Genomic DNA, 57671 nt, shown 5'->3' with positions numbered 1-57671 from the left:
TCCTTGTGCGGATGTGTTCCAAAACCATATCCAGCTTGGATGGTATCGTCATTTAGCACTCTCATGGGACCAAAGTTCATATTGTCTGGATCATAATATTCTGCAAAGGAAAAACTAAATTGTGTTTTCAACCAGCCATGATTCGCTTGGAAACGAGAATCTGATGGAAAAATTTTTATCATAGTAGCTCACCTCATAGCTTTAGTTTGTGGGTATTGTAACGATATATTCTTGTTTCCATCGTATCAAAGTAACTAACTTTTGTAAAGTAACTAATTATTTATTGAAAACAAAATGAATCGAGTCCTTTTTTGAAACTTATATCTTCTACCTCCGTATACAGAATAAATCGAAGTTTTATGTCGATTATTTTTTCATGCAAAAACACTACTTCCTATTCATATAGATCAAGGAAAATATCGAGAAAAGGAGGCATCCCATCCTTATGGCTTTATTACTAAAAATACTTTTACCTATTGGTTGCTTCTTTCTTTGTTGGTATTTTATGAGTCGTTTATTTCATCCCTTACGTGCATTTAGGCAAGCTAGACGAAAAGGTACGTTTCATTTATTAGATACGCCAAGTAATATCAGACAAAATCTGCTTTTAACGTATAAAAAGGCGGTATATGAAGGGGAAAAATACTCAGAACCAGGTAAACCCTCCCATGTAAACTGGATCGTGTTAACCTTAACCAAGCCTACTACGGAAGAACTATTGTCTTTAGACTATGAGCTAATGGAAAGCCGTTTACATGAGCATTATCCTCAAGCCCAAATACAATGGCCACCTTGTACGAAAAGGAACTCTCTTTAGGCCTTGATTGGGGCCTTTTTTTATTTTGAGCTGTTTGTAGAGCACAATTACCGCTCTCCTTCTTCATGTTTATTGATCTTTTACTACTTATGCCGGACTCTTTTTTTAACGTTACATTTATTGGAATTTCGGTACTTTTTCTTATTGATGAACAATTGATTTTCTGCTACGCTTGTGAGCAGTTTCCACTACAAAACAAAGTAAGACCTTACTTTTAATGGTTATACTATCAATAACGACGTATTTCCTTAAAAGGTAATGTCAGGCAAAGGAAGAGGTTGCGATGTTAGTAAAATTAATTAAAAAATTCCATTTAAGCCCACCCAAGGTGCTCGTCTTAGGCTTTGCGCTTATCATTGCAATTGGTGCCATCTTATTAACTCTTCCTATTGCAACGAACGACGGCCAGGGGCTTTCTTTAATCAACGCCGTGTTTACCTCTACGTCTGCTACCTGCGTAACAGGACTAGTAGTAACAGATACTGGAACAACTTTTACACTGTTTGGGCAACTAGTGATTTTAGCACTCATTCAAGTAGGCGGTTTAGGATTCATGACTCTTGCTACTTTTTTTGCTCTTCTTATGGGGAAAAAAATATCCTTACAACAGCGTCTCTTGTTGCAGGAGTCTCTTAACCAGATTTCTATCGAGGGGGTAGTCAGGCTTGCCAAGATGCTTCTGATCTTTACAGGCTTGATCGAATTGACAGGGGGAATTTTGCTTACACTACGCTTTGCCTTTGATATGCCGTTTGCGAAAGCTTTGTATTACGGTATGTTTCATTCCATATCTAACTTTAACAATGCCGGATTCGATCTCATGGGCGAATTCAGTAGCTTAACCAAGTATGTGAGTGATCCCATCGTTAATATAACAGTTTGTTTGCTGATTATTTTAGGCGGGATTGGATTTATTGTGATGGCAGAAGTATATGGGTATCGAGATACGAAACGATTATCATTACATACAAAGGTTGTTCTAACTACCACAGCCATTTTGATTGTTCTAGGTACGCTAGCCATTTTTATCCTAGAGTTTACTAATTCCAAAACGCTACAGCCATTGTCTCCTGTTGGTAAGTTTTTTGGAGCGCTCTATCAATCTGTTACGGCTAGAACGGCTGGCTCTAATACGATAAGCATTGGCGATATGCATCAGTCGAGTTTGTTCTTTATGATTGTGTTAATGTTTATCGGGGCTTCACCTGGATCTACAGGTGGCGGTATTAAAACTACCACCTTTGCCACCCTATTAGGAGCAGTATGGGCGCAAATAAAAGGGAGAGAAGATGTTATTTTCTACCGTCAACGTATTCTGCCGCATATGATTTATAAATCCCTAACCGTAACGATGACGGCCTTATTTATCGTAATTATAGTAAGTATGATTTTGACGATTACTGAGCCAGGCAAGGATTTTTTAATGATTCTCTTTGAGAGTGTCTCTGCCTTTGCAACGGTTGGTTTATCAATGGGACTTACCCCTGATTTATCTGATATCGGAAAAATTGTCATCTCCTTGACCATGTTTGCTGGACGTGTAGGACCGTTAACTATCGCCTTTGCATTAGCTCAGCGAAATCGAAAGGAATACTTCCGCTATCCAAAAGGAAAAATTATGATCGGGTAATGCGAAAAACACAAAAAGACCACTCAGAAAAACTTGTTTTCTGTAGTGGTCTTTTTTCCATTTTATTTAGCAATGACTGCCTTCCTTAGTTCAGCAACAACCAACTGCCCCATTTCTATCGTACTAAGCGCTTCTGCTTTATTGGCTGCCAGATCACCTGTACGATGACCTGCTTCCAATACAGACCATACCGCTTGCTCGACTCGGTCTGCGGCTTCATCTAAATGCAATGAGTAACGCAGTAGCATCGCTACAGACAAGATCGTAGCTAGCGGATTAGCAATGCCCTTCCCGGCTATATCGGGTGCTGACCCATGTACTGGCTCATACAAGCCAAAGCTGCCTGAAGCAAGGCTCGCAGAAGCCAGCATGCCGATAGAGCCAGTCAGCATGGCAGCCTCATCACTTAAAATATCCCCAAACATATTCTCCGTTACAATCACATCAAATTGCTTTGGTGCACGCACTAGCTGCATGGCGCAAGAGTCAACCAGCATATGTGAAAGTTCTACATCAGGGTAATCGGTAGCAACCTGATCAGCCACCTTTCGCCATAGACGTGAGCTTTCCAATACATTTGCTTTATCCACGGAGACAAGCTTCTTTTGCCGTTTTCGAGCGATGTCAAAAGCGGTTCGTATGATGCGCTCCACTTCTTCCTCACGGTATAGTAACAAGTCCTCTGCTGTATCCTGTCCATCCTCTCCGATATAGCGCTTCTTGTCACCAAAGTAGATGCCACCTGTTAATTCACGTACAACGATTAAATCAACGCCTGCCACTACTTCTGGTTTTAAAGAGGATGCTTCTAGGAGACTTTCATGCATGGTTGCAGGCCGCAAATTAGCAAACAGACCTAATGCTTTGCGAATCCCCAGAAGACCTGTTTCCGGGCGTAAGTGGCCCGGATTCTGGTCCCATTTTGGGCCACCAACTGCACCAAGCAATACAGCATCCGCCTCTTTACATATGCGGATTGTCTCCTCAGGCAACGGTGTTCCTTCTTCATCAATCGCACAACCGCCGATTTTTCCATAAGTAAACTGAAAGCAGTGACCTGTTTGCTCAGCAACTACTTCTAATACTTTAACCGCTTCGGCAACAATTTCAGCCCCAATTCCATCCCCTGGAAGAACGGCCACATTAAAGGTTTTTGTCATATCTCGATCTCTCTCTTTCGCTTCTTAACTAACTGGTACTCCCGGTCATTCGCAATTCTCTCTCTATTTCCTCAATCCGAATCATTGGACTTTTGGCTGTAAACTGGTCATTAGACTGGTTGTGCGTCAAGGACCTCTCCGCGTGCCCGAATCAGCTTGTTAATTGCTCGCACATAGGCAATCGCACTCGCTTCCATAACATCGGTACTTAGCCCTCTTCCTTGAGAAATTTCATCTCCTTGCTGCAGACGAACATACACTTCTCCTAGAGCATCTTTCCCGTGTGTAACCGAGATAATCTTATAATCAATTAATGTGACATCTTCACCGATCGCTCTATCGATAGCTTTGTAAATGGAATCGACCGAACCATTGCCACAAGCAGCTTCTTCATAAGTCTCACCATCTGCGCGAATGATGCGTACGCTGGCTGTGGGGGTGCTTTGATTGCCATAGGAAAGCTGAATGGAATCAAGCTGATACATTTCTTCACTATCAGCCATTTTCGCATCAATTAATGCCAAAATATCGTCGTCACTAACTTCTTTCTTTTTATCACATAGCACTTTAAATGCCTGGAAAGCCGTATCAATCTGCTCCGTCTCCAAATGATAGCCAAGCTCTGCAAGCTTATCCTTAAAGGCATGTCGCCCTGAATGCTTGCCTAATACCAATAGATTAGACTTGTACCCTACTGTTTCTGGACGGATAATCTCGTAGGTTTCCGAATTTTTTAATACGCCATCTTGATGGATACCCGATTCGTGTGCGTACGCGTTTGCACCTACAATGGCCTTGTTACCAGGCACAATCATCCCCGTTAGACGGCTGACCAATTGGCTGGTACGGGCAATTTCTTTCAACTGCCATTTTGTTTCTACCTGATAGAAGCTCTTTCTTGTTTCCAGGGCCATCACAACTTCTTCTAGCGACGTATTACCTGCTCGCTCACCGATTCCATTGATTGTACCTTCCACTTGCGTTACTCCTGCTTCAATCGCGGCCAAGCTATTCGCAACAGCCATTCCTAAATCATCATGACAATGACAGCTTAGCTTAATACTCGCCGTTTCAGGGACACGAATAATCATTTCGCGAAAAATGTTTCCGTATTCCTGCGGTGTTAAATAGCCCACTGTGTCAGGCAGATTAATAACATTGGCTCCAGCCGCAATAGCAGCCCTCACTACCTCTGCCAAATAAGGAAGCTCCGTACGACCAGCATCTTCAGCGGAAAACTGTACGTTAGATACGTACTTTTTCGCATGCTTGATCGCTGCTACCGCTCGTTCAATCACTTGTTCCTTTGACATGTTTAATTTATGCTCACGATGAATTGGAGACGTAGCCAGAAAAACATGAATGCACGGATTTTGAGCATCACGTAGCGCCTCGTAGGCCTTATCAATATCACCTGATACAGATCTGGCTAGGCTGACAACTGTTGCATTTTTTACTCGTTTAGCGACTTCAGCAACCGACCGAAGATCACCGGGGGAGGCAGCGGCAAAGCCAGCCTCCATTCGAGAAACACCCAAACGTTCGAGTTGGAGAGCAATCTCCACCTTTTCATTCATGCTCAAATTCACTCCTGGAGATTGTTCTCCATCACGCAATGTGGTATCAAAAATCTCGATAGTACGCATTACACTTCCTCCTCCCAGCTCTCCATTTTGTTTATAACTCAATAAATATATTGAGTGCTTTTTGACGTAATCAGATATCTTAGGCTTTTACTGGAGCTTGCTCCTCTTTCTTTTCTTTTTGAATCCAAGCCATCATATTGCGTAATTTTTCACCCACTTGCTCAATGCCATGCTCACTTTCTAGGCGGCGACGAGCATTGAAGCCTGGGCGGTTCGCTTGATTTTCGAGAATCCAATTACGCGCGAATGTTCCATCTTGGATTTCTGCAAGAACTTTTTTCATCTCTTGACGTGTTTCATCTGTTACAATGCGACGCCCTGTGCTATAGTCACCATACTCTGCTGTATCACTGATGGAGTAGCGCATACGAGCTAAGCCACCTTCATACATCAAATCAACGATCAGCTTCAACTCATGCAAACACTCGAAGTAGGCGATTTCCGGCTGATAGCCTGCATCTACTAGCGTATCAAATCCTGCTTTTACTAGCTCAGATACGCCACCGCACAATACAGCCTGCTCACCAAACAGATCTGTTTCTGTCTCTTCACGGAACGTGGTTTCAATAACCCCTGCCTTGGTGCTGCCAATTCCGCTTGCATAAGCAAGAGCTGTTTCTAATGCTTTTCCGCTATGATCCTGATGAATAGCTACCAAGCTAGGTACACCAAAGCCTTCTACATATACACGGCGAACCAAGTGACCAGGACTCTTAGGTGCGACCATAATGACATCTACATTGTCAGGCGCTACAATTTGACCGAAATGAATATTGAATCCGTGTGAGAAAGAAAGGGTCGCTCCTGCTTTTAAATTCGGTTGAATCTCTTCTTTGTAGACACGGCCCTGATGCTCATCCGGAAGCAGAATTTGAATAACATCTGCCTGACTGGTAGCCTCTGCTACTGTGTACACTTCAAAACCATCGTTTTCAGCCTGTTTCCAGGATTTCCCCGGGCGTAGACCAATGATTACTCGATATCCGCTATCACGTAGGTTTTGGGCTTGTGCATGACCCTGACTACCGTACCCAACGATCGCGATAGTTTTTCCGTATAGAGCAGCTTGATTAGCATCTTGTTCATAATAGATTTTCATCATAAGTAAATTCCTCCTAGTTTTTGGGTTGTTTTTATTTGTAAATTTTAAAAATTCAATTTCTATTAAATTAACTGATTAAACTTGCATTAATTCCAGACTTAGACCGCGAGCCATTGCTACGCTTCCTGTGCGTGTTAATTCTTCGATTCCATAAGGAGATAGCAAAGCTAGCAGAGCATCGATTTTCTCACTATCACCAGTTGCCTGAATAATAATGGATGTAGGTCCGATATCGACAATGGAGGCTCGAAACGGTTCTACAATCCCAGTGAGCTCCGTCCGCTGACCAGCTTCGGCATGAACTCGAATTAACGCAATTTCTCTTGCTACCATCGGGTCCTTACTCAGATGGGTTACCGAGATAACATCAATAAGCTTACACAATTGTTTCATCAATTGATCAAGCTGGTGCTCATCTCCGTTTGTTGTAATAATCATTCGGGACAAACCTGCTTCTTCTGTTGAGCCTACAGTAATACTGTCGATATTAAAATTGCGTTGGCCAAACAGTATGGCTACTCGAGTCAGAACACCGGGATGGTCGTTTACCAAAAGAGCTAATGTATGTCGCTGCATGTTACTCATCCCCCAGCATCATTTGATCTAGCGTGCATCCCGCTGCCACCATTGGGTACACGTTTTCTCCAGCTGCTACTCTAAAATCAATTACCACAGGCCCATTGAATTCCAATGCTTCCTTCCAGACAGACCGAGCTTCTGCTGAGGTAGTAGCTCGCATTCCTCTGATACCATAGGCTTCTGCTAATTTCACAAAATCAGGGCTACATGTTAAATCAATCGAACTATAGCGCTGATCGTAGAATATCTCTTGCCATTGCCGAACCATGCCTAGACATTGATTATTTATGATAACCACTTTGACAGGAAGCTTGTGTTGGGCTAAAATCGCTAGCTCCTGATTGGTCATCTGGAATCCCCCATCTCCTACGATGCTGATTACAGTACGACCAGGATAAGCAATCTGCGCTCCAATCGCTGCTGGAAAACCAAAGCCCATCGTGCCAAGACCACCAGATGAAATAAATGAGCGCGGATTTTTGACCTTGTAATATTGGGCACTCCACATCTGATGCTGCCCAACATCCGTTGTCACAATAGCTTCACCGTTTGTTGTTTCATAAAGCATTTCGATTACTTCCTGCGGTTTAAGCTGACCATCTTTTTTATAGCTGTACGGGTGCGCCTTCTGCCATCCATGCAATTGTTTCAGCCATGCACTGGTTTGGAGCGGTTTAGCTAGTAATAATGCTTTTTCTAACGTACTTTTGATGTCTCCTGCTACACAGACTGCTGTTTTAACATTTTTGCCTAATTCTGCCGGATCGATATCCACATGGACAATTGTGGCGTTTGGTGCGAATTCCTTCGTGCGCCCCATCGTAATGCGATCATCAAAACGTGCTCCTAAACCAATCACACAGTCTGCATTAATTAAAGCTTGATTAGCCGTATAATTCCCGTGCATGCCCGGCATACCAAGTGATAATTCATGTGTTCCAGGAAAATTTCCTAGTCCCATAAATGTACTGATAACAGGGATGCGGGTCAGTTCTGCAAAAGCTAGTAATTCCTGATGAGCATTAGCAGCTAAAATACCCCCTCCAGCTAAAATGACTGGGCGTGTAGACTTATTGATCGCTGTATTAAATTGCTCCATTTCATCGTCTGAGGGTATCAAAGTAGGTGAATAGCCGCGAACGCTAACACTTTCAAGCGGGTGAAACGGTGCTACGCTATTGCAAACATCCTTGGGAATATCAATCAGCACCGGACCTGGACGACCTGTCGTTGCGATATAAAAAGCCTCTTTTATGATGCGTGGAATATCGCGGATATCACGAATAAAATAGTTATGCTTGGTAATCGGCATGGTAATCCCTGTAATGTTTGCTTCCTGAAAAGCGTCTGTTCCAATCATGTTTTGGGCAACGTTTCCGGTAATGCAGACGAGCGGTACGGAGTCCATTTGTGCTGTGGCAATGCCTGTGACTAAATTGGTAGCCCCTGGCCCTGATGTAGCCATTACTACCCCCGCTTTTCCACTTGCTCTTGCGTATCCATCGGCTGCGTGAATAGCCCCTTGCTCGTGCCTTGCCAAAATATGCTTTAAACGGCTGCCATAGAGTGAGTCGTAAATTGGCAGAACGGCTCCTCCAGGATAACCAAAAATATGCTCAACACCTTCTAGCAATAGGCAACGCAACAGGGTTTCTGCCCCTGTCAGTTCTTCTCCAAATCTCATTTCAGGTAACATCCGCGTCTGTTCTGCGGTCTCGATCATCTTCTCTCCTCCCTATCCCTTTTAGCAAGTAAAAGTCTTTTTTTGCATAAAAAAATCCCATCACCCCGACATACGAAAGATGTCTGATTGGGGCGAAGGGATTCGCGGTACCACCCAAATTTGCTGATTCCTCGCGGAAGATCAGCCTTGGACAGGTCAGTGATAACTCTGACTGTCAGCGCGATAACGGGCGCTAAGCGGTTACACCTACTAGACCTAAATCGTTCAGCTAACAGCTCAGAGGCGAGCAATTCATTACGTTCCTATCCGGTTCTCAGCATCCCGGACTCTCTGTGAAAGAATGAGTAACCAATCATGTCCTCATCAAAGCCATCGAAATATTCTCTCAAATCGAAATAATTCAGTTTAAAGTGTCATGTGAATTGTCTGAAAATAATTGTTATGACTGATTATAGCCAGCCCCAAAATATGTGTCAATGAAATCAAATTCTTTTTATTAAACTTTTTCCCGAACGATTGCTCACTAGAATTGGTCAGGCTCTTATGGATCATAACTGAAAGCGCATACAAGATTTTTTGTTTACATACCTGTTTTTTTTTAAAGAATTTTCTTTGGAGCATTTGTCCCACACGAATATTCCTTAAAAGCAGAACTAAACAAATCACTAACATTCAAAACGATACAAATACATAACGTTCGTTATTTTCTCAATACCTACTCATTCATAGTCGACCTAGTTATCTGCTGTTTTATTCCCCATACGCCCTATGTATCCAAATGCATAAAAAAAACGCAGAGAAGCTATCATTTCTCTGCGTATGTCTATTTTTCACTGTATTTATCCACTTTTCCCTCTCAATTCGTATTCCTCTACTTCTGTGTGTTCACAGTTTATCCTTGCATTTTTTCTCGTTTGCGAAGACCTTGTATTAACACCTGCGCTACTTCTGGACGTGAAAATTCTGGTGGAGGAGTAATGCCATTTCGGAGTAATTCCCGTACTTTAGTCCCTGATAATGCAACGTGATGGGCTTTGTCATGCGGGCATGTTTTCGTCGTAGCCATTCCTTGGCATGCTTGGCAGAAAAAGCTATGCTCAAAAAACAAGAGCGTTATTCCCAGCTCCTCTGGGGTAAATTCTGAAAAAATATGTTGTGCATCATATGTGCCATAATAGTCGCCAACACCTGCATGATCTCGTCCCACGATAAAATGCGTGCATCCATAATTCTTTCTAACTAGGGCATGAAAGACAGCTTCCCTTGGCCCGGCATAACGCATTGCCGCTGGAAAGGCTCCCAAAAAAACACGATTTTTCGGATAGTAGGTTTCGAGTAAAACAAAATAGCTCTTCATTCTTACAGAGGCAGGTATATCATCCGATTTTGTTTGACCTACCAGCGGATTTAAAAATAACCCATCCACAATTTCTAAAGCCGCCTTCTGAATATATTCATGTGCACGATGTACTGGATTTCTTGTTTGAAAGCCTACGATACTTTTCCAACCAAGCCTTCTAAAAAAATCTCTCGTTTCACTTGGGGTATAATAATAATTGGCAAACAGCTCTGGTTGTGGACGTTGAATTACCTGTATACTCCCACCTACGTAAAAAGCAGGGCGTTGATATAGCTTAGCTACTCCAGGGTGAGCTAGATCAGTCGTTTTATATACTTGAAGAGCTTCTCTCTTTTTGTCCGGCAGGTAGACATCCCGAACCGTCAGGACAGCATAATTCTTACCATCCTGTCCGCGTAACACCAGCTTCTCACCAACAGCTAAATCGCTAAACTCTTCAGGTACTGCCAATGTGATCGGTACCGACCAAACCGTTCCATCAGGTAAGCGCATGTGCTCTACCACTGAATCATACTCTTCTTCTGTTAGAAAACCCTTTAGCGGAGAAAAGGCCCCAATCCCTATACAATCAATATCAGACAAAGTCCATTCATCCACAGTAACGAAACGATAGGGAAGTAAGCGTTGGTTATTCTCTTCTACGAATATAGGAGATAACAAACGATTTACCAGAGTCCCACCATGAGCTAGATAGTGTTCTGCCACGATTATTCTCATTCCTTTCTAAACATTCCTCACTGTCGTCTTTATGCAGGGAATTTATTTGTGTAAACCACACTCTGTTTTTTCAAAACCTGACCAACGTCCGGCACGGGGATCTTCCCCGGGGAGCACCACGCGGGTACAGACTGAACAACCGATGCTCGGATAATTTTGATCGTGTAGCGGATTGTAAATAACATCATACTTGCGGATATACGTCCATACATCCTCACTCGTCCATGCTGCTAGCGGATTGCATTTTAGCAGACCAAATTTTTCGTCCCACTCTATCTTTTTGCTGTTGGCACGCGTTGGAGCCTGATCGCGGCGAATCCCTGTAATCCAAGCCTCATAGTTGCTCAAAATACGTGTTAGCGGCTCTACCTTGCGAATGTTACAACAGGCTGTAGGATTGCTTTTCCACAGCTCATCTCCATACTGGATACGCTGTTCTTCTAGGGTCAGTAACGGTGACACCCTAATAAAAGAGGTGGCATAATGCTTCTCAAGTCGATCACGCGTTTCATATGTCTCTCTAAAATGTTTATTTGTATCCAGATAAAACACAGGCGTTTTTGGCGCAATTTTTTGCAGCATATCAATTAGCACCACATCCTCGGCCCCGAAGCTAGATGCAAGTACAATGCCAGCACCATAGTTTTGCGTTGCCCAAGTCAATAATTCCTCTGCTTTTGCATCCTCGAACCGATTGGCCAACGATCCAATCTCGGGTAAGGTCAATTTGTTCATTGCTCTATCTCTCCTCCTCAGCTATCACCTACTCATCTTATGTAGCACGTTCCCCTGGGGATGCTTGCCTACTCAGATTGCTCAGACACTTACCAGAGAATCGATAAGCTCCTGAGTCTTAAAACCAAGTTGAAAAGTAGGATTTAGAAGCTTTTGCCCTACATGATAGTCATTTATTTTTGTTGTGTCAATTCAAACTATTTCGTTTTTTATCGTTGACCTCGTTGTTTCCAGCGGTTATACTCAGTTCAAAGTATTCCGACAAAATCAATATGAATTAAGGGAGGATCATTGAAAATGAGCAATCAACAATCTCGCCCTTGGGAAGCAGATAAGAGCAAATTAAATGCGTTTGAACTAACCAAATTAGAACGAGACGGCTTGGATATTATCGAGAAGATTCGACAACTAGGTTCAAAGGGCTACCATGCGTTCTCCGCTGACGATCTCGCCTTTTTTAAATGGGCAGGAATCTATGAGCAAAAACCTAAAGGCAATGGTTTTTTTATGATGAGAGTCCGAATTCCAGGAGGGATTTTACGAGCAGATCAAGCAAGAGCCCTCGCAGATATCAGTCGGGAATACGGGCGAAATCTAGTAGATATCACAACCCGACAGGCGGTGCAGTTTCATTGGCTGACAACACCTGATCTCCCTGATATATTTGATCGCCTAGAGCATGTAGGATTATTCTCTTATGAGGCTTGTGGAGATGTTCCGCGTACAATTGTCGGAAATCCACTCTCAGGTATTGACCCTCACGAACTCATGGATACCGAACCCCTAGTACAACAACTGGAAGAGCATTTTTTATTAAATCCTGAATTCTCAAACCTCCCACGCAAATATAAATTATCCATTTCAGCAAATATCTATAATACCGGCCATGCAGAGATAAATGATCTCGCCTTTACGCCAGCCTCTAAAATCATACAGGGTCAGGAACAGATTGGCTTTCATGTCTGGGTAGGCGGCGGTTTGTCAGCTAAGCCTTATCTAGCAAAGCAGCTCCCTATCTTTGTTTTGCCCACAGAGGTTGTAAAGGTGGCAGATGCTGTGACCCGTATTTTTCGAGATTATGGTTATCGCGAAAAGAGACATCAGGCTCGTCTTAAATTTTTAATGGCAGATTGGGGTCCTGAAAAATTTACTGAGAAATTACTCGAATTGACTGGGCCATTAGAAGAGCGTGGAGACGATCGGACAGTTGGCTGGAATGCAGGCTACTTTACTGGTGTCCATAAACAAAAACAGCCCGGTTTACATTATGTGGGACTATTATTGCCTGTAGGACGACTCACTGCTGAGGATTTAGCTGAGCTGGCCGATTTAGCCGATCGTTATGGAAACGGCTCGATACGGACTACCAATTCCCAAAATATCATCCTGTCAAACATTCCCGATGAACATCTGGATTCCTTGCTTGCAGAAGCCTTACTCACTCGTTATTCCCCGACGCCACGAACATTTATTGGGCACGCTGTTTCCTGTACGGGCAATGAATTTTGCAATCTGGCAATCGTTGAGACAAAAGCGCGAATGGCTTCTATCGCTCACTGGCTAGATGAACATGTGGAAATCGATACCCCCATAAGAATTCACATGATCGGATGCCCCAATTCGTGTGGTCAGCAACAGATAGCCGATATTGGACTACAGGGCTCTTTGGTTAAAACGGCAGAAGGCACAGTGGACGCCTATGATTTTTTCGTCGGAGGCAGTCTTGGTCCAGATGCCCAATTTAACAGCCGTTTAAAAGGACGCGTTGTCGCTGATCGAGTAGCTCCTGTTATCGCTCAGCTAGTGGAATTGTTTAAAACCAACCGTGAATCGGGAGAAAAGTTTCACCAGTTCGCTCGTAGGTTCGGAGTCGCTAACATTCAGGAGCATTTTACACAAATTATTGCTAGTGTGAATGTGTAGAGAATACTGGTTGATTAGCTAGAGTCATCTAATGCGGGTATTGTTAGAACCCTCATTTGAGCTCAGCAAGTATGAAAAGAGGGGAATATCATGTATCTATATCATGTCGAGATTGTAACAACTGAGGAAAAAAATCTAGTAGCTGCCGTTATTGCGGAAACGGAGGAAGCAGCCTTTCACACCGCTCATGCTCTTACCAAGCGCCAATTCCACCCAACTCCCACTATCAAAACTAGTACCTTACTTGAAAAAAAGTATATAGAAAAAGGGAAAGGATACGTGTTTGCTATTTCCTAACACAAAAAGAAATCCAGCTACATCTGATAGGAGGTCAGAGAGAGGCTGGATTTCTTTTTGCTTTCATTGCTTTTTTCATACATGATTTACCCTATTTTTAGTAAACAGAATGGTTATTTACTCCGATAAATCCGAACTTTTTACTACGTTTACTCATCCCTACACATTCACCTGCTCCTCTATGCTCTCCCCTGCCTTCAAGCCACGCTCTAGGTCTGCCAATACGTCCGTTACATCCTCTACACCAAGCGATAGCCTTACTAATCCATCTGTAATGCCACGCTTTTCTCGCTCCACTTTCGGCATCGCCGCATGTGACATCTGCGCTGGATAGGATAAAATACTCTCCACCCCGCCAAGGCTAACTCCTACGAGAGCATATTGTACATTTTCAAATAAAGCCTTCACCCGCGCTCGACTTCCCAGGTCAAACGAAAGCACAGCCCCATGTCCATTTGCTTGGTTCTCCTGAATTTTGTGGCCAGCATGAGTCGGCAAACCCGTATAATAGACATGCTTGACCAAAGGATGCTCTGCTAAATGGTCTGCTACAATGGCAGCATTTCGGGTTGAAATATCCAAACGTGCCTTTAAGGTTTTTAAGCCCCGCATCACTAGCCAGCTATCCTGCACGCCAAGAATGGCGCCAAATCCATTTTGAATCGCATATAATTTTTGTCCTAGCTCCTTTGTTTTTGTCACTGCCAGACCTGCAACCACATCACTGTGACCACCGATAAACTTGGTCGCACTATGCAACACAATATCAGCTCCTAACTCCAGCGGTCGCTGGTAGTAGGGAGTCAAGAAAGTATTGTCCACGATCGTCAAAAGCCCGTGTCGTTTAGCAATTGCAATCACCCCACGCAAATCAGTCACCTTTAATGTCGGATTGGAGGGTGTTTCTAAAAATATGGCCCTCGTATTTGGTTGAATCGCTGCCTTCACTAAAGACAGTTGAGTTGTATCCACGAAGGTCACTTCAATTTGCATCCGTTCAAGCACGGTTGTTAAAAAGCGAAACGTCCCGCCATAGACATCCTCGGCCACTACCAAGTGATCGCCACTTGAAAATAAAAGAAATACGCTGGAAATGGCAGCCATTCCAGATGAAAAAGCAAAACCCCGTTCTCCTCCCTCTAACGCGGCAATCGTCTCTTCTAACGCCTGCCGCGTAGGGTTCCCTGATCTTGCATAATCGTAGGTACCAGGCTTATCAATATCTTGTTGATGAAAAGTAGAGGCTTGGTAGATTGGGATGCTTGAAGCTCCCGTTATACGATCCATTCCACACGCACCATGAAGGATTTTGGTTGCAAAGTTCATCGGATACACTCCTCTATTTGTAAACATTTATCCAAGGCAAAGGTTAGGTCAGCGATCAAATCTTTTGGATGTTCAACTCCTACTGATAGACGCAACAATCGGTTGCAGACTCCTACATGCTCCCGTACTTCTACTGGTATATCGGCATGTGTCTGTGTTGCAGGATAGGTGCATAAGGATTCTACACCGCCTAGACTTTCTGCAAATGAAATCACTCGTAATTGCTCTAAAAAGATAGCGACCATCGATTGTTCCTTAATGCGAAAGGAAACCATTCCACTGTAGCCACTTGCTTGTTTCGTCTGACTATCATATCCCGGATGAGTAGGTAATCCGGGGTAAAAGACTTCTGCCACCGCTGGGTGAGTTTGCAAAAATGCAGCCACAGCAAAAGCATTTGATTGATGACGCTCCATGCGTAATGCCAATGTTTTTAATCCACGTATCACCAACCAGCAATCCTGCGGACCAAGCACTGCTCCTATAGAATTATGCAAGAAACCGATCTTTTCGGTCAGATCAGCACCCTTGGTCACGATCAAGCCAGATAGCACATCATTATGTCCAGCTAAATACTTCGTAGCACTATGAAAGACGATATCTGCTCCTAACTCCAACGGTCGCTGATAATAGGGGGTCATAAATGTATTGTCAACAATGGATAGCAATTGATAGCGTTTGGCAATATCAATCATGCATTTCAAATCTGTAATTTGCATAAGGGGATTGGTAGGGGTTTCGATGAACAAAGCGCGCGTTTGGCTAGTAATAGCAGCCTCCACTAGCTCTGGCTGACACATATCAACATACGTGCAGGTTATACCGTATCGTTTCATGATTTGCTCGAATAATCGATATGTCCCGCCATATAGATCAAGCGAAACAACCAAATGGTCGCCGTAGGAGAATAAGCCTACTATTGTTTGTATCGCTGCCATTCCGGAAGAGCAGGCAAAACCACCGTCTCCTCCCTCTAGATTAGCGATTGCTTCCTCAAGTACCGCTCGCGTCGGATTAGCCGTCCGCGTATAATCAAAACCTGTGCTTTCCCCCAATGCTGGATGTCGGTAAGCTGTTGCATGATAGATCGGAAAGCTGAGCGATCCTGTTGTTTTGTCTTTCCCTACCCCGATTTGTGCCAAACGTGTGTCAATATGCATCCTGTTCCACTCCTCTATCTCGCCTTATTTCCAAACAAAAAAGCCCTCTTTCGATGAAAGAAGGCTTTGGCTACGCAAAGAAATCCGTAAGCAAACCTTCTCATCTTTCAGAACAAAATTGTCCTGCAGGAATTAGCACCATCTTGCAATAAACAAGTGGTTGCCGGGCATCAACGGGCCAGTCCCTCCGCCTCTCTGGATAAGAAGTCATGCTATTCAATTTGTGTTGATTCTAAAATTATCAGACACTTTAAACGATGTCAAGTGGTTTTCTTTCGCATCAATCAAAAAAGGCTGCCGAATAAATTCGACAGCCTTTTTCTAAAAGAACGGTATTACGCGTTCAATTTGCTTTTAGCAACTGCTGCAATGTCGTTGAAAGCTGCTTTATCGTTAACAGCTAGATCAGCCAACATTTTGCGGTTTACTTCAACACCAGCTAGTTTCAAACCGTGCATTAAACGGCTGTAAGAAAGACCATTCATGCGAGCTTGTGCATTGATACGAGTGATCCACAATTTGCGGAAGTCGCGTTTTTTCTGACGACGGTCACGATAAGCGTACATCAGGGACTTCATTACTTGTGCATTAGCGGATTTAAACAGACGGTGTTTAGAACCAAAGTAACCTTTGGCTAATTTCAAGATTTTCTTATGACGACGACGTGTCACAATGCCACCTTTTACTCTTGGCATAATCAATTCCTCCTGATCTGTAGCATGGCGGTCTCTCTATAGACGCTTATGGGGCTCATGCTAGAAAATTTTTCGTTGCGGAAAATGAGCGGAAATGAATCTTACAAGTAAGTGATCATTTGCTCAATGCGTTTTTGGTCTCCTTTAGAAACCATTCCACCTTTGCGAAGATGACGCTTCGCTTTAGTGCTCTTGTTAGCAAACAAATGGCTCGTGTAAGCAGAATCACGTTTCAAACGACCGCTACCAGTCTTTTTGAAGCGTTTTGCTGCTCCACTGTGAGTTTTCATTTTAGGCATTGGGAAATCCTCCTGTCTCGTATCCTATTTTTCCGATTTCGGAGTTGGAGCTAAGATCATAATCATGCTACGACCTTCAATTTTTGGTTTGCGTTCAACCGTTGCTACTTGTTCACAAGCGGCTGCTACACGTTCCAGCACCTGTTGTCCGATTTCAGAGTGGGTAATTTCACGACCGCGGAAACGAATCGTACATTTCACTTTGTGTTCTTCACCCAGAAACTTTAGCACATTGCGAAGTTTCGTTTGGAAATCGTGCTCCTCAATGTTAGAGGAAAAACGAACTTCCTTCAGCTCAACAATTTTTTGATTCTTGCGAGCTTCTTTCTCCTTTTTCGATTGCTCATACTTGAACTTACCAAAGTCCATGATACGGCAAACGGGAGGTTTTGCTGTAGGAGCTACGTTTACAAGATCTAAATCAGATTCTTGTGCAATACGTAATGCTTCTCTCAGTGGTACTACACCTAGTTGGTCACCGTTAGCACCAATTAAGCGTACTTCTCGAGCACGAATCGCCTCATTTACCAACATTTGATCCTTGCTAATGATTTGCCACCTCCATAGTCTTTCGAGAGCAAAAACGGATAATAGAAAAGCTGTTCTTGCATAGTTGAAAGCTTTTCATAAGCATGTGGCGATCAATCATCATCAACCGCCACATACATAAAAATGCGGACGCTATAGCGCCCGCATTTAATCTCACCTTTAGCAAAACAACGAATCAATCGGAGGCTTTGCATACGTTAGACCCGTCAACTGTCCAGCTAGACGTCGATTCAGGTGAGAAGCTGGGCGCTTCTGCTTCAATCTCGAAATGTGAAGTTATCACACCCAGTAATTTTACATAACAATTAGGTGTTTGTCAAGCTTTGCACCTTATTTTCTCTCTAAAATCTCGTTTTGAAGATGAGCCAACACCTCAGCAACTGGCTTGCTGCCTAGATCGCCTTCTCCACGTTTGCGTACGGATAAAGCTCCCTCTTCCATCTCTTTTTCCCCGATAACCAGCATGTACGGGATTTTTTGCATTTGAGCTTCGCGGATTTTGTAACCAATTTTTTCATTGCGAGAATCCAGTTCAACACGAATGCCTGCTTGGAGCAATTGCTTGCGCACTTCCTCTGCATATGGAACATGCACTTCGTTAATTGTCATCAAACGCGCTTGGATTGGTGCAAGCCAAGTAGGGAACGCTCCGCCATAGTGCTCCACTAGAATACCGATAAAGCGGTCTAGTGAACCATACATAGCACGGTGCAGGACAACTGGACGATGCTTTTCGTTATCTTGACCAATGTAGCTTAGGTCAAATTTCTCAGGTAATTGGAAGTCTAGCTGAATTGTTCCGCATTGGTGACTGCGTTTCAGAGCATCTGTAATTTGGAAGTCAATTTTAGGACCATAGAATGCTCCATCGCCTTCATTGATTTCGTATTCCATTCCTAGCTCATCCAATACGTTTTTCAGAGAGTTCTCTGCAATTTCCCATAGCTCATCAGAACCCATGGAATCCTCTGGACGAGTAGATAGCTCTACACTGTATTTAAAGCCAAATACGCTGTAGATTCTATCAATAAGTTGGATCATGCCTTTGATTTCTGCTTCGATTTGATCAGGACGCACGAATACGTGTGCATCATCCTGACAGAACGTACGAACACGTAGCATACCATTTAGTGCCCCAGAGAACTCATGACGGTGCACCTGCCCAAATTCGGAATAACGAATCGGTAGATCGCGATAAGAATGCATCTCGTTTTTATAAATCAGCATGTGCCCTGGACAGTTCATCGGTTTAAGGGCAAACGTTGTATTGTCTACTTCAGAGAAATACATATTCTCATGGTAGTGATCCCAGTGACCAGATTGCTCCCATAAGCGTTGGTTCATCATGAATGGTGTACGAACTTCCTCGTATAAAGCTAGGTCCTGCAAACGACGTGAGAATTGCTCTAGCTCGTTGCGGATCGTCATACCATTTGGCAGATAGAAAGGCATACCTGGTGCTTCTTCAGAGAACATGTACAAGCTTAGTTCTTTTCCCAATTTACGATGATCACGTTTCTTCGCTTCTTCTAAGAAGTGCAAGTGTTCATCTAGTTCTGCCTTTTTCGGGAACGCTGTACCGTATACGCGTTGTAATACTTGGTTATCCGAGTTGCCACGCCAGTAAGCTCCTGCTACACTCATCAATTTGAACGCTTTGATTACCCCAGTGGAAGGCAAATGCGGTCCACGGCATAGGTCAAAAAATTCACCCTGATGATACATTGTAATGACGGAACCCTCTGGTAAATCACGAATCAATTCTAGCTTCAAATGATCATTTAATTCACCAAAGATGCGTAATGCTTCTTCACGACTTACTTCTTTACGCTCGATCTTCAAGTTTTCCTTGATGATCTTGTTCATTTCAGCTTCCAATTTGATTAAATCCTCAGGAGCTAAGCTAACAGGGATATCCATGTCGTAGTAAAAACCATCTTCAATAACAGGACCAATCCCCAATTTCACATCGTTTCCAAATACACGCTTTACTGCCTGAGCTAGCAAATGGGCTGTACTGTGGCGGTATACCTCTAGGCCATCCTTCGTATCTAGCGTCACGATTTCCACGTTTGTATCTTCATGAATAGGTGTAGTTACATCTACAACTTTTCCATTTACTTTTCCTGCTATCGCTTTTTTCTTCAAGCTGGTGCTAATGGACCCTGCAATATCTTCAATTGTTACGCCCGCTTCGTATTCACGAATAGAGCCGTCTGGCAGAGTTACTTTTACTTGCGCCATTTTCATAACTTCCCTTCCGTATGTGTATCTTTTACCCGAGTCATCTCAGGCTTGAAAAAATAAAAAAACGCTCAATCCCAAAAGGGACGAGCGCTATTTCTCGTGGTACCACCCTAGTTCAGATTTATCCTCTAAAGTATGGATAAATCCCTCTACGTAAACGATAACGGCTTTTACACCGGCTAACCGATACTAGGCTAAATGCCGTTCCCAGTTGCTACTCGAAGGTGGTAAATCATTGTTCGCTGCGTGGTGAGCTTTCAGCCGGGGCTCTCCTCTCTATAACGCTAAAACAAGATTCTTGTCCTTCTCACTGTATTTGACTCTTATTACTTATGTATTATAGTGACTGGAGAATTGGAAGTCAAGATTTCCAGGAGTCGTTAAACAATGAGCACAACTCACACACCCTAATACACGATCTCCAAATACAGCCCGCATCGTTTGCATCAAAACGTTGCTATCTTCCACCCCGTGTATAACGATCTTCTCCGGTGCAAGCGCAATTAATGCACTCATGATATGATCCTCTTGTCGATCCGGTCTGAACCCTAAAATGGTATCTACTTGGCTTAGGTCTATTTTAGTATCGTCTTGATCGTACATAATGAATTCTTGCGTTTCCCGTAGCACAACATGAACGAGCGGATAACGATGCTCCTGTTTCGATACAAAGAAGCGCAGTAATTCGACAAACTCCTGATATTCCTTATCCTGCTGATATTGCTGCAATCCCATTTCAAAGGCCTTGTCCAACAGGATACGATAATTTTTCAAGCGGAATTTCACAAAACCTTCCAAATATAGGTACTGTTCTTCATCCAGATAGCGGAATACCTGTTCGTAAATGGCCGCTTTGCGCGTAGATCGGTTCATATTTTCCCGTACTTCGTCTAACTCATGGAATACAAATTGAATATAAGGATAAATTTCGTCAAACTTATGAATAAACGCTCCTTTTGCTTTTCGTTTTAAAAAGGTGCGCAACAATTCTACTTCTATAACCTGCACAGTCCATTCAGTAACCAGTAAAGCAACAAAGGAAGCCATATATTCCAGGGTCTCACAGGTATACTCTTCCCGTGACCAACTCACAAAACGAAACTGCGTATGACATCCATGCTCCTCTACTCGACATTCAATGCGAACAGGGGATGTATCTATTTTCTCCTGCATGCTTTGGAGAATATGGCAGAACCTCTCAATGTAATGTTGATTTGTTGTTTGTAGGAATACGGATACTGTTTGCACGTGGTTCACCCCCCACCCGTTTATACAATCAGTATATGCCCAAGCCTTGGCGATATACTTTTAAACCATTGGAAAAACCATCAAACGAACGCTACGTTCATCTGACGGTTTTATCGAGTAAAAAGGGTGCTAGCAAACTGCAAATATTTTATTTTTGTGACTCATGAAAATCTCAGGCTTTATTTAATTAGCCATTTTATACTGTTCATTTGTCAATTCCCAATTGCCTTTTAATCCGCTGGTAATGTAGACATTTTTGTCTTTTGTAATAAAAATCGCCTCGACATGGGGCAGACTTTCCATAAATGACATGCCTTTTTCAAGCCCTAATGCAAAACCGGTCGTTGACAATGCGTCTGCATCGGCAGATTCATTCGTGATAACGCTAACGCTAAACAAATGATTGTCCACAGGAAATCCTGTAGCTGGATTTAATATATGATGATAATGCTTACCATTTTCTTCAAAATAACGTTCATAAATTCCTGAGGTAACCACTGTCTTATTGATAACCTTCAATTTTCCTAATTGATTTCCACGGTTGCGATCAGGATCTTGAATCCCAATCACCCAATCCTTTCCATCCGGTTTCTTTCCCAATGCTAATATATTTCCACCTAAATCAATAATGGCACTGTTAAAGCCTTTTTCTGTTAAATAGGCAGCAATTTGGTCAGCAGCATATCCTTTGCCTATTCCACCTAGATCAATCGCCATGCCCGGCTGTTTTAAAAACACCGTTCTTTTCGCATCATCTAAGACGATTTGATGATAATCAATCACCTGTAACGCCTCTTTAAGCTTCTCCTCGGAAGGTACCTTAGCATTATCCTGCCCAATATTCCATAAACTCACTAATGGACCGATTGCTGGATCAAACTTTCCTTCTGATAGTTCTGCAAATTTCACGGCTTTCTTGATGACTCCATACGTCTCCTCAGATACAGGAACTGCTTGTTTTCCCGCTTGTTCATTGATTCGATAAACCTCACTGCCTTGCAAGGTGCGGCTTAAATGGAATTCGATTTCTTTCATACGGGCTTCCAGATCTTTAAAATGCTTGTCTGTCACTTGGTCATCATATACACGTACAGTCACAATCGTGTCATAAATAAAAAAGCTTTCAGAATGTGGTTGGATTGCATTTTTCACAATTTCTTCATCAGGTTTAGAGACACAGCCATTTACGATGAGACTGAATAGTAAAAAAAACAGAAGCGCAAATTTGGGTTTCATGTTGCCAGTCCTCCGCTGTCTTTTCCCGTTTCGAGCCAAAAGTAAGGTCATTACGGGAGTTTTACCCGCTCTTATCCAAAGAATCACTCTTGTAAACGTAGACTTTCGGACAAAAGTGAACGTGGCGCATTATACCACTAGGATAATATTTTGGAAAGGAAGAGTATCACACCTCCATATTTTAGATCGTGTATAATACGTATTGACACTGCATGTTTAGAAAATGAGAAAAAATGATAACAGGAGACAAAAACATGAAACGAGCGGATTTTATTTTAATTGGCATTGTGCTCGTCGTGGCTCTGGCTTTTCTTGTGCCTCGTTCGTTTGGTACAGATTCAAGTGAAAAAATGCACAATGTTCATAAAGTAGCAAAGATTACCGTAAATAACCAATTATACAAAACCATTGAACTTACCAAAGAAGAACAAACCATTAAGGTTGATACCGAGCACGGCCAAAATATCCTGAAGATACATGATTATGGCATAGAAATGGTTGATGCTGATTGTGATGATAAGGTTTGCCTATCCTTTGGGTTTATTACTGATCCTAGTCAAACCATCGTTTGCTTGCCTCATCGCGTATTGGTGGAAATCGTTTCAGATGAAGGAGCTGACGTAGATGGCCTTGCCAAATAATTCTTCACAGGTAAATACCCAATCACAGGCATTAAAAAAAGCAGTGATTATCGCCATCTTCGCTGCAGTATCTGTGGTGCTTGGATTGATCGAATCAACCCTCCCCATTAACTTACAGTTGCCCGGGGCCAAGCTTGGACTAGCTAACATTATGGTACTTGCCTGCCTGTATTTTTTATCTGGTAAGGACGCCTTTACCCTGATCATCTTAAAAACACTGTTAACAGCCATGATTTTAGGTACGTTCTCCAGTTTTTTATTTAGTTTTTTTGGTGCTGTATTTAGCTTCATCGTTATGTTCGGATTAATGAAGCTAACCGGAAAATCCTTTAGCCTGATCGGGATTAGTATTCTAGGTGGGGTGGCACATAATATTGGGCAGTTAACTGCGGCTGTACTTATTTTTCAGACAAGCAAAATATTTTATTATCTGCCAGCCTTACTCATAACAGGAATTCTTACCGGAGTATTTATTGGTATTGCTGTCCGTTATTTAATTCGTTCTTTATCCAAGATGGCTTTATTTCAGCCTTACGTTCCAGTCGACTAAGAATCAGTACATCCGAAAGCAGGTGAAGGCGTTGTCCCAGCAACCATTGATTCAGCTTGAATCGGTTTCGTTTCAATTTCCAAATCAGCCTCCGCTTCTCACAGATATTTCTTTGCAAATCAAGCAAGGGGAACGCGTCGCCATCGTAGGGCATAACGGGTGTGGAAAGTCCACTTTAGTTAAATTGCTGAATGGTCTGCTTCGACATACGCAAGGAGAAATTAGTGTGGGAGGGCAAGCTTTATCGGATGACAGCTTGCCGAGTATTCGCCGGCAGATTGGCATGGTCTTTCAAAATCCTGAAAATCAATTTGTTGGAACAACCGTTGCTGATGATATTCTGTTTGGTTTAGAAAATATGTGCTTGGAACGCTCTGTTATGCACGATAGATTAACCCACTACGCTGAAAAATTACATATTACGCCTTTTTTACATAAACATCCAGATGAGCTATCTGGTGGACAAAAACAACGAGTGGCGATCGCCTCCATACTTGCCATGCAGCCCGGGATCATCATTTTTGACGAGGCTACCTCAATGCTTGATGAAACAGCGAAAAACCAGATCGGAAAATTAATCGATGAATTACATTTAGAAGGCGCTTACACAAGCTTGTCCATCACCCATGATGCAGAAGAAATCTTAGCGGCTGATCGAGTAATAGCTCTATCTGGTGGGAGATTACTGGCTGACACTACACCCCTTGAATTATTTTCCCAACCAGATTGGATTGCTGCTTGCCATCTCGATTTGCCTTTTACTTTGGCAGTAAGTCAGTTGATTCATGATTTACATCCAGAAATACCTGTTCATTCAGACGAACAAGCTTTGATGGAGGACTTATGGCGATTCACTTTCATGAAGTAACCTACTCGTATCAACTTGGAAATTTGTTTCAGGAAACTGCTTTGGACAATATCGATGTAGGATTTCCTAGCGGCTCGTTTACAGCCATTATCGGGCCTAGCGGCTGTGGAAAATCAACCTTATTACAGCATATGAATGGCATTTTATTACCCACGAAGGGGCACGTTCACATTCTTGATCATGTAATTACCCCGCACCGTTCGAAAAAAGGGATTCGCCAGCTTCGGCAACGCGTTGGACTTATTTTTCAATTTCCAGAGCATCAAATGTTTGCTGATTCAGTAGAGAAGGAAATTGTGTTTGGCCCCAAAAACTACGGGGCTTCCCCCTCACAAGCAAGAGCATTAGCAGTTCAGGCTCTACATCAAGTGAATTTAGATACAGAGCTTTTAGATAAGAATCCGTTTCAATTAAGCGGTGGTCAAATGCGTAAAGTCGCTATTGCCTCTATACTCGCTATGAACCCGGACATCCTTGTATTAGATGAGCCAACCGCTACCTTGGATTGTAAAAGTCGGCATGAGCTTCTACAGCTTTTGCATCATCTATGTAAACAGGAGCACAAGACCGTTATCATGGTAACTCATCGATTGGAGGAAGTTCTATCTTACTGCGACCGGGTGGTCATTATGCAGGAGGGCAAAGTTGCCTTTCAAGGTGAGACACATGAGTTACGTGAGCAAACAGATATTTTGGCCACACTCGGGATTACGATTCCTGCTCAGCTTCGTTTTCAGCACGCTTTTCGCCAAAGATTTCCCGAACTCCCGTTACCTACAGATCAATCCGTACAGGGCTGGGCTAGGTATCTTGGGGAACGTAAGATGTATCTTCGGGAAGATAAGAAACAACAAGCGGGTGATCCATCATGTTAAACAAAGTGATGTTTGGACGCTACATTGACACAAATAGCTGGCTTCATCGCTTAGACCCGCGTTCCAAGCTACTCGGGATGTTTCTGTTTGTTCTTTTAATTATGATGACTAATTCCTTACTTGCAAGCATAGCTGTTTTTCTATTCGCTATAGGCATTATGGCAAGTAGTCGAATACCTTTTGGCTTTTTCGTAAAAGCTGTCAAACCGTTACGGTTTCTCATTTTATTCTTATTTTTGTTCCAGCTTTTCTTTATAAAGGAAGGGCACTTTTTGCTATCCATCGGCCCATTTTCTTTTTATGCGGAAGGAGTACGCCTTGCCTGTATGACAGCTTGGCGCATGATCTTATTACTCGCATTCACCTCTTTATTAACCTTTACAACCAAACCTTTATCGTTAGCAAAAGGGGTGGAAGGAATTTTACAGCCCTTTCGTTTTACTGGCATCTCGCCTGAAAAACTAGGGTTAATGATCAGCATTTCTCTGCGCTTTATCCCAACCATTTTTGAAGAAACACAGAAAATCATGAAAGCTCAGGCTTCCCGTGGTGCCGATGTAGCCGATTTGCCTTGGCGTGAAAAAGGCAAAATGCTCTTATCGCTGTTGGTGCCTGTTACCGTAAGCTCATTTCGCCGAGCAGAAGACCTGGTCTATTCGATGGAAGCTCGCGGGTATGTGCTAGGCGCTCCTCGAATCCCGTATGAAATGTTGAAGTGGAAGCGCCAAGATTCGATCTTTTTAGGTTTGTTGCTGGCAATAAATATCCTTGTAGGATTCATTTTAAATGATTGTGGAGGTCTTACCTATGGCTCGTTATTTTAATGGCAAAGAAATTGAATTATTAGCACCTGCTGGAACATTTGAGATTTTTACAACAATTGTAGAAACCAATTGCGATGCGATCTATTGCGGCGGACCCGTCCTTAATATGCGAATGATGCGTAAAGGCTATAACCTGACTCATGAGGAATTGGAGCGAGCTATCCAAATCGCCCATGAAAAGGGGAAGCGTGTTTATATTACGGTAAATAATTTATTTGACGAGGCTGATCTGGAAGAAGCGAAAACATATCTACGCTTTCTCGACAGCATTCGCCCAGATGCTCTCATTGTTCAGGATATGGCCATTTTCCCATTAATTCAGGAACAAGAGCTAACAGTACCTCTCCACTCCTCTGTCATGATGAATGTACACAATTTAGAAATGATCAAAGCCTTACAAACATTGGGTGTAACACGTATCGTTGCATCCCGTGAAATGGATTTGCAAACAGCTAAACAGCTACAAGCCTTGACCAAAATGGAATTTGAATACTTTGTGCATGGAGATATGTGTACGGTTCATGGTGCGAACTGCTTATTCAGCTCAATGCTATTTGGTAACAGCAGTAACCGTGGACGGTGTATGAAGCCTTGCCGGTGGGACTACCGCGTGAAGAAGGATGGCTATGTCTACCCAACAGAATATCCCCTAGCAGCTAAGGATATGTACATGTACGAGCATATACCAGAGTTAATTGAAGCTGGAATTACTTCATTTAAAATGGAAGGTCGCATGCGAGACGCGGAATTTCTAGTTACGCTAATCAACAGCTACGGCGATGCTATTGATCGTTACATCCAAGATCCAATCGGGTTTGATCGTTGCAAAGATAAACAAAGCTTATTTGAAAATCGTAAACGGGACTTTAGTACAGGATATGCCTTTGGTACGCCTGGACTTGCTTACATTAATCAACGCTACGAGGGTACGGGTAAATTTTATAGCACGGGAAAAGTCTTTAGTACACCAACAGAAGAACGCGAAATTCGTGATCAACGCATAGAAGCACTACAAAACGCTTTCCAAGAATATCAGTACCCATCATCCTCTGCAAAAGCAAAGGGAGAATTATGTGTTCGTGTAAACAATCAGGAGCAGGCGGAAATGGCGATCGCTGAGGGAGTGGAGCACATCTATTTAGCTGGAGATGTTTTCTTGCCTGATCTGCCATTTACGAAAGAACAGATAAAACACCTTGTAGCTATAAAAGGCGACAGCAAGATTTACTTGGGTATGCCACGCATGATGTTTGGTCTGCAATTTGATCAATACAATCATTTCTTATCTACATTAGATGTAGAAATAGACGGGCTTGTAGCTACGAATATTGGAGCTATGTATACATATAAACCATATCATCTGCCAATGATTGGAGACTTATCACTTAACCTGTATAACCATAAAGCAATTGAACTTTATCAACAATTCGGATTGACACGTGCATTCGCTTCCATTGAGCTGAAGCAGAAAAACCTAGCCGAGCTCATTTTGCATTCACCATTGCCTGTTGAAGTATTAGTGCATGGCACCCCTGTTGTGATGTACCTAGAGCACGATCTATATGCAAATACCCGTGTGCTGGAGCCAATTGCCCAAGAGGATAACAAACATGTGGATAACAAATATCTCGTTTTATTAACAGATAAAGGCGAAAATCCTGTGTATTGCGATCAGTTTGGACGAAATCATTTGACCACAGCAAAGGAGCTTTGTCTCCTGCCCCTAGTAAAAGACTTACTGGCTGTTGGTGTTAGTCATTTCCGTATTGAGGGCGCTAGCTATACGACTGAGCAATTACAAAGCATTATCCGTATGTATCGGGAGGCTTTACAGCAGCCACAACGATCTATGCATATCTACGAAAGAGCAATTCCTGTCCATGCAGGATATACGCTTGGCACCCTATCCTTTGACTAAACCATTTATAAAAAGGAGCAAAAAGATATGACTACGTACTTAGGCCCATCTGGCATTTTAGATAAGCGCAAAGAATATTTCTATCCGTGCACCGCTCATTTCTATGAAAGACCCCCTCAGCTAGTACGAGGTGACATGCAATATTTATACGACAGCACCGGCAAAGCGTATACAGACTTTTTCTCTGGGGTGTCCGTAGTCGCATGCGGCCATTGCAATCCGGCAATTACGGCGGCAACGATCAAGCAACTGGAAACATTACAGCATACATGCACCATCTATTTAACGGAACCAAATGTAGCGCTGGCTGAAAAAATGGCAAGCGTCCTGCCTGGAAATATGAAGCGAACCTTCTTTGTAAACAGTGGTTCGGAAGCAAATGAGGCTGCTTTAACACTCGCTCGTCTCGCTACTGGCAAAAAGGAATTTATCGCATTGGAATATGGCTTACATGGCCGGACATTCTTAACCATGAGCGTAACCGGCATACCCATGTGGCGTTCTGACAACTATTTAGAGGAAGGAGTCAGTTTTATTCCTCGCCCTTATGATCCTAATCTGAATGAACAAGAAGCAGTAGAACGTTCTCTATCAGCTCTGCGGAAGGTGCTGGAGGAAAAAGGAGATCGCATCGCTGCCATGATTGTAGAACCTATGCAAGGCAATGGCGGTATTGTTCCTGCCCCGCTCTCTTACTTCACGGAGGTAAAGAAGCTATTGGAGAAGCACCATGTCCTGTTGATCGCAGATGAAATACAAACTGGGTTTGGCCGTACAGGCAAAATGTTCGCCATTGATCATTACGGCATTGTTCCAGATATCTTAACTATGGCAAAAGCGTTAGGGAATGGCGTGCCAATTGCCGCTTTTGCCACAACTGACGAAATTGCGGCTCATTATAACCGCCCTTCTGCTTCAACGCTTGGAGGCAATCCCGTTTCGTCTATGACGGCTCTCGCTGTCCTCTCCTATATTGAGAACGAACAACTAATAGCTCGTGCAGAACAGCTTGGTAAGCAGTTAAAAGAAGGGTTGCTTTTCATTCAGACAGCTTATCGAGCAGCTATTACGGATGTCCGCGGTCTTGGCCTGATGATCGGTATGGAGCTTTATGCCAATGAACCTGAGAAAGCAGCTCCTCTTGTTGATTCCATTTTAGAGGAAATGAAAGATCGTGGCTTTATCATTGGAAAGAATGGTGTAAATCGTAACGTAATCGCCTTCCAGCCTCCCCTAGTCATCACCGAACAAGATATTACAAACATGCTGGAGGCATTAGCAGACACCCTCAAACGATTACTCTAATACCTAAACTTACTGGAGGAGCATACTGTGGCATACGATAATTTACGCGCGTTTATAAAAGACCTACAGGATCAGGGGGAGCTTCACACGATTGACACTCAAGTGGATAGTTATTTAGAAATTACGGAGATTACTGACCGTATTTCCAAACAGTATGGCAAGGCTTTATTGTTCACCAACGTAAAAAATTCTCCGTACCCAGTGTTAATTAACAGCATGGGGACGGATAAACGTATGAACATGGCTTTAGGCGTGCAGGATTATGATCAGGTTGCAGAAGAAATGCAAAATTTCATGGATTTGGCTAATTACAAGGGGTTATGGAATCAGCTCAAAATGGCCCCTGACCTATACAAGCTATCCAAAATTTTTCCTAAAAAAGTAGCATCTGCTCCTTGCCAGGAGGTAATAGAGGAACCTGACCTGACACAGCTTCCCGTTCTTCATTGTTGGCCAAAGGACGCAGGTCGATTCGTTACACTACCATTGGTAATTACGAAGGACCCTGAAACAGGACAACAAAACATGGGGATGTACCGTCTTCAGGTTTATGATAAAAACACGACAGGTATGCATTGGCATTTACACAAGGACGGCAAAGAAATCTATGAAAAATATCGCAGATTAGGGTATAAACGCATGCCTGTATCAGTCGCACTCGGTGGGGACCCGGCATTAATCTACTCGGCTACCGCTCCTTTGCCAAAGATGATTGATGAAATGCTATTTGCTGGTTATCTGCGCAAGAAACCGATCGAGGTTGTGAAATGCATAACAAATGAGCTATATGTTCCTGCAGAAGCCGAATTTATTTTGGAAGGCTATGTGGAATTAGATGAAAGGCGCTTGGAAGGCCCTTTTGGTGATCACACGGGCTACTATTCACTAGCGGACATGTATCCAGTCTTTCACGTGGAGAAGGTGACACGCCGTACCTCGCCGATCTACCCCACGACAATTGTGGGTCAACCACCTATGGAGGATTGCTATATAGGAAAAGCTACAGAGCGTGTATTTTTGCCATTAATGAAATTGATGCTACCAGAAATCGTGGATATGCATTTACCATTTGAGGGAGTGTTTCATAACTGCGCTATTGTTTCAATCAAAAAAGCATTCCCGAAACACGCTCAAAAAGTCATGTATGGCTTGTGGGGCATGGGGCAGATGATGTACACCAAAATGATTATCATAGTAGATGAAAATATAGACCCTCACGATGTTTCCAAAGTAATGTGGAAAGTGTTTAACAATATCGATCCTAAAAGAGACCTTGTCATAACAGAGGGCCCTCTGGATGCTCTCGATCACTCTTCTCCAACCGCTTACTATGGTCACCGTCTTGGTATCGACGCTACTAAGAAATGGCCAAGTGAAGGTCATACACGCGAATGGCCCGATGATATAGAGATGTCTGACGAAGTGAAGAGCATGGTCGATGCGAAATGGAGGGAGTATGGTTTTGAAAACGATCCTTCATAAAACCCGCATGTTCGGAGAGCTTGTTATGTTCTCCCACACATTGTTCTCGCTCCCCTTTGCCATCATTGCAATGGTATGGGCAGCCGAGGGACTGGCCCCCGCTCAGGTATTGATTTGGTCGTTGGTGGCATTGGTAGCGGCGCGAAATGGAGCTAATGCCTTTAACCGTCTCGTGGATCAAGAATTTGATGGCAAAAACCCACGCACAAGCCATCGCCATCTGCCACAACGCTTGTTACACGAAAAAGAAGTGATCACTTTTATTCTCATAAACTATGCAGTCTTTATTTTTGCTTCTTCTATGTTAAATCCGTTGTGTCTGCTATTGTCGCCCGTAGCCATTTTATTGATCTCTTCTTATTCTTACACGAAACGCTTTACGTGGCTGAGCCACTTATATTTAGGCTTTACCATCGCATCTGCTCCCATTGGGGCTTGGTTTGCAGTAACCGGTGAGATTGCATTTGTACCATTTGTACTGGGGACCATCGTGATGCTATGGATTGCTGGCTTTGACATCATTTACGCTACGCAGGATATTGAATTTGACCGCAAGGAAGGGCTATGGTCTATTCCAAGCTATTTTGGACTGCAAACAGCACTGTGGATCGCACGAGGCCTACATTTCATCATGATTCTACTGCTGTTATTCCTATTTTTCTATCAAAATTTGGGCTTTGTTTACCTAGTGGGCTTAACAATCTCGACCGTACTGCTTTTAACCGAGCATAAAATAATCAAACCTGCTAATCGAAGCCTCATGAAAGTGGCCTCCTATAAACTGAATCAAGTAATTAGTATGGTTATTTTGATCTGCACCTTAGTTGATTTTTACATGATGAGCTAATTTATTGAAAACTCTCAGGGGGATTGCGGTGCTCTTTTTAGATGTCAAGGTAGGAAAGGGAACCACTAAACGGCCTCCAGAGAGTTTTTAATCTTCTCCTCTACCTCCTCTATTGATCTTTCCGAATTTTTTAAAAGATATTTTTAGAGAACAATTACATAATTTTATTCGCATTTACATAATTATACATTTAAGTTAGAATGTTAAGAAATATCATGTTTTATTAATTTCGGGAAGGAGAATTACTTAACATGGCTGAAAGTTTAACTTTCACAACGCTGGGGGAACTGGTAAAGGAAAAAAGAAAAGAGTTAGGTGTAAGTTTGTCGGAAGTTTCCAGAATAACTGGTATCAGTAAGGGAGTTATTTCAAAAATTGAAAATGGTGAGACTAAGCGCCCAGAGTTACGAACTTTAAAACCAATCGCAGATGTTTTAAACATTCCTTATGAGGAAATAATTGAAGGGTATATAAAAGTTGAACACCGATTCGGAATATTACATGACTTTTTAATGGAAGTCGCTGAAATTTCTAAACCTGATTTAATGGAGAAAGTTGCAGTAAAGTTCCTTGAGAATTCAAAAAAGGATTCTGTTGAATCATTAGAAGTTTTATTTAGAATAACCGAAACTTTCCGGAAAAAGGATATCATGATAACCCTTTATAATATCATAATCAGATATGCTAGAGCGCATGGGGAGTCGCAATACATAGCCAAAGGATTATATCAAAAGTATATGATCGAGAGAGAAGAGCTTAAACATTTAGAGGAATCGTTCAAAGTTGGGGAAGAGGTTTTGCATTATGCGGATTTTCTTTCCCATGAAGAAAAAATTACTCTCTACTATAGAATGGCACTTCACGCACATAATATTAAAAAGTACGACAAATGTGTAGAGTTAGGTAAAATAGGTCATGCCAAAGACTCAACAAACAATGAGCTAAAAGAAAGAGTTGCTCTAGCGATTTGTAATTCATATTTCTATACAAATAAATTTGAAGAAATGAAAAAACATCTCCAAATTTATGAACAATTAGGCTATCAATTTATCTTGAAGCGAATAAAGTATTTGCGTGCAATTATTCTCGCAAAAACCGGACAATATCAGGAAGCAGTTCCATTATTGAGAGAATGTGTAGAAGAAGCAAAAGACAACAATCGTTTGCACAGAGTTAATCAACTAGTGGAGGTGCTACTCAGTATCAATGATGTAAATTCAGTTCAGGAGATTGTAGAACGAGAGGAGAAAAATTTTTCACTTGACTTTAATAATGTTTATCACTTATCCGAACTGGGGAAATATTTCAAGAATAAAGGTTCGCTTCTTGTAGGTCGTGGCTTGTTTGATGAGGGTATGGAATCCTATCTTCAAGGTATGAATTATTTCAGTAAAATAAATGCTCTAAATGATATCGTTGAATGTGCCGAAGATATTCATACCCATCATTGTGAACAAGGCAAAGAAATGAATTTAGGACTTCTTAAAGAAATGCAGGAAGTGTATAATATAGTAAATAATGGTGATGAAAGGGGAGGTAAAAATGAAGAAACGTTTAACTGTACTGATGACTGCTTCACTGGTATTATGTAGCTCTCTTTTCGCTGTCGCAATTTTCAGTAACTCAGAAGATCATGTAGTCTACAGTAGTATCAAGGTATATACTGATAATCCTGGTCATTAACTTTTAAGGCTTAAAGAACACTGTCAGCAGTGTTCTTTTTTTGGGCTATTTTGTCGAAATATATCGAACGTTTCACTTTCGTCATTTTGAGGTAGTTTCTGCAACTTATGGTAAATTAATACACAAGATAAAAGGAGGTGTGATTGTTATTACCTTTTGCTTTATGATGATACAAAAGGGCGTTCCCACTGTCGCTAAACTTACGGGAACACCCCCACCTTGAGCAACAAAAAATGTTACTCAAGAACATTTTAACACTCACTTACAGAATATGAAATCAGAAAATTCCCAATGGAAAATGATTTACAGAAGCTCATTGAAGTCCTACGCCAAGAATTAGCAATATTGTATTTCAAAAAAGGCTCGTTAGTAGACCCATCCGTACTAACTGAACCAACAACTAGATGAATATATCGTTCTTTCAGAACCTAGAAGACGCTAGTTGGTCGATCTGAATAAGGCTGTACGGGAAACTTTACAAAGCCCAGTAGGGGTAATAATTATAAAGCCGTTTTTCAGCTATTCATTGAGGACAACTAGAATTTCCAATACGCACGCTGAATTTCACAAGATGATAAATTGAATATTTGTAATTTTTCAATTAGTTTGGTATATTGTAGAAGGAGTGTTATGTATGAAAAAGGAAATATTAACTGGAGTATTATCTGTAGCCATGCTATCAATGGGTATCGTTCCAGCAGTAGCTTCAAATAACACTGACTCTAACCTGTCGATCGAGCAAGAAAAACAATATGTTCAAGTGAAGATGGACAAAGAAGGTCTCTCATTGTTAGCAGGTATAAAAGTTGACATGGGGCAATATGTCTCCTTAGGTAAAGACAATTTACTACATCTCGATCCTAAAGCTAAAGAACTAATTGGTGAGGAAGCGTATAGTATTTTCGAACGTGGTGTTGAAAACATCAATAACGCTTTAACTAGCGGAGACTATCAGATACAAAATAACCAATTAGTAAAAACCGACTTAGTACATCCTCAATTTAGTCACGAAGAATTTTGGTGGGGAATATCACTGCAATACAACAATAGAGAAACAAAAGAACTCGCATCTTTGTGTGAAGAATATTCCACCGATTGGGCATTAGCGTCAGCAATCGCTGGACTCGTCCCGGGTGGACAAAGCGCCGCTATTGCTGGAGCTATTATGTCATGGGGAAATGCAAAGTTCGCAAAGAAACTTAATAGTAAAAATGAAGGTAGAGGTGTAAACGTCGATATAGCTTGGCTACCAGTAGTTATATCGATCTATGGTAGATAGTAATTACTTAAAGAGATAGCTGGAGGGAGAGAATATACTATGGCATCTTTTTTTACAGCTGTCGTCTTGTTTATTTTATTAGGTTACTTATATTTCAATTCTGAAGTAACCCCAATAAATCCAATGTTACTAATCTTATTAGGAATATCAGCTTTAGTAAATGTGTATCGTGGGTTTAAAGAAATAAAGAAAAAATCGTAGGAAATTAAAATACGATTTACAGATCGTGTCCCGATAGTAACTTTTAAATAGACAAACGTCAGAGTCTCTTGTATTCTGACGTTTGTCTTGTTATTTGGATTTAAGTTACACTTTTATTCACAAACTACATTACTTATTCTGCGGTTCCTACCCACTTGCAACCCTTACCCCATCTGCCAGCTCCCCATGATATTAGATGCAGAATCCCATTACCAACTGTCCGTTGTTCCATTAAAGGAGCCTTGTCCCTTCTGATCATTTAGTTCGTAAAATTGTTTTATATATGAACTTGAAAAGACAAATACTCGAAAGATAATGGGAGACCGAGTGTCGCCCCTGTTGTGCTAATAAAGACGTATTTATTCAATATTTATTTGAATAAGCTCTATGCGTCAGCCAATCCCTCATTACAAGCATATTACAATGGTGCTGATATCAATTTTAGGGATCAAAATCCAACTGCTGCTATAGGCGGATACGCTCCTTATGATATTTATGATACAGATGAGTTAAGTCGTATCTTAAAACAAGGTTCCTGGTAGAAAAAAAAGAGACCGTAATAGGTTATATGCGGTCTCTTTTTCCTCATATGAAATTAGTGCTAATTAAAAAGGAAAGAAGGAATACCAAAGATGGTTATTTTTAAAAAAGTTTGGTTTTGGCTGGGAATTTTAAGTATTATAGTCTGTTTAAACGATTTTTATGGAAATGACCAAAAACATATATTATTAATTGGATTGAACCCTCTTCTAGATTATATGATCTATAAGGAATCATTTCGTGATTGGATAATAAATGATAATCAAATTGAAGGAAAAATTTTATTGGGAGGGTATGTTATACATTTTGTATCATACATCCTACTTGGAATCATCATTGATCTGTTATTTTTCTTTAATAAACAAAAGAAGTAAAATGGTATACAACACGAAGAAAATACTAGTCTTGTAGCTATCACATCTTCCGTTTCCCAAAATACGCAATCAGCACACTCAAATCCTTATGTGCCACAAACTCAGTTAACTCCCCGACAATTTTCATCGCATTTTGCAAATACTGATCTGCTAGTTGGTCTGCTCTTTCTAAAATGTCGCTATCACGAATCAGCTTGACCACATTTTGTATTTCTCTCGGTGTGGATCGCTCATGGAGCTGGCGTACACACTTGCTCAAGCACTCGTCCTGCAACGCATACATAACTGGTAACGTAATATTGCCATTAGCTAAATCGCTGCCTGCTGGCTTTCCTAGCGCTTCTGATGTCTCTGTAAAATCTAACACATCATCGCGAATCTGAAAGGCCATACCTAAATCATCACCGAATTGCGCCAATTTAGCTGTTACTTCTGGGGTTGCATGTCCCAGCTTTGCTCCAATCTCTAGACAGGTTGCCATCAACACGGCTGTTTTATTGCGCGTTTTGCTTAAATAGGCATCCATGGATAAATCAAAATTAAATCGGTTTGCCATCTGTTGATATTCGCCTAAACAAAGTCGCGAGGTTAATAGACCAGTAATCTCTTCCCGATACGGGTGTCTATCATCCTCCATTTTGCTCAATAGCTCAGCTACTCGCGTCATCATATAATTAGCCGTATGAATTGCTGTGGGGATGTCAGTAAGCACATGCAATGTTGGTTTTCCACGTCTCGTATCTGCTTGATCAATCACATCATCGTGGATTAGTGAAGCTACATGGATAAATTCTGTCACAGCTGCCATCTGCAATACTTTTTGTGGGTCTGCCATTCTACCAAAACGGCTGCCGACCATTACCATCATGGGGCGTAATCGTTTCCCCCCTGCTAAAATCATACGACTTATATTGCCAGCGATGGATGAAAGCATGGGCAAACTCATATCCGTCCGAACTATGCGCAGCATCTCTTTATCAATCATGTCTAGATTAATGTGCAATTGGTCAGCTAACTTCATAAGTCACCTGCTGCTCTGTTTTTGTCAGGAATTTTTCTATGCGTTGAAAGAGAATACGTTCTATTGATTTACCTTGGATCAAACGGATTTGAATTTGCTTTAGAATAGGAGCCAAAAAATTCACGAAATCCTTTTCTCCATGCTTACATGCATATTCATAATAAAAGCTTTGCAGATAATCACCATCTAAAATATCCTTTGTCAAACAAGGATTGTCGAATGTCAGCTTTTTATGCTTGCGAAAAGCAGCCTGCAACAGGACATAGCACCCAAATATATGCTCTTTGCGTGCAGATGAAAGCTCAAATGAATCAAGCAGATGTCCCATCTCCTCCAACAGCCGCCTATCTACTTCAAGCGTGATGCCAGCTTGTGGTGACATTTGCTTCTCTAGCTTCTGCAATGATTCCCGAATTCCATTCATCTCTCTCATCCCCTACTCACGCTTTTCTTTTTCGTATCCCTCTATCTAATGGGTCTATATGTGGAAAGAAGGGGAATGTACAATTCACAGCACATTCCCCCATTCCATGATATAGCTATCTTGTTATACAATTAGTCTACGTATAAATACCAACGTTTGACGAACGGGATTTTTTTCCACACTTTTTTTAGTTGCGGTAATACATAGTAGTCCAGGCCTAATGTGCTTCCAGAACCACCAATGAGGGCAATACCTCCTCCAAGGTACCAAAGCATCTCATATGGAGCCATTCCCGAAGACCAAATCATTAAACCCATACAGACTGTAGCTATGGAAGATATAGCTGTGAATAAACCGATGATTAACAATACGCCAAATATTACTTCAGCGAAGACCATCATCGTTTGGAACACAGAGGCTAATGCTGTATAGCTTCCATCTGCATTGTAGAAGAACATATCCATTGAGCCTTTTACCATACTGTCAATAAACCCAGGTACGGGGAGTGCCTGTACCGCTTCTTTCGCTGTAGCGACTGCTGAAGCAGCCGAAGAAGTATCTACCGTTTGGGCCACATCCTGTACGGCTTGTGAGGCTGACGTAATTCCGTCAACCGCTTTTGGAGATGGCGGTATTAAGAAGATGTTAGTAGGGTCCTTTAGCACTTTGTTCATTTTCGCTAAGCCCTCTGACAACCACATGGAGCCGACCAAAACACGTAAAGGTACTAACCAGAAGTTAGGGGATCGTTTACTAAAATGCCCGCCTAAGAAACTGCGTCTATTATTAACATGGAAAATTTCATGCATGAGATAAGACCAAACTTTATTAAAACCACAAATTTGAACCAGATATACCATGTTGATAAAGTGCTTAACAAACATTGCCATGAAGCCGCTCATCAAGAACATTTTTCCTGGCACTCCTACACTAGCTACACCATAGCGGCTACCGATACATACCATACAGCCATGGAATGTAGGCTTGTAGGACTTGTGTGTACCACCTTTCACATCTACATAGATGTTATGGGCAACGATTGGAGCTGAATGCTCAGCATTCTCTACCATTTGGGGTACAGGGCGCTCTTCACCTTCTGGAATAAAGAAAATGTTGTCCCCTACGACATACACATTGTTATGCTCAGGGCTCTGTAGCTTATCATTAACCACGATACGCTTGCGACCCTTTTGTTCTAATTCGACCTTTTCCAATAGGTCAGAGCCTTCGACACCTGCTGTCCAGACAACTGTTTTAGAGCGAAGCAATCCTCTCTCGCCCAACTCAACTCCATCTGGAGAAACACCCGTAATTTTACTTTTTGTAATAATGTTAACGTTTAGCTTATGTAAATGTCGCTCTGCCTTCTGAATGAGCTTGTCAGGCAAAATGGGTAAGATTTTTGGTGCCATATCAGCAACGTGTAGTTGTACTTCAGATGGCTCTATTGCGTAGGTTTTGCATAATTCATCTCGGAATTCCGCCAATTCCCCCACCATCTCAATGCCAGTAAAACCAGCACCGACTACCACAAAGCTCAACATATCCTGACGCTTTTGCTTATTCGTTTCTTTTGAAGCGTTAATAAACATACTGCGAATTTGCTCGCGTAGGTGAACAGCATCCTCGAAGGACCAAAGGGAAAACGCATTCTGCTCTGCACCAGGGATTCCAAAGAAGGATGGCTTACAGCCTGTCCCCATTACTAGGTAATCATATTCGTAGGTGCTATTCTCGGACACTAATTTTTTGCTAGCAAAGTCGATCGTGGAAATTTCATCAAGCACCACATCAACCTTCCGTTTTGCAAAAATCTTTTTCAGGTCAACTTTTATGGAGTCCTCTTCAACACGATTAGCCGCTACTTCATGTAATTCCGTTAGAAGAGTGTGGAATGGCTTACGGTCTATTAATGTAATCTGGACGTCGGTATCTTTTTTAAATTTGCTTGCCAGCTTTTTCGCTGTCAGGACACCACCGTAACCTCCGCCTAGTACAATTATTTTTTTCATAGCATGTCCTCTCATTTCCATAGATAATTACCCGTTGACGATTTTCACCAGCAATGGTAATCCCCCTATGCATAATTGCCTTATTTTTTCGCGTCTTTTAGAGCCTCTTCGGCTAATTTCACGAAATCGTTTACTTTAATAGATACACCTGAAACCGCATCTGTTTTGCCTTCATTATTTACTGTAATTGCCGCTGGGTCTTGTTTTTCAATTAGAGCCTGTTCTACTTTTGCTGCTTGCTCATGCCACTCAGCCTGTGCTTTTGCTTTTTCCTTCATGCCATACTTGCCTTCTTTAGACTGGGTTTTCTTGTCTGCTTCACCTTTTTCGTTGATTGCATTCCAGTTCGCGGCAACAATTTTACCATTTAGCACAGTAAAGTCCGCTGTATATTTCCAATCTTTTTCAAATTCTGGCTGTTCCGCATGGTATGCACCGTCTTTATAAGGACCTGGTTGTTGTGGACCTGCCGCTAATGCTTCCGTTACCAAAGCAGTAAAGTCATTTATCTTAATAGATACACCTGAAACGGCATCAGTTTTTCCCTCGTTATCCACTGTAATTGCTGCTGGATCTTGTTTTTCTATCAAGAATTTTTCTACTTTTTCGGCTTGTTCATGCCACTCAGCTTGAGCTTTTGCTTTTTCCTTCATGCCATATTTGCCATCTTTAGATACTGTTTTTTTATCTGGTCCCGCATCTTTACTGATCCCAGTCCAGTTCACATTGGTAATTTTTCCATCCTTTACATCCAGTACAACTGCATAGTTCCAATCCGCATCAGCATTTTTTTGTTGAGCGTAATACACGCCATCCGCCATTTTTTTATCCGTTGCATTAGCCGGGGCGGCTGTTTCTGTTTTCTTGTCAGGAGCAGGTTGTGTAGCAGCACCGCATCCTGCTAGCATAGAAACTGCTAATACACTTGCCATCATCAGTGAAAGTTTTTTCATTTTCTTTCTCCTCCCTTTTTCTCCACACGCATGTGAAAAATTACACAAATATCATTACGCCATCATTCTAACATTCCTAACTAAATAATCAAGACCTTTTATTTCCATTTTTATGTTAAATTAGGCTAAAAAACAGGCCTTTTTTTGACAATCTGGAGAACGATTTTGTTTATTCTAATCTACGAGATAAATGAATGAAAAATATGAATATTCCCAGCATGAAAACGCTTTAAAACGTCATACAATCTTCATATACAAAAAACCCGTCCTATAAAAAGACGAGTTTTCTCTATCATTTTGTATCAATTCAGCTGACGATTACCTATCAATAAGCCAGCTTTCATTCGATTCTCTATACTCATTAATTTTGCATAACAAAATCCGTCTCTGCCCATTCGCTCTCTTGAAACACGCGTAGAGTTTCATAGGCGGTATTGCGTTGAGCAGGAATTTTTCCCGCTTCACGGATTAACTCTAGGATTTTGTTTGTATTTACCTTGTAAGCACATTTCGCTGCTGATACAACATTCTCTTCCATCATAGTCGAGCCAAAATCATTAGCTCCATAAGACAAGGACAGTTTACCGATCTCAGGTCCCATTGTTACCCAGGAGGATTGAAAGTTAGGTATGTTATCCAGCATCAAACGGCTGATCGCCAATGTTTTTAGATACTCTTCTGGAGTGTTTTTCGTAGCTTTCATGTTGGTATTATCAGGCTGGAAGGTCCAGACAATAAATGCCTTAAATCCATTTGTCTCATCCTGAGCATCACGAATGCGCAGCAAAGATAACACTCGTTCTTCCATTTCTTCACCAAAACCGATAACCATCGTAGCCGTTCCAGGCAGACCTGCTCGGTGGGCTGCTTTTTGGATATCCACCCACTGCTCCCAGGTTCCTTTTAAACGCGAAATCTTTTTACGTGTCCGATTATCCAGAATTTCTCCGCCTGCTCCTGGCAAAGAATCTAGACCAGCTTCTTTTAGCTGTCTTAGGGCCTCTTCAACTGATACATTGGAGACCTCAGCCATTTTAGCTACCTCGGCTGTAGATAAAGAGTGCATCGTAATGGTCGGGAAGCGCTGTTTAATCTCGCGTAGCAATTCCGTAAAATAGGATAGTTTTAAATCAGGATTCGTACCACCCTGCATTAAAATTTCTGTTCCGCCAACATCAACTGTTTCTTGAATCTTTTCGAAAATTGTTTCTTTTGGAAGAACATAGCCTTCCTTCGAGCCAGGCGGGCGATAAAAGGCGCAAAAACGGCAATAGGTATCACAGACATTGGAATAGTTGATATTCCGTCCGATGACAAAGGTCGTGATCGGTTCAGGATGCCACTTTTGCATGATCTGATTCGCTGCATGACCTATTTTCTCAATTTCATCAGAAGCAAAAAGGGCTAAACCATCCTCTAATTGAAGTCGCTCGCCACGAAGAGCTTTGTCCAATATATGATCAATCAAGAGGAATTCCTCCTATCCTGTGCATATTCCACCTTTCATCCTATCATAAAATTAAATTCCTGCCTACGCTAGAAGTATAGTGCTATTCGTAGCCAATCTCTTCGTAAACTTCCGGTTCCCAATAAATGACACAGTTTGCTAGAGGTAAATTAATTTCACGTGCACCATTCGGCTGACCATTGAAGCGAATGATTTCCGTTACGGAGACACGATCCCCTCGTACTACAATTTCTCCTTTAAGCTCTTGACGCTTTCCATCTGGCGAATAGAAAATTATGACTCCAGAACCAATATCTTTCATATGCAATCCCTCGGAATTCTCAAAATTTTTATCTTAATAGTAGTAGAGAAGTTTGAGAACGTCAACTATCTGTGTAGATTGAGAAAAAACTGAATCCTTTTTGCCCAAGTGTGCGTATAACCTTGTAGCATGCTATAATATTGGTCGAACTTGTCATATCCCAGACTGGACGACCATACATCTAAATAAGTACGAATTTTGTTCGATCCTTGACTACAAGAAAAATCGACTTTATACATAAAGGAGACTACGATGCTTGACCAAATCAATGAAATCTTTCAGCAATACGGAGCGTGGGGATTATTTACACTCTCCTTTCTAGATTCAATCATCTTGCCGTTTCCCCCATTCTTTTTACAAATTGCAATGAGTCTATTGGAGCCTTCACTTGCTATTGAATATGCTCTCTTTGCTTTCATCGGCTCTCTACTGGGGGCACCATGCGGCTTTATTCTCGGTAAACTGTTTGGTAAACCGCTGATGGACAAAATCGTTCCGGAAAAATGGATCAGTCTCGCTACAGAACAAATGACTAAAAACGGTGATGCTGCCATTATCATTGGCTCATTTACACCTATTCCTTTTAAGGTATTTACCATCCTATCTGGTGTACTCGGCTTCTCCTTCAAAAAACTAATGGTTTATGCTGTTATTGGTCGAGGTTTTAAATTTTTTCTCATCGGTTTAATCTTCCATTTATATGGAAAGCAAGCAAAATTGTTAATTGATGAGTATATGGATGTTTCTCTTTTAATTGTAGCTGTTCTACTTGCCGTAGGCTGGCTGATCTTTATGCAAATAAGAAAGCGACGTGCTGCTAAAAAGTAAAGGTTTTAATCGCTATCCTGGCCCTTGAGGCTCCTACATTCAAAGTAGAGTCCTTTGGTCGAGATGACTTTTTGTTCAGCGATGATTGTAAAATACGAAACTCTCAAACAATAAGACAAACAATAAGAACCACACCAAAAAGGGCTATCCATCTTCTACGATGTACGATAGCCCTTTTTATATCAACTCTATGCTTTTTAGCTTTGCTGCTCTAGCAATTCCTTCGCATCTACAGACTCATAGCCCAATGCTTGTGCAACAGCCTGATATGTTACATGTCCATTCAATGTATTTATACCTTTTAGTAATGCAGGGTTTTCTAAGCATGCCTTTTGATAGCCTTTATTGGCGATTTGCACCGCATATGGAACCGTCACGTTTGTCAAAGCAAACGTAGATGTGCGTGGAACAGCGCCAGGCATATTAGCCACCGCATAATGCACTACACCATGTTTTTCATACGTTGGGTTATCATGAGTAGTGATACGATCGGTTGTTTCAAAAATACCGCCTTGGTCAATCGCAATATCTACTAGAACCGAGCCTGGTTGCATGGATTTAACCATTTCCTCTGAAACCAATTTTGGTGCTTTTGCTCCTGGAATAAGAACAGCCCCAATCACTAGATCAGATTCCTGTACGGCATGTGCAATATTAAAGGGATTGGACATCAGGGTTTTTACGCTATGTCCAAAAATATCTTCTATTTGACGCAAGCGATCAGGATTTAGGTCGATAATGGTAACATCAGCACCTAAACCTACTGCCATTTTCGCCGCATTAGTACCGGCTACTCCTCCGCCAACAATGGTTACTTTGCCACGTTGGACCCCTGGCACACCGCCGAGGAGAATACCTTTACCGCCTTCCTGTTTTTCCAGGAACTGAGCGCCGATTTGGGTAGACATGCGCCCTGCAACCTCTGACATAGGAGTTAACAACGGAAGTGAGCCATTGCTCAGTTGAACGGTTTCATAAGCGATCCCTATAACTTTATTATCAACTAACGCTTTCGTTAATTCTGGTTCTGGAGCTAAATGTAAGTATGTGAACAGAATAAGTCCTTCACGGAAATATTGATATTCGGAAGGCAATGGTTCCTTAACTTTCATAACCATGTCCATTCCCCAAGCTTCTTGTGCAGTCTGGACGATTTTAGCCCCAGCTGCTACAAATTGTTCATCAGTAAATCCAGAGCCAAACCCTGCGGATGTTTCGATGAAGATTTCATGTCCATTCTTCACCAAATTCATTGCTCCTGCTGGTGTCATAGCTACTCGATTTTCATTGTTTTTAATTTCCTTTGGAATACCGATGCGCATGTTTCGACCTCCTCAGTAAGTTAAACATAAATAGTTTCAAACAGTTCTGATGATTAATTCAAAAGTAGAAGCTTTATCCACGCATTGATTGTATCATGTAAGAACCGAAAATGAAAGCGCTTACAAAAAATCTATAAATTCACATTCTCCTAAGTTGTTTGATAGTTTTGAAGTATATAAAAAGAACAAGTCACCAGCTATCCCCTACTGGTGACTTGTTCTTATCTTTACATGAAAATATGATTTTTACCTATCAAATTACCTTTTTTTCTTAGATCCGTCCGAAGAGCCCACGTTCTCTAGCAAACTATGTTTCTTAGAGTAGACAAAATAGACAACCGTTCCGATGGCCACCCAGATTGCAAAATACATCCAGGTTGCTCCTGGAAGATTAATCATGAGGAACGCACAGAATACCATTGTTAAGATAGGAATGAACGGAACTAATGGAACCTTAAAGCCACGCTCCAAATTTGGATGCGTTTTACGAAGTACGATAACTGATAATGCAACCATAGCAAACGTGAGTAACGCACCGATATTTGCTAAATTAGATAGTTCCTTAATTTCTACAAATCCTGCAATTCCACCACTGAGTAATCCTGTTAGCCATGTAGAAAATACAGGTGTATCTGTTTTATTAACACTAGAGAAGCGTTTTGGAAGTAGCCCATCGCGACTCATCGCAAAGATTACACGAGTGCCAGCAAATACATAAGCAAAAATAACTGCCATAATACCAATAACGGCTCCTACAGCAACGATTCCCGCTACCGTATCCTGACCTACAATCTCCAGGACATACGCCATTGCTTCAGGTACATCTAAGTTCTTATAAGAAGTGATGCCTGTCATGATAAGACACACAATAACATAAAGGATCGTACAAACAACAAGTGATGAGATAATCCCTACTGGCAAAGCCTTTTGCGGGTTTTTACACTCCTCTGCAGAGGTTGATACTGCATCAAAGCCTAGGAACGCAAAGAATACCGCTGCTGCTCCAGCAAAAACTCCTTCAACGCCATACGGCAAGAATGGGTTCCAATTTTCAGGCTTAACATAAAATACACCTACAGCGATAAACAGTAAGATCACCAGTAGCTTTACTAATACCATGAAGTTGTTAAACTTCTTACTTTCTTTTGTTCCACGAGATAATACAAAAGTGATTAGTAAGACAATGATAACAGCCGGTAGATTAATAATTCCGCCACTCATCGGCGTACTGACCAACTGTTCAGGCAAACCCCAGCCAAAACCAGTCAGCAGATTATTAAAATAAGCAGACCATCCAACAGCAACTGCTGAAGTGGTAAGAAAATAAACAGATAATAATGTCCATCCCATCAGATGCGCTACAAATTCACCTAGTGTTGCATACGTATAGGTGTAAGCGCTTCCAGAAACCGGGATGGTCGAAGCAAATTCTGAGTAGCAAAAGGCAGCAAAACCACAAACAAGTGCAGCAATCATAAACGAAAGAATAACAGCAGGACCAGCATCTCTAGCTGCTACAATACCTGTAAGTACCATAACACCAGTTCCTAGCACTGCCCCAATGCCTAGTAAAGAAAGATCAAAGGATGTTAGTGTTTTGTTTAATGATTTGTTTTGACCTTGTTGCAATAAGTCAGTAACTGATTTTTTTCTCAAAAGATTGCTCATATTGCCCCCCCTTGATTGATAACTGTTTCCTTCACATAAGTATCCTACCACACAATATTCATTTTGTTCTATTTATAGATTTTTCTTAAAAATTCAAAAAAACTCGTTTTTTTATACTGTACAATCACCTATCGAAGAAAACACTTATATATTGAAAGAGGAGAGATAAAGGGGAGGTGAATGAATGGCTGTTATTAAGTACAACACCAGTGATCTTAACATGCTAGCTAGGCTACTTCGAGCAGAAGCTGAAGGAGAAGGACCTCTTGGAATGTTAATGGTTGGAAATGTTTCTGTTAACCGTGTCCTTGCCAACTGCTTAGATTTTAAAAACATACGAACCATCCCTCAAATGGTATATCAAAGTCCCGGCGGATATGAATCTGTTCAAAAACCGTATTTCTATCAAATGGCTAGAGAATCAGAGAAACGTTTGGCCAAACGCGTAATTAATGGAGAAAGGACACATCCTGCAAGCAACGGACTTTGGTTCTTTCGCCCGGTAGGTAGCTGCCCTCCCACTTGGTTCAACCAGAGAAACACAGGACGATTTAAGGCACATTGTTTCTTTGCACCAACCGTTCAGGATTGCCCTAGAGTTTATTAAAGAGGAGAGAAAAACCAGATGTATTATAATACTTATGCTCAGCAAGAATTCGAGCCCACTTCTTATTATCCACAATGCTATATGTATCCATGTTACCCTACTCCACAACAGCAGACACCATCCGCACAAATGGGTCCTACACAGGTAAGCCCTAACCTACAAATCCAGCAACAGCCCCAGCAACTCGTGCCTCCGAATGCAAATGGGAGCTTTATACCCGGTGGTCCCCTTCCAGTAGTCGAAGAATCATACGTAGAAAATATTTTACGTCTCAATCGAGGAAAAGTCGGTACCTTCTATATGACCTATGAAAATAACAGCGAATGGAATGCAAAAATTTTCCGCGGAGTCATCGAAACTGCTGGTCGAGATCATATCATCCTTAGTGATCCGCAAACCGGTATGCGTTATTTGCTTCTGATGCTAAACCTAAATTATGTTACCTTTGATGAAGAAATTAACTACATTCCACCAGTAAATCCATTTGCTCGTACACGTTAGTCCTTAGTCATTACCAAGAGAGATAACTCGTCCATGTACAAATAATCTGGTTCCCTATTATGAGTAGTGGAACAATATAAGCAACAAGCCTCCGCGTACACTTGAAAGTAAATCTGGAGGCTTGTTGCTTGCTTTTTGAATGGGTATGTTATTCTTTGCTTAGAAGCCCAAAATGGTTCGGAATAAGCTTGATGTCTCTCCACCTGGATAAATGATAAACAACAAAAAGTAGACAGCTATACCGGTAATCGCTGTACCGAACCAGATAATAGAAGTAACTGGCCCCCACTTGCGATGCTTAGCAAATTGCTTGGTAAAACCCAAATATAACGTTACCAATCCAAAAACGGCTGCTGTTGTAGCCAAGGTGATATGGAATATCAAAAAGATTTGGTAGTATAAGCGCAATTCATCCGGTCCGCCGAAATTCATATTTCCCACGAAAATCGTTCGAGACATATAAATAATGAAAAATGCTAGGGCAAACACGGATGCAACAATCATTGTTTTTTTATGGGCCTCAAATTTTCGTTTGGCTACTTGAACCCAACCGATTGCTACAAGGATTGCACTGATGGCAATAAAACTTGTACTAAGTGCAGGCAACAACGTTAGCACTCGATCACTTCCTCTTATTCTTTTTTAAAATTTATACTCGCCCACTAGTGGGAACGATAGTGAGTTCTTTTCGCTGTTCCATGGGTTCAAAGGATTCAAGCGGATCGATTTCATCAATACCCGTTGTCGGATTTTCCTCACGGTACCATTTAGAAAACACATGCCATAGCCCAACTCCATATGCTGTTTCCTGTACCATTTTCATCACAACACCACCCAATTGCTGATCATCGAGTATCGGTAGGATGGCAAACAATTGCGGTCCATAGCTATAAGATTCATAGACCAATTGGGAAGCAAATATGATTAACGCACAGGCCGGTGTCATAAGCACACCCGCTGCAAAGATATACCCCATTAGCTTGACGTTTTTAATCCGTTGTAACTCTGGAACTGGACAGATAATATGCCACCATATCATGAAGGCTGTAATTAATAACAGGAGCTTATAAGCAATATGAACTCCATGGTACTGCATCACGAAATCAAGTACAAGCGGAATATGATAAACAGAGAAAAATAAATTAAACATAAATAAAGATATCAACGGTTTTGTAAGACGATCAAACCAGCTTCTTACAAAAACCGGTTGTAGAACTGCTCTTATAAACCACACTGGCAGACCCAGCACAAAAAGTGGTGGGAAAATCATTACTAACAATGATTGCTGGGTCATATGCAAGGTAAACGACACATGCCCGTAAAAATAGAGTGGACTTCCCATCGCTACATATAAGGTAAGAAGAGCGATCATAAACGTAATCTGCTTTCCTACTGAAACAGGCTCTGCATTACTAAACCGTTTACGCCATGGGCCAATTAACATAAAATATGCCACACCAAGCAAGACAACAAAAGCTAAAAATTCAGGATTCCATAACTCCGCAAACTTCGGTTGATAACCATGCAAAAGTAAATGCTGTTCATGGGTACCCATCCATATCCCCCTCTCATGCGGAAGGTTTCTATTTTCTGATAAGTGGAAACATACATGTATATTATACTGAACCGATTTCGGACAAGCTAGCAACCAACTTGCTTTTTAGTAGGTTAGAATGGAAATGCATTCTCCCTGTTCACTTGTTTGCCATAATTTCTACAAAAGCACTAAAACAACCCAATTACTCAGTCTGGTTACTAGCAGAACAAGCTAGTCTTTACGAAAAAAGCGAGCTACTCAAGTAGCCCGCTTTTAACAGGATCGGGGCTAAGTCTTCACCTTTGTAGAATCAAAGTTGGACCTTCTCCCTTACCCTTATACCCAATACAGCGCCATGACAACGCATGTTACCATGATAAACGCCCCAGTAAAAATCGCCACCACTGGAAATAGATGACCTTTATCCTTTAAGTGCATCCACACGTATAATTGCACTAATGCCTGCACGGTACCTAACAGGATAATATAAGGATAAACGAAACCTTTTTTATCTGGCATGTAGATAACCGCCGCAAACGCTAATGCTGTTAATACAATGGACAAAATAAATGAAACGATATGTGGCTTCATGCTAGTGTTATGGGCATGGGAATGTTTTGAAGGTTGAGATGAATGATTGTGTTGATTCATCTTATGCTCCTCCTTGTCCAGACATGATACCCATTAGGTACACGACTGTGAAAATGAATACCCACACTACGTCAACGAAGTGCCAGTACAAGCTTGCAATATAGAACTTCGGTGCAGTAACCACTGTCAGACCCTTTTTCATAGCAGAAACCATCAGGGTTGCTATCCATGTAACCCCGAACAATACGTGCGCTCCATGGAATCCGACTAACGTGTAGAAAGCGGAACCATATGCACTACTAGTCATTGTATGACCTTCATGGTAATAGTGATAGAACTCATAAATTTCTAGCCCTAAGAACGCAAATCCTAGTACAACGGTTACAGCAAACCAGAACATCATCATTTTGAAGTTATGACGGTGCATTCCGATGATGGCAAATACACTCGTTAAAGAACTGGTCAATAGTAAAATTGTCGCCATAGCAACCAGTTCAACTTTAAAGATTTCATGCGGAGCTGGTCCTGATACATATTGATCTCTAAGAGCCAAATACGTGGCAAATAGAGAACCGAACAATACCATTTCTCCACCTAGGAAAAGCCAGAAGCCTAGTATTTTATTTCTGCCTTCAAGGGTTGCCTTTTCAGGCTCAGCAGGTAGAACACCATGATCCGTGTGTTGCATTACAGCCTACCCCCTTTTTCTGTTTCCTTAATCTCGTCTACTTCGATATGGAAACCATGGTCATCCTTAATGGAACGGGCAAACATGCAAAGGAAAAACAGCCCCAATCCTACGAAGACCAGCACATATTTGTGATAGATAAAACCAAATCCTGCAATAAACATCCCTACAGACATCAGGAATGGCAAAACAGATGGAGACGGCATATGAATCGGGCCAAGCGGTTCAGCCGGAGTCATTGCTTTGTTGCCTGCCATTTTCTCAACCCAGAAAGCATCAAGACCACGCACGCGAGGTGTTTGAGCAAAGTTATACTCAGGCGCTGGAGAAGGAATTGACCACTCAAGCGTACGACCATCCCATGGATCTGCCACAGCCTTTTTACCTTTTGCATTCGTGTAAATCACGTTAACAATAAACAACACGGTACCGACAGTCATAATGATGGCACCTACAGTGGAAATCAAGTTTCCTAATTCCAGCTGTTGACCTGGTAAGAAGGTGTATACACGACGCGGCATACCCATCAAGCCAAGGAAATGCTGAGGGAAGAATGTTAAATGGAAACCGATAAAGAATAGCCAGAAGTTCCATTTACCAATTGCTTCATTTAGTAATTTACCAAACATTTTTGGCCACCAGTAGTAGAAGGCTGCAAACAGCCCCAGCACCATACCACCAACAAGAACATAGTGGAAGTGAGCTACTACAAAGTAAGAGTCCTGATATTGATAGTCTGCTGGTGCTACAGAAAGCATAACCCCGGTCATACCGCCGATGGTAAATGTCGGAATAAAGCCTGTAGCGAACAGATTGGCTGTGGTAAAGCGAATTTGACCGCCCCACAGAGTGAATAGCCAGTTAAAGATTTTAATACCGGTAGGAACGGCAATCAGCATCGTCGCAATCGAGAAGAGCGAGTTAGCTACCGGACCCAAACCTACTGTAAACATATGGTGAACCCATACCATGAAGCCTAAGAAACCGATAACCATGGTCGCAAAAACCATAGCGGAGTATCCAAACAGACGTTTTTTCGCAAAGGTACTGATAACATCAGAGATCATACCAAATGCTGGGAGTATCAGGATGTAAACCTCTGGGTGACCAAAGATCCAGAACAAGTGCTGCCATAATAGTACGTTACCGCCGCCAGCTACTTCAAAGAACTGTGCTCCGAAAATTCGGTCAAACATCAATAGAACTAAACCTACAGTGATCGCTGGGAACGCGAACAAGATTAATGCAGAAGTAATAAATGCTGTCCAAGTAAACATCGGCATACGCATAAAGGTCATCCCTGGTGCGCGCATGTTAATGATTGTAACCAGGAAGTTAATCCCCCCGATTAATGTTCCCAAACCAGCTATCTGCAAACCTAGTACATAGAAGCTTACCCCAGCGGTCTGACTGTATGTGTTTGAAGATAATGGCACATACGCTGTCCAACCTACATCAGGTGCACCGCCCATGAACCAACTTACGTTAAGCAACAACCCACCAAAGAAGAACAGCCAGAAGCCTAGTGAGTTTACAAATGGAAATGCTACGTCACGCGCACCGATTTGTAGCGGTACGATTGCGTTCATGACAGCAAAAATCAATGGCATGGCAGCTAGGAAGATCATAGTGGTACCATGCATCGTTAGCAATTCATTAAACGTGGAGCCAATGAACATTTTACTATTTGGATACATGAGCTGAATACGCATCAGCAATGCTTCAAGTCCACCAAGCAAGAAAAAGAATCCACCGGCTAATAGGTACAGAACGCCGATTTTTTTATGGTCCACGGTTGTGATCCAATCCCACAAGCCCGTATTTCTTGGACGAACATGTTGAGCCACGGTTTTGCCCCCTCTTTTAGATTCAAAATTCAGCTATTATTGACGTTTCAAGCTGGACAGGTATTCAACAAGAGCATCCACCTGATCATCATTTAACTTCAGGTTAGGCATCAAGTTACCAGGCTTCACTGATTCTGGGTCCTTCAACCATTCAGCAACGTGTTGCTTGTCGTTAGGCAACACACCTGCTACAGTTTGGCGATTACCAAAATTAGTTAAGTCTGGACCAATTTTACCACCATTGCCATCAACAGCATGGCAGGAAATACAGCTTTGTTTAAAGACTTCTTCCCCTTGCGTTGCAACAGCTTTATTTTCAGCAGGTGCATTTTCACCTTTTGTCATTTGTACTACCCATTTATCAAACTCTTCTTGTGATACAACCTTTACTTTGAAATCCATCAAAGCATGAGACGGACCACAGAGCTCGGCACATCGTCCTTGGAAGGTTCCTTCAACTGGACTTTCTAGCCACATATGGTTGGTCATACCTGGGTTTGTATCTTTTTTACCGCCCAGTGCTGGTACCCAGAAAGAGTGAATAACATCAGAAGCCTCTAAAGAAAGGTACGCTTTTTTGTTGACAGGGATGTATAATTCCTGAGCAGTGTTAATTTTTAAATCTGGATATTCAAACTCCCACCAGAATTGGTGTCCTGTTACCTTGACTTGAAGAGCATCCTTGTCGTTTGAATAATCCTTTGCCAATGTAAATGTTGTCGAAACCATCGGAATCGCAAGAACAATCAAAAGAATGAAAGGGATAACCGTCCAAATAATTTCTAACTTGTGGTTTCCTTCGATTTGTTCTGGAATACTGTTATCGCCCTTACGTTTACGGTATCGGATCAATACATAGGTAAAGATAACGACAACCACAGTGAAGACGCCTAACATGATGGTAACACTAAGCTTAATCAAGTCATATTGCATGCCTGCTACAGTCCCTTTAGGCTGCAGTGCAGACAGATAAGGGTCGCCACATCCAGTTAGTAAAAGCGCTACCATTACTAACATAGGAAGCAGGCGCCCGACTTGCTGCAATCGTCTCATCATTGCGATCTAGCCTCACTTTCTCTCCTTTTTACCTTTAATAGACTTACTAATAGTAATCACACTAAGTCTACTAATGCAATCATGTTTGTTATCTATAATGTGCTCCGTATATTTACCACTAGAGGCAATAGTTATTATGTAAATTTGGTAAAAAGAACAAATCATGATAACAAATCTTTCTTCTTACTAAATGAAAATTTTTACAAACTGAGTTATCTGTTCCATTATAGCCCCCTTCTCATTCATATGTAGCGTCGTTTTGCCGCAATTGTAAATAAACAATAAATTGAGGCTAGACTGACAAAAGCTAATTTTAAAAACAGATACATCTATTGTAAACAATTTCCGGCTGTTTTAGGAAAAGAGCGATAAGAATTCACAAATTGTTCATACAAATGTAACTCTTTTGACTCTGGTGACTCTTTCCTTTGTGATTTTTTTCATTGATCACAAAATAATCATATCATGTTTTGCAAACGCTATCAAAGAGCGGAAAACCCATGTTTTCCGCTCTAGTTTCCTTTTTCTCCATTTTTGATGCTTTTTTGTTTTGCCTTGAAGTTACTGCAATGAAATCGCTTTCGTAACATTAGGCAACGTTTCAATCTGTTCAATTGCTTCGGCTGGTATCTCCTCATCCGTTAGTGAAACCAGCAACGCCAGCTTTCCCTTTTGTTCACGAGAGACGTTCAATTTTGAAATGTTAATTTCATGCTGCGCCAAAATACGTGAAACATCGTGAATAACGCCAGGGTAATCATGATGGTACACCAATAACCCATGAGTCTCTGCTGTTATACGGCACGCGTATACATTCATCTCACTTATAAAGGTTTCTCTATAATCCTTGGAGAACACATACTTGTTGTCTCCCACGATAAGCTGGGCAACATGACTGGCGTATTCCCCTGTACTATTTTCTATTTTTATTTGCATATCTGGATTTAATTCGTGCAATCCGGCAAGTAACAAAGTAACAATTTGCTCTCGGTCATCTGCGGTCATGATGGTAAGTGTTACTTGTTCCATGTTGGACTCAAAACGCTCCACTAATTTAGCCAATGAGCGTAGCCCTGAGTAGTCTGTCATACTGTTTCCCCTCTCGTCTGTCAATGTATCATATATATACATCGTCCGAGGATAATTAGCAATGCCTACAGAAGGGAAAACTCTACTTTTTTACATATTTGCACTTCCTCTGTGATCTTCACCATGTATGCCAATACTCTCTAATCTCCTGCGAGTGTCTGAGCTGCCTAAGTGGTAAATAAGCTGATAGATCTGATCAAGAGCCTCATCATATTCCTCAGGTTCGCCGCCTAGGTCTTCGTCGTAGGCCATTTCAAATAACTCCTGAAGCTGTCTAATCTCGCCTGGTGTAGCTAATACTTCATAATCAAAAGACGTATCTGTAGGATTGTCGATAATATCTCCCTTTACAGAATGAGGGTGAATGGATAAATAATATGGTTTTTTATCAGGAGCTGGTGTTGTTGACAAGTAAGACATCTCCTTTCTTTACCTGCTTTTTTCTTTCTTTATGCCCTGCTCTCTCCTTTTCCATACCTTTCCATACAGAGCCTGACTAAAAAATGCTCGATGGACTAAGCCTAAAAGATTTGTACAGATCTTGCTACTGCTGCGATAAAGTGATCTGCTCCCTGCTCTACACCATCAAATGGCATCTATCTCCATGTACTTGTTTTCCTTTAGCAACGCAACTCCTTTTTTGCAAACACCGTAAGATAACCAAGAGCAGCCTGCACAAATCCGATCTAAGTCGGCAGGCTCCACCCTGTTTTTTGTCCGCTCAATCAATTCAGACTTGCGGTATATATGTCCAGGTATCAGACCCAGTTGCTCAAGAGCAGCCAAATCCATTGCCTGCACATGCTCTTCTGAGGTTGGGTCAGCTACACAAATCCCTTCTCCTTTATTCGGACAATATTGACAGGTATCATCTAAAGCATGAACCACTCGAATAGGGAAATCGTCTTGATGATCCCTAATTCTTTCAACAATCTCCTTCATTTTGACCGCAAAGGCCGGGCTATAACCCATTCCCCTAAACCCATGTACACACAATAAATGATGTCCGCGTAATGTAATACTATTTTTGGCATCTCTATCTGTTACCACCCAACCAGCTCCCGTGTCATTTCGACTATAGCATGTAATCCCCCAAAGCCCCACCTAAAAACGAATAAAAAAATACCCCATCCAAGCAAACTGCTCGAACAGGGTAAAGATTTGGATTGGGTAGTAAGTGAACTTTGTCTATGAAAAAAACAATATGGACAAAGATCCTTGCATTCATAATACCATCTTTTCTTATTTTTGAACAAATGTAATTATTTCTTCATAGGGATATTTATTCCCTGCTTTCTGACCTCTTCCAATTTTATCCTAATTATAACTTGATACTGATTAGCTTTAATTCAGTCATTTCTTCAACAGCATATTTAATGCCCTCACGACCAAAACCGCTTTCCTTAACACCACCATACGGCATGTTATCTACGCGGAATGTTGGAAAATCATTAATCATGACGCCACCGACCTCAAGCTCTTCGGCCGCTTTCATCGCTGCATGAATATTATTTGTATAAATACCTGCCTGTAGGCCATAACGAGAATCATTAACCATTGCAATTGCTTCATCTAATGTTGAAAATGGGGTTATCATTACTAGTGGTCCAAACACTTCTTGGCAAGATACCTTTGCATGAGTAGGCACATCGGTTAGAATCGTTGGTGCATACAAACGCTCAGCCAGTCTTTTCCCACCTGTCACCACGTTAGCACCTAAGCTCTGAGCCTGACTAACCCATTCCTCCATTCGATCAATTTCTTTTGGAGCTATTAAGGAGGACAGATCCGTTGCCTCATCAAGCGGATCTCCCACTACCATCTTCTCTGCGGCTAGCTTCATCTTTTCCACAAAGTCTGCAAATTTGCTCTCGTGTACAAATATCCGTTGTACAGAAATACAAACCTGTCCTGCAAATGTGAATGCACCAAATGTACAACGATCAATCAGCTCTTGGGTCAACTCTACATCATCATTGATAATCAGTGCCGCATTGGAGCCTAATTCTAAAGTAACGCGTTTTAATCCTGCTTTTCCCTTTAGAGAGATTCCAACCTCTGGGCTGCCAGTAAAGGTAATAGCCGCAATACGTGGGTCTGTAACAAGTGCCTCTCCAACTACGCTTCCTTTCCCTGGCAACACATTAAGTGCCCCTGCTGGTAAACCTGCTTCTTCAAAAATCTCAGCCAATACCAAGGAGGCGAGTGGAGTTTGCCCAGCAGGTTTTAAAACGACTGTATTACCGGCAGCAATAGCTGGGCCTACTTTATGTGCTACGAGATTATATGGGAAATTAAATGGAGTAATTGCCCCTACAACCCCGATTGGCTTGCGTACAGTAAAAGCAAGTCGGCCTTCTCCGCCAGGAGCGGCATCTAACGGAACGGTTTCACCGTGAATACTCCGGGCTTCTGACGCAGCAAATTTATAGGTTTGAATGGTACGGGCTAGTTCTGCTCGACCAGTCTTCAATGGTTTAGCCGCTTCTAATGCTAGGAGTCGAGCTAATTCTTCCTTGCGATTTTCCATAATCGCCGCTGCTTTTTCCAGAATGGTAGCTCTTTGGTGGGCAGGCATTTTCGCCATAATCGCAGTTGCCTGCTTTGCCGCCTCAATCGCTTCCTCTACATCATCTCGATCAGCCTGACCAATCTGTGCAATGACTTCTTTCGAAAATGGTGATGTAAGTGCTTGGTATTCCTTTGCTTCCTTCCAAGTACCGTTGATATATAAATGCTTCTTCATGTTATTTTACCTCCGTCGCTACTGTTGATTGATACATGCTGACTAAAAGACGGTTCATTATGCTTAGACCTTCTTGCAATTGCTCATCAGTAATAACAAGTGGTGTCAAAAAGCGTAACACATTCCCATGTACACCTGCTGATAGCACAATGACACCTTGTTCACATAAGGCTTTTGTATAAATAGCCGTAAATTCTTTCATCGGCTGCTTGGTCGAAGGATGAATAAGTTCAATGGCACACATTGCCCCTAACCCGCGAACTTCTGCGATAATCGGCACCTCTTGTTGTAAGGCAGTAAAATTCTCCATGATTTGTTCACCAATCTGGCGAGATCGTTCTACTAGATGTTCTTTTTCTATCTTCTCAATAACAGCTAGGGCGGCCACGCATCCAAGCGGACTTCCTCCATAGGTTCCGCCAATTTCTCCAGGCGCAGGTGCGTCCATAATTTCCGCACGTCCGAGAACTGCACTGATAGGTAAACCAGCCGCAAGAGACTTAGACATAGTAATCAAATCTGGCTCAATACCAAAATGCGTGGAGGCAAACATCTCACCGGTGCGCCCAAAGCCTGTTTGTACCTCATCGGCAATAAATAAAATGTTATGCTTGCGGCAGATGTTATATATGCCTTGCACGAATCTTTGATGTGGAACTATAAAGCCACCTTCGCCTTGTACCGGCTCCATAATTACTGCAGCCAATTCTTCTGGGGCTACTTCTGTGTACAGGAAATCCTCAAATTTTCCAACACAGAACTCAGCATACTCCTCTTCTGTCATACCAACTGGACGATGTAGGGGATAGGGAAACATCGCTTTATAGATAGCTGGTGCGAACGGACCCATTTGGAATTTGTATGGCTTCACTTTACTGGTAAGAGACATGCCGAGCAATGTTCGCCCATGAAATCCGCGTGTAAATGAAACGATACCTGATCTGCCTGTATATTTACGAGCAATTTTTACGGCATTCTCAACTGCCTCTGCCCCACTGTTCAATAAAATTGTTTTTTTCTCAAAAGAGCCTGGAGTGATTTCTGCCAATTTTTCAGCAAGAGCAAGATAGGGCTCATACATCGCTACATGAAAGCATGTATGAATGTATTTATCTAACTGGGCTTTGATGGCTTCAACGACTTCCTCCGGGCGGTGCCCTACATTCAATGTTCCAATTGCGCCTGCAAAATCAAGCAACACGTTACCATCTACAT

Annotated in this window: 53 protein-coding genes, 1 pseudogene, 1 riboswitch and 1 other annotated feature (2 of these 56 only partly in view); of the genes and pseudogenes, 19 read left to right on the top strand and 35 right to left on the bottom strand. The window is 41.8% G+C overall.

What is annotated here, in order from left to right:
* Window positions 1-182: the beginning of a pirin family protein gene (locus BRLA_RS05390; RefSeq protein WP_003335025.1), read on the bottom strand. It extends 520 nt beyond the left edge of the window; only the first 182 of its 702 coding nucleotides appear in the window; the start codon lies at window positions 180-182; its stop codon lies beyond the left edge, outside the window.
* Window positions 183-445: 263 nt separating this feature from the next.
* Between BRLA_RS05390 and BRLA_RS05385 the strand changes: the two genes are divergently transcribed.
* Both BRLA_RS05385 and BRLA_RS05380 read left to right on the top strand, forming a co-directional pair.
* Entirely contained in the window at window positions 446-817 is a 372-nt protein-coding gene (locus BRLA_RS05385) for a hypothetical protein (RefSeq protein WP_003338947.1), read from the top strand.
* A 283-nt stretch (window positions 818-1100) separates the two neighbouring features.
* Window positions 1101-2447 (top strand): TrkH family potassium uptake protein, encoded by a 1347-nt coding sequence (locus BRLA_RS05380; RefSeq protein WP_003335028.1) that lies wholly within the window; start codon window positions 1101-1103, stop codon window positions 2445-2447.
* A gap of 62 nt (window positions 2448-2509) precedes the next feature.
* On the opposite strand, the gene leuB is transcribed toward BRLA_RS05380, so the two are convergent.
* The 7 genes from leuB to BRLA_RS05340 form a co-directional block, all read right to left on the bottom strand.
* A complete protein-coding gene (gene leuB / locus BRLA_RS05375) occupies window positions 2510-3607 on the bottom strand; it encodes a 3-isopropylmalate dehydrogenase (protein ID WP_003335029.1) in 1098 nt (365 codons plus the stop codon).
* 110 nt (window positions 3608-3717) lie between these two features.
* Window positions 3718-5253, bottom strand: a complete 1536-nt coding sequence (locus BRLA_RS05370) for a 2-isopropylmalate synthase (RefSeq protein ID WP_003335030.1) — start codon at window positions 5251-5253, stop codon at window positions 3718-3720.
* A gap of 79 nt (window positions 5254-5332) precedes the next feature.
* A complete protein-coding gene (ilvC, locus tag BRLA_RS05365) occupies window positions 5333-6355 on the bottom strand; it encodes a ketol-acid reductoisomerase (RefSeq protein WP_003335031.1) in 1023 nt (340 codons plus the stop codon).
* 75 nt (window positions 6356-6430) lie between these two features.
* On the bottom strand, window positions 6431-6931 hold the full coding sequence (gene ilvN, locus BRLA_RS05360) for an acetolactate synthase small subunit (RefSeq protein ID WP_003335032.1): 501 nt from the start codon (window positions 6929-6931) through the stop codon (window positions 6431-6433).
* A gap of 1 nt (window position 6932) precedes the next feature.
* Window positions 6933-8657 (bottom strand): biosynthetic-type acetolactate synthase large subunit, encoded by a 1725-nt coding sequence (gene ilvB / locus BRLA_RS05355; RefSeq protein WP_003335033.1) that lies wholly within the window; start codon window positions 8655-8657, stop codon window positions 6933-6935.
* Between the two features lie 853 nt (window positions 8658-9510).
* Window positions 9511-10695, bottom strand: coding sequence for a sulfate adenylyltransferase (sat, locus tag BRLA_RS05345; protein WP_041751966.1), 1185 nt, complete (start codon window positions 10693-10695; stop codon window positions 9511-9513).
* A gap of 42 nt (window positions 10696-10737) precedes the next feature.
* Window positions 10738-11430 (bottom strand): phosphoadenylyl-sulfate reductase, encoded by a 693-nt coding sequence (locus tag BRLA_RS05340; protein WP_003335035.1) that lies wholly within the window; start codon window positions 11428-11430, stop codon window positions 10738-10740.
* Window positions 11431-11727: 297 nt separating this feature from the next.
* Between BRLA_RS05340 and BRLA_RS05335 the strand changes: the two genes are divergently transcribed.
* Together BRLA_RS05335 and BRLA_RS05330 are read left to right on the top strand one after the other, a co-directional pair.
* On the top strand, window positions 11728-13353 hold the full coding sequence (locus BRLA_RS05335; RefSeq protein ID WP_003335036.1) for a nitrite/sulfite reductase: 1626 nt from the start codon (window positions 11728-11730) through the stop codon (window positions 13351-13353).
* A gap of 90 nt (window positions 13354-13443) precedes the next feature.
* On the top strand, window positions 13444-13650 hold the full coding sequence (locus BRLA_RS05330) for a DUF3906 family protein (protein ID WP_003335037.1): 207 nt from the start codon (window positions 13444-13446) through the stop codon (window positions 13648-13650).
* Between the two features lie 159 nt (window positions 13651-13809).
* On the opposite strand, the gene BRLA_RS05325 is transcribed toward BRLA_RS05330, so the two are convergent.
* The 8 genes from BRLA_RS05325 to BRLA_RS05290 all read right to left on the bottom strand — a co-directional run bounded on the left by BRLA_RS05325 (window position 13810) and on the right by BRLA_RS05290 (window position 22410).
* Window positions 13810-14976, bottom strand: coding sequence for an aminotransferase class I/II-fold pyridoxal phosphate-dependent enzyme (locus BRLA_RS05325; protein WP_003335038.1), 1167 nt, complete (start codon window positions 14974-14976; stop codon window positions 13810-13812).
* Window positions 14973-16136 (bottom strand): PLP-dependent transferase, encoded by a 1164-nt coding sequence (locus tag BRLA_RS05320; protein WP_003335039.1) that lies wholly within the window; start codon window positions 16134-16136, stop codon window positions 14973-14975. The genes BRLA_RS05325 and BRLA_RS05320 overlap by 4 nt, the downstream gene beginning before the upstream one ends.
* Before the next feature lie 97 nt (window positions 16137-16233).
* A riboswitch (SAM riboswitch) is annotated at window positions 16234-16342 on the bottom strand.
* A 129-nt stretch (window positions 16343-16471) separates the two neighbouring features.
* Window positions 16472-16831, bottom strand: a complete 360-nt coding sequence (gene rplT, locus BRLA_RS05315; protein WP_003335040.1) for a 50S ribosomal protein L20 — start codon at window positions 16829-16831, stop codon at window positions 16472-16474.
* A gap of 101 nt (window positions 16832-16932) precedes the next feature.
* Window positions 16933-17130, bottom strand: a complete 198-nt coding sequence (rpmI, locus tag BRLA_RS05310) for a 50S ribosomal protein L35 (protein WP_003335042.1) — start codon at window positions 17128-17130, stop codon at window positions 16933-16935.
* Between the two features lie 24 nt (window positions 17131-17154).
* Window positions 17155-17664 carry a translation initiation factor IF-3 gene (gene infC / locus BRLA_RS05305; protein ID WP_003335043.1) on the bottom strand — a complete coding sequence of 170 codons (510 nt, stop codon included), beginning with the start codon at window positions 17662-17664 and terminating at the stop codon, window positions 17155-17157.
* A 345-nt stretch (window positions 17665-18009) separates the two neighbouring features.
* Complete coding sequence (gene thrS, locus BRLA_RS05300) at window positions 18010-19923, bottom strand: threonine--tRNA ligase (RefSeq protein ID WP_022584098.1); 1914 nt, start codon at window positions 19921-19923, stop codon at window positions 18010-18012.
* A gap of 79 nt (window positions 19924-20002) precedes the next feature.
* Window positions 20003-20246 (bottom strand) — a binding site (T-box leader).
* 10 nt (window positions 20247-20256) lie between these two features.
* Window positions 20257-21174, bottom strand: a complete 918-nt coding sequence (gene ytxC / locus BRLA_RS05295) for a putative sporulation protein YtxC (protein WP_003335045.1) — start codon at window positions 21172-21174, stop codon at window positions 20257-20259.
* 183 nt (window positions 21175-21357) lie between these two features.
* A complete protein-coding gene (locus BRLA_RS05290) occupies window positions 21358-22410 on the bottom strand; it encodes an FAD:protein FMN transferase (protein ID WP_003335046.1) in 1053 nt (350 codons plus the stop codon).
* A gap of 254 nt (window positions 22411-22664) precedes the next feature.
* Here BRLA_RS05290 and BRLA_RS05285 point away from each other — a divergent pair, with 254 nt between their 5' ends.
* The 12 genes and pseudogenes from BRLA_RS05285 to BRLA_RS25210 form a co-directional block, all read left to right on the top strand.
* On the top strand, window positions 22665-23051 hold the full coding sequence (locus BRLA_RS05285; RefSeq protein WP_003335047.1) for a NusG domain II-containing protein: 387 nt from the start codon (window positions 22665-22667) through the stop codon (window positions 23049-23051).
* Window positions 23035-23601, top strand: a complete 567-nt coding sequence (locus BRLA_RS05280; protein ID WP_003335048.1) for a Gx transporter family protein — start codon at window positions 23035-23037, stop codon at window positions 23599-23601. Before BRLA_RS05285 ends, BRLA_RS05280 begins: the two co-directional genes overlap by 17 nt.
* 22 nt (window positions 23602-23623) lie before the next feature.
* On the top strand, window positions 23624-24469 hold the full coding sequence (locus BRLA_RS05275) for an ATP-binding cassette domain-containing protein (RefSeq protein WP_236867758.1): 846 nt from the start codon (window positions 23624-23626) through the stop codon (window positions 24467-24469).
* A complete protein-coding gene (locus BRLA_RS05270) occupies window positions 24445-25344 on the top strand; it encodes an energy-coupling factor transporter ATPase (RefSeq protein ID WP_003335051.1) in 900 nt (299 codons plus the stop codon). Before BRLA_RS05275 ends, BRLA_RS05270 begins: the two co-directional genes overlap by 25 nt.
* Window positions 25338-26168, top strand: a complete 831-nt coding sequence (locus BRLA_RS05265; protein WP_003335052.1) for an energy-coupling factor transporter transmembrane component T family protein — start codon at window positions 25338-25340, stop codon at window positions 26166-26168. The genes BRLA_RS05270 and BRLA_RS05265 overlap by 7 nt, the downstream gene beginning before the upstream one ends.
* Window positions 26152-28086: a peptidase U32 family protein gene (locus tag BRLA_RS05260; protein WP_041751965.1), complete on the top strand. Its 1935-nt coding sequence runs from the start codon at window positions 26152-26154 to the stop codon at window positions 28084-28086. Before BRLA_RS05265 ends, BRLA_RS05260 begins: the two co-directional genes overlap by 17 nt.
* Window positions 28087-28113: 27 nt before the next feature.
* Complete coding sequence (locus BRLA_RS05255; RefSeq protein ID WP_003335054.1) at window positions 28114-29391, top strand: aspartate aminotransferase family protein; 1278 nt, start codon at window positions 28114-28116, stop codon at window positions 29389-29391.
* 27 nt (window positions 29392-29418) lie between these two features.
* Window positions 29419-30873 (top strand): menaquinone biosynthesis decarboxylase, encoded by a 1455-nt coding sequence (locus tag BRLA_RS05250; protein WP_003335055.1) that lies wholly within the window; start codon window positions 29419-29421, stop codon window positions 30871-30873.
* Complete coding sequence (locus tag BRLA_RS05245; protein WP_003335056.1) at window positions 30848-31720, top strand: UbiA-like polyprenyltransferase; 873 nt, start codon at window positions 30848-30850, stop codon at window positions 31718-31720. The genes BRLA_RS05250 and BRLA_RS05245 overlap by 26 nt, the downstream gene beginning before the upstream one ends.
* Before the next feature lie 251 nt (window positions 31721-31971).
* Window positions 31972-33312 (top strand): helix-turn-helix domain-containing protein, encoded by a 1341-nt coding sequence (locus BRLA_RS05240; RefSeq protein ID WP_003335057.1) that lies wholly within the window; start codon window positions 31972-31974, stop codon window positions 33310-33312.
* Window positions 33313-34037: 725 nt separating this feature from the next.
* Window positions 34038-34682 carry a hypothetical protein gene (locus tag BRLA_RS05235; protein WP_003335059.1) on the top strand — a complete coding sequence of 215 codons (645 nt, stop codon included), beginning with the start codon at window positions 34038-34040 and terminating at the stop codon, window positions 34680-34682.
* 387 nt (window positions 34683-35069) lie between these two features.
* A pseudogene (locus BRLA_RS25210) lies at window positions 35070-35285 on the top strand (IS5/IS1182 family transposase); the annotation flags it as partial.
* A 552-nt stretch (window positions 35286-35837) separates the two neighbouring features.
* On the opposite strand, the gene BRLA_RS05220 reads toward BRLA_RS25210, so the two are convergent.
* The 6 genes from BRLA_RS05220 to BRLA_RS05195 all read right to left on the bottom strand — a co-directional run bounded on the left by BRLA_RS05220 (window position 35838) and on the right by BRLA_RS05195 (window position 41976).
* Entirely contained in the window at window positions 35838-36818 is a 981-nt protein-coding gene (locus BRLA_RS05220; protein ID WP_003335063.1) for a polyprenyl synthetase family protein, read from the bottom strand.
* Window positions 36805-37242, bottom strand: coding sequence for a hypothetical protein (locus tag BRLA_RS05215; RefSeq protein ID WP_003335064.1), 438 nt, complete (start codon window positions 37240-37242; stop codon window positions 36805-36807). The genes BRLA_RS05220 and BRLA_RS05215 overlap by 14 nt, the downstream gene beginning before the upstream one ends.
* Window positions 37243-37373: 131 nt before the next feature.
* The gene (locus tag BRLA_RS05210; RefSeq protein ID WP_041751961.1) at window positions 37374-39254 is read right to left on the bottom strand and encodes an FAD-dependent oxidoreductase; all 1881 of its coding nucleotides are present in this window, start codon (window positions 39252-39254) and stop codon (window positions 37374-37376) included.
* A gap of 80 nt (window positions 39255-39334) precedes the next feature.
* The gene (locus tag BRLA_RS05205) at window positions 39335-40207 is read right to left on the bottom strand and encodes an FMN-binding protein (RefSeq protein ID WP_003335066.1); all 873 of its coding nucleotides are present in this window, start codon (window positions 40205-40207) and stop codon (window positions 39335-39337) included.
* Window positions 40208-40568: 361 nt separating this feature from the next.
* Window positions 40569-41675: a cyclic dehypoxanthinyl futalosine synthase gene (gene mqnC / locus BRLA_RS05200; protein WP_003335067.1), complete on the bottom strand. Its 1107-nt coding sequence runs from the start codon at window positions 41673-41675 to the stop codon at window positions 40569-40571.
* A gap of 82 nt (window positions 41676-41757) precedes the next feature.
* Complete coding sequence (locus BRLA_RS05195) at window positions 41758-41976, bottom strand: hypothetical protein (protein ID WP_003335068.1); 219 nt, start codon at window positions 41974-41976, stop codon at window positions 41758-41760.
* Window positions 41977-42228: 252 nt separating this feature from the next.
* Between BRLA_RS05195 and BRLA_RS05190 the strand changes: the two genes are divergently transcribed.
* Window positions 42229-42804: a YqaA family protein gene (locus BRLA_RS05190; protein ID WP_003335069.1), complete on the top strand. Its 576-nt coding sequence runs from the start codon at window positions 42229-42231 to the stop codon at window positions 42802-42804.
* A 197-nt stretch (window positions 42805-43001) separates the two neighbouring features.
* On the opposite strand, the gene ald is transcribed toward BRLA_RS05190, so the two are convergent.
* A complete protein-coding gene (ald, locus tag BRLA_RS05185) occupies window positions 43002-44126 on the bottom strand; it encodes an alanine dehydrogenase (RefSeq protein WP_003335070.1) in 1125 nt (374 codons plus the stop codon).
* A gap of 258 nt (window positions 44127-44384) precedes the next feature.
* Window positions 44385-45794, bottom strand: coding sequence for an amino acid permease (locus BRLA_RS05180; RefSeq protein ID WP_003335071.1), 1410 nt, complete (start codon window positions 45792-45794; stop codon window positions 44385-44387).
* Between the two features lie 184 nt (window positions 45795-45978).
* On the opposite strand from BRLA_RS05180, the gene BRLA_RS05175 reads away from it, so the two are divergent.
* Window positions 45979-46401: a cell wall hydrolase gene (locus BRLA_RS05175; protein WP_003335073.1), complete on the top strand. Its 423-nt coding sequence runs from the start codon at window positions 45979-45981 to the stop codon at window positions 46399-46401.
* An 18-nt stretch (window positions 46402-46419) separates the two neighbouring features.
* Window positions 46420-46902, top strand: coding sequence for a spore coat protein GerQ (gene gerQ / locus BRLA_RS05170; protein WP_003335074.1), 483 nt, complete (start codon window positions 46420-46422; stop codon window positions 46900-46902).
* Window positions 46903-47061: 159 nt separating this feature from the next.
* Here the strand turns inward: gerQ and BRLA_RS05165 are convergent, their stop codons facing one another.
* The 11 genes from BRLA_RS05165 to gabT all read right to left on the bottom strand — a co-directional run.
* Entirely contained in the window at window positions 47062-47520 is a 459-nt protein-coding gene (locus BRLA_RS05165) for a DUF420 domain-containing protein (protein WP_003335075.1), read from the bottom strand.
* 31 nt (window positions 47521-47551) lie between these two features.
* Window positions 47552-48457 carry a cytochrome c oxidase assembly protein gene (locus tag BRLA_RS05160; protein WP_003335076.1) on the bottom strand — a complete coding sequence of 302 codons (906 nt, stop codon included), beginning with the start codon at window positions 48455-48457 and terminating at the stop codon, window positions 47552-47554.
* Between the two features lie 318 nt (window positions 48458-48775).
* Window positions 48776-49090 carry a cytochrome C oxidase subunit IV family protein gene (locus tag BRLA_RS05155; protein ID WP_003338982.1) on the bottom strand — a complete coding sequence of 105 codons (315 nt, stop codon included), beginning with the start codon at window positions 49088-49090 and terminating at the stop codon, window positions 48776-48778.
* Between the two features lies 1 nt (window position 49091).
* Complete coding sequence (locus BRLA_RS05150) at window positions 49092-49718, bottom strand: cytochrome (ubi)quinol oxidase subunit III (RefSeq protein ID WP_003335079.1); 627 nt, start codon at window positions 49716-49718, stop codon at window positions 49092-49094.
* Complete coding sequence (ctaD, locus tag BRLA_RS05145; RefSeq protein WP_003335080.1) at window positions 49718-51565, bottom strand: cytochrome c oxidase subunit I; 1848 nt, start codon at window positions 51563-51565, stop codon at window positions 49718-49720. Before ctaD ends, BRLA_RS05150 begins: the two co-directional genes overlap by 1 nt.
* 36 nt (window positions 51566-51601) lie before the next feature.
* Window positions 51602-52621, bottom strand: a complete 1020-nt coding sequence (gene coxB / locus BRLA_RS05140; RefSeq protein WP_003335081.1) for a cytochrome c oxidase subunit II — start codon at window positions 52619-52621, stop codon at window positions 51602-51604.
* A 561-nt stretch (window positions 52622-53182) separates the two neighbouring features.
* Complete coding sequence (locus BRLA_RS05135) at window positions 53183-53710, bottom strand: ACT domain-containing protein (protein ID WP_003335082.1); 528 nt, start codon at window positions 53708-53710, stop codon at window positions 53183-53185.
* Between the two features lie 90 nt (window positions 53711-53800).
* Entirely contained in the window at window positions 53801-54130 is a 330-nt protein-coding gene (locus BRLA_RS05130) for a hypothetical protein (RefSeq protein ID WP_003335083.1), read from the bottom strand.
* 165 nt (window positions 54131-54295) lie between these two features.
* The gene (locus BRLA_RS05125) at window positions 54296-54760 is read right to left on the bottom strand and encodes a DUF1284 domain-containing protein (protein WP_003335085.1); all 465 of its coding nucleotides are present in this window, start codon (window positions 54758-54760) and stop codon (window positions 54296-54298) included.
* Window positions 54761-55031: 271 nt separating this feature from the next.
* The gene (locus BRLA_RS05120; protein ID WP_003335086.1) at window positions 55032-56456 is read right to left on the bottom strand and encodes an aldehyde dehydrogenase family protein; all 1425 of its coding nucleotides are present in this window, start codon (window positions 56454-56456) and stop codon (window positions 55032-55034) included.
* Window position 56457: 1 nt separating this feature from the next.
* Window positions 56458-57671: the 3' portion of a 4-aminobutyrate--2-oxoglutarate transaminase gene (gene gabT, locus BRLA_RS05115; protein WP_003335087.1), read on the bottom strand. Its footprint extends 151 nt past the window's final position; the window shows 1214 of its 1365 coding nt (coding positions 152-1365); the start codon falls outside the window, past its right edge; it ends in the stop codon at window positions 56458-56460.

It is taken from the genome of Brevibacillus laterosporus LMG 15441 (assembly GCF_000219535.2).
GTDB classification, from domain to species: Bacteria; Bacillota; Bacilli; order Brevibacillales; family Brevibacillaceae; genus Brevibacillus_B; species Brevibacillus_B halotolerans.
Note: the sequence above shows the minus strand (reverse complement) of the source record. Positions and strands in the feature narration are given on the sequence as shown.

What these genes read in the sequence shown, in the direction of transcription:
- BRLA_RS05385 (WP_003338947.1), top strand. Translation starts at nt 446, where the DNA reads ATGGCTTTATTACTAAAAATACTTTTACCTATTGGTTGCTTCTTTCTT.
- BRLA_RS05380 (WP_003335028.1), top strand. Translation starts at nt 1,101, where the DNA reads ATGTTAGTAAAATTAATTAAAAAATTCCATTTAAGCCCACCCAAGGTG.
- leuB (WP_003335029.1), bottom strand. Translation starts at nt 3,607, where the DNA reads ATGACAAAAACCTTTAATGTGGCCGTTCTTCCAGGGGATGGAATTGGG.
- BRLA_RS05370 (WP_003335030.1), bottom strand. Translation starts at nt 5,253, where the DNA reads ATGCGTACTATCGAGATTTTTGATACCACATTGCGTGATGGAGAACAA.
- ilvC (WP_003335031.1), bottom strand. Translation starts at nt 6,355, where the DNA reads ATGATGAAAATCTATTATGAACAAGATGCTAATCAAGCTGCTCTATAC.
- ilvN (WP_003335032.1), bottom strand. Translation starts at nt 6,931, where the DNA reads ATGCAGCGACATACATTAGCTCTTTTGGTAAACGACCATCCCGGTGTT.
- ilvB (WP_003335033.1), bottom strand. Translation starts at nt 8,657, where the DNA reads ATGATCGAGACCGCAGAACAGACGCGGATGTTACCTGAAATGAGATTT.
- sat (WP_041751966.1), bottom strand. Translation starts at nt 10,695, where the DNA reads ATGAGAATAATCGTGGCAGAACACTATCTAGCTCATGGTGGGACTCTG.
- BRLA_RS05340 (WP_003335035.1), bottom strand. Translation starts at nt 11,430, where the DNA reads ATGAACAAATTGACCTTACCCGAGATTGGATCGTTGGCCAATCGGTTC.
- BRLA_RS05335 (WP_003335036.1), top strand. Translation starts at nt 11,728, where the DNA reads ATGAGCAATCAACAATCTCGCCCTTGGGAAGCAGATAAGAGCAAATTA.
- BRLA_RS05330 (WP_003335037.1), top strand. Translation starts at nt 13,444, where the DNA reads ATGTATCTATATCATGTCGAGATTGTAACAACTGAGGAAAAAAATCTA.
- BRLA_RS05325 (WP_003335038.1), bottom strand. Translation starts at nt 14,976, where the DNA reads ATGAACTTTGCAACCAAAATCCTTCATGGTGCGTGTGGAATGGATCGT.
- BRLA_RS05320 (WP_003335039.1), bottom strand. Translation starts at nt 16,136, where the DNA reads ATGCATATTGACACACGTTTGGCACAAATCGGGGTAGGGAAAGACAAA.
- rplT (WP_003335040.1), bottom strand. Translation starts at nt 16,831, where the DNA reads ATGCCAAGAGTAAAAGGTGGCATTGTGACACGTCGTCGTCATAAGAAA.
- rpmI (WP_003335042.1), bottom strand. Translation starts at nt 17,130, where the DNA reads ATGCCTAAAATGAAAACTCACAGTGGAGCAGCAAAACGCTTCAAAAAG.
- infC (WP_003335043.1), bottom strand. Translation starts at nt 17,664, where the DNA reads ATGTTGGTAAATGAGGCGATTCGTGCTCGAGAAGTACGCTTAATTGGT.
- thrS (WP_022584098.1), bottom strand. Translation starts at nt 19,923, where the DNA reads ATGGCGCAAGTAAAAGTAACTCTGCCAGACGGCTCTATTCGTGAATAC.
- BRLA_RS05290 (WP_003335046.1), bottom strand. Translation starts at nt 22,410, where the DNA reads ATGAAACCCAAATTTGCGCTTCTGTTTTTTTTACTATTCAGTCTCATC.
- BRLA_RS05285 (WP_003335047.1), top strand. Translation starts at nt 22,665, where the DNA reads ATGAAACGAGCGGATTTTATTTTAATTGGCATTGTGCTCGTCGTGGCT.
- BRLA_RS05280 (WP_003335048.1), top strand. Translation starts at nt 23,035, where the DNA reads ATGGCCTTGCCAAATAATTCTTCACAGGTAAATACCCAATCACAGGCA.
- BRLA_RS05270 (WP_003335051.1), top strand. Translation starts at nt 24,445, where the DNA reads ATGGCGATTCACTTTCATGAAGTAACCTACTCGTATCAACTTGGAAAT.
- BRLA_RS05265 (WP_003335052.1), top strand. Translation starts at nt 25,338, where the DNA reads ATGTTAAACAAAGTGATGTTTGGACGCTACATTGACACAAATAGCTGG.
- BRLA_RS05260 (WP_041751965.1), top strand. Translation starts at nt 26,152, where the DNA reads ATGGCTCGTTATTTTAATGGCAAAGAAATTGAATTATTAGCACCTGCT.
- BRLA_RS05255 (WP_003335054.1), top strand. Translation starts at nt 28,114, where the DNA reads ATGACTACGTACTTAGGCCCATCTGGCATTTTAGATAAGCGCAAAGAA.
- BRLA_RS05245 (WP_003335056.1), top strand. Translation starts at nt 30,848, where the DNA reads ATGGTTTTGAAAACGATCCTTCATAAAACCCGCATGTTCGGAGAGCTT.
- BRLA_RS05240 (WP_003335057.1), top strand. Translation starts at nt 31,972, where the DNA reads ATGGCTGAAAGTTTAACTTTCACAACGCTGGGGGAACTGGTAAAGGAA.
- BRLA_RS05235 (WP_003335059.1), top strand. Translation starts at nt 34,038, where the DNA reads ATGAAAAAGGAAATATTAACTGGAGTATTATCTGTAGCCATGCTATCA.
- BRLA_RS05220 (WP_003335063.1), bottom strand. Translation starts at nt 36,818, where the DNA reads ATGAAGTTAGCTGACCAATTGCACATTAATCTAGACATGATTGATAAA.
- BRLA_RS05215 (WP_003335064.1), bottom strand. Translation starts at nt 37,242, where the DNA reads ATGAATGGAATTCGGGAATCATTGCAGAAGCTAGAGAAGCAAATGTCA.
- BRLA_RS05210 (WP_041751961.1), bottom strand. Translation starts at nt 39,254, where the DNA reads ATGAAAAAAATAATTGTACTAGGCGGAGGTTACGGTGGTGTCCTGACA.
- BRLA_RS05205 (WP_003335066.1), bottom strand. Translation starts at nt 40,207, where the DNA reads ATGAAAAAACTTTCACTGATGATGGCAAGTGTATTAGCAGTTTCTATG.
- BRLA_RS05195 (WP_003335068.1), bottom strand. Translation starts at nt 41,976, where the DNA reads ATGAAAGATATTGGTTCTGGAGTCATAATTTTCTATTCGCCAGATGGA.
- BRLA_RS05190 (WP_003335069.1), top strand. Translation starts at nt 42,229, where the DNA reads ATGCTTGACCAAATCAATGAAATCTTTCAGCAATACGGAGCGTGGGGA.
- ald (WP_003335070.1), bottom strand. Translation starts at nt 44,126, where the DNA reads ATGCGCATCGGTATTCCAAAGGAAATTAAAAACAATGAAAATCGAGTA.
- BRLA_RS05180 (WP_003335071.1), bottom strand. Translation starts at nt 45,794, where the DNA reads ATGAGCAATCTTTTGAGAAAAAAATCAGTTACTGACTTATTGCAACAA.
- BRLA_RS05175 (WP_003335073.1), top strand. Translation starts at nt 45,979, where the DNA reads ATGGCTGTTATTAAGTACAACACCAGTGATCTTAACATGCTAGCTAGG.
- gerQ (WP_003335074.1), top strand. Translation starts at nt 46,420, where the DNA reads ATGTATTATAATACTTATGCTCAGCAAGAATTCGAGCCCACTTCTTAT.
- BRLA_RS05160 (WP_003335076.1), bottom strand. Translation starts at nt 48,457, where the DNA reads ATGGGTACCCATGAACAGCATTTACTTTTGCATGGTTATCAACCGAAG.
- BRLA_RS05155 (WP_003338982.1), bottom strand. Translation starts at nt 49,090, where the DNA reads ATGAATCAACACAATCATTCATCTCAACCTTCAAAACATTCCCATGCC.
- BRLA_RS05150 (WP_003335079.1), bottom strand. Translation starts at nt 49,718, where the DNA reads ATGCAACACACGGATCATGGTGTTCTACCTGCTGAGCCTGAAAAGGCA.
- coxB (WP_003335081.1), bottom strand. Translation starts at nt 52,621, where the DNA reads ATGATGAGACGATTGCAGCAAGTCGGGCGCCTGCTTCCTATGTTAGTA.
- BRLA_RS05135 (WP_003335082.1), bottom strand. Translation starts at nt 53,710, where the DNA reads ATGACAGACTACTCAGGGCTACGCTCATTGGCTAAATTAGTGGAGCGT.
- BRLA_RS05130 (WP_003335083.1), bottom strand. Translation starts at nt 54,130, where the DNA reads ATGTCTTACTTGTCAACAACACCAGCTCCTGATAAAAAACCATATTAT.
- BRLA_RS05120 (WP_003335086.1), bottom strand. Translation starts at nt 56,456, where the DNA reads ATGAAGAAGCATTTATATATCAACGGTACTTGGAAGGAAGCAAAGGAA.